44 protein-coding genes and 1 pseudogene (1 of these 45 running past the window's edge) are annotated in these 57,671 nt (G+C 52.8%); 20 read left to right on the forward strand and 25 right to left on the reverse strand.

Features of this window, described 5'->3' with window-relative positions; translation table 11 throughout:
* Positions 1-94: 94 nt before the first annotated feature.
* From B156_RS30320 to B156_RS31775, 3 genes are all read right to left on the reverse strand, one after another.
* Positions 95-646, reverse strand: a complete 552-nt coding sequence (locus tag B156_RS30320) for a transposase (RefSeq protein ID WP_157627053.1) — start codon at positions 644-646, stop codon at positions 95-97.
* On the reverse strand, positions 598-816 hold the full coding sequence (locus B156_RS30325; RefSeq protein ID WP_018620585.1) for an IS5 family transposase: 219 nt from the start codon (positions 814-816) through the stop codon (positions 598-600). Before B156_RS30325 ends, B156_RS30320 begins: the two co-directional genes overlap by 49 nt.
* 90 nt (positions 817-906) lie before the next feature.
* Positions 907-1,059 (reverse strand): hypothetical protein, encoded by a 153-nt coding sequence (locus B156_RS31775; protein WP_169518257.1) that lies wholly within the window; start codon positions 1,057-1,059, stop codon positions 907-909.
* 73 nt (positions 1,060-1,132) lie between these two features.
* Here B156_RS31775 and B156_RS0115105 point away from each other — a divergent pair, with 73 nt between their 5' ends.
* Complete coding sequence (locus tag B156_RS0115105; protein ID WP_018620586.1) at positions 1,133-1,384, forward strand: hypothetical protein; 252 nt, start codon at positions 1,133-1,135, stop codon at positions 1,382-1,384.
* A complete protein-coding gene (locus B156_RS0115110; RefSeq protein WP_018620587.1) occupies positions 1,385-1,789 on the forward strand; it encodes a PIN domain-containing protein in 405 nt (134 codons plus the stop codon).
* Here B156_RS0115110 and B156_RS29245 read toward each other — a convergent pair.
* Both B156_RS29245 and B156_RS0115120 read right to left on the reverse strand, forming a co-directional pair.
* Positions 1,790-2,954 (reverse strand): annotated as a pseudogene (locus tag B156_RS29245) (cysteine desulfurase family protein). It abuts the gene before it with no gap.
* Positions 2,951-3,151, reverse strand: a complete 201-nt coding sequence (locus B156_RS0115120; RefSeq protein WP_018620588.1) for a hypothetical protein — start codon at positions 3,149-3,151, stop codon at positions 2,951-2,953. The pseudogene B156_RS29245 and the gene B156_RS0115120 overlap by 4 nt, the downstream one beginning before the upstream one ends.
* 72 nt (positions 3,152-3,223) lie before the next feature.
* Here B156_RS0115120 and B156_RS0115125 point away from each other — a divergent pair, with 72 nt between their 5' ends.
* From B156_RS0115125 to B156_RS0115150, 6 genes are all read left to right on the forward strand, one after another.
* The gene (locus B156_RS0115125; RefSeq protein WP_018620589.1) at positions 3,224-3,922 is read left to right on the forward strand and encodes a tRNA1(Val) (adenine(37)-N6)-methyltransferase; all 699 of its coding nucleotides are present in this window, start codon (positions 3,224-3,226) and stop codon (positions 3,920-3,922) included.
* A 52-nt stretch (positions 3,923-3,974) separates the two neighbouring features.
* Complete coding sequence (locus tag B156_RS0115130) at positions 3,975-4,970, forward strand: glycosyltransferase family 2 protein (protein WP_018620590.1); 996 nt, start codon at positions 3,975-3,977, stop codon at positions 4,968-4,970.
* A 74-nt stretch (positions 4,971-5,044) separates the two neighbouring features.
* Positions 5,045-5,647 carry an inorganic pyrophosphatase gene (locus B156_RS0115135; protein ID WP_018620591.1) on the forward strand — a complete coding sequence of 201 codons (603 nt, stop codon included), beginning with the start codon at positions 5,045-5,047 and terminating at the stop codon, positions 5,645-5,647.
* A gap of 181 nt (positions 5,648-5,828) precedes the next feature.
* Entirely contained in the window at positions 5,829-7,592 is a 1,764-nt protein-coding gene (gene sppA, locus B156_RS0115140; protein WP_018620592.1) for a signal peptide peptidase SppA, read from the forward strand.
* Between the two features lie 89 nt (positions 7,593-7,681).
* A complete protein-coding gene (locus B156_RS0115145) occupies positions 7,682-8,884 on the forward strand; it encodes a helix-turn-helix transcriptional regulator (RefSeq protein ID WP_018620593.1) in 1,203 nt (400 codons plus the stop codon).
* A 78-nt stretch (positions 8,885-8,962) separates the two neighbouring features.
* The gene (locus tag B156_RS0115150) at positions 8,963-10,936 is read left to right on the forward strand and encodes a pyrroloquinoline quinone-dependent dehydrogenase (protein ID WP_018620594.1); all 1,974 of its coding nucleotides are present in this window, start codon (positions 8,963-8,965) and stop codon (positions 10,934-10,936) included.
* A 47-nt stretch (positions 10,937-10,983) separates the two neighbouring features.
* On the opposite strand, the gene B156_RS0115155 is transcribed toward B156_RS0115150, so the two are convergent.
* Entirely contained in the window at positions 10,984-11,610 is a 627-nt protein-coding gene (locus B156_RS0115155; protein WP_018620595.1) for a hypothetical protein, read from the reverse strand.
* Positions 11,611-11,612: 2 nt separating this feature from the next.
* Positions 11,613-11,894, reverse strand: coding sequence for a hypothetical protein (locus tag B156_RS29250; protein WP_018620596.1), 282 nt, complete (start codon positions 11,892-11,894; stop codon positions 11,613-11,615).
* A 189-nt stretch (positions 11,895-12,083) separates the two neighbouring features.
* On the opposite strand from B156_RS29250, the gene B156_RS29255 reads away from it, so the two are divergent.
* Genes B156_RS29255 through B156_RS0115170 form a run of 3 tightly spaced genes read left to right on the forward strand, consistent with a single transcriptional unit; the run spans position 12,084 to position 15,721 of the window.
* Positions 12,084-13,745 (forward strand): type I restriction-modification system subunit M, encoded by a 1,662-nt coding sequence (locus tag B156_RS29255; RefSeq protein WP_018620597.1) that lies wholly within the window; start codon positions 12,084-12,086, stop codon positions 13,743-13,745.
* A 24-nt stretch (positions 13,746-13,769) separates the two neighbouring features.
* Positions 13,770-14,276 (forward strand): hypothetical protein, encoded by a 507-nt coding sequence (locus B156_RS31950; RefSeq protein ID WP_018620598.1) that lies wholly within the window; start codon positions 13,770-13,772, stop codon positions 14,274-14,276.
* The gene (locus B156_RS0115170; protein ID WP_018620599.1) at positions 14,273-15,721 is read left to right on the forward strand and encodes a restriction endonuclease subunit S; all 1,449 of its coding nucleotides are present in this window, start codon (positions 14,273-14,275) and stop codon (positions 15,719-15,721) included. Before B156_RS31950 ends, B156_RS0115170 begins: the two co-directional genes overlap by 4 nt.
* A 28-nt stretch (positions 15,722-15,749) precedes the next feature.
* Here the strand turns inward: B156_RS0115170 and B156_RS0115175 are convergent, their stop codons facing one another.
* Genes B156_RS0115175 through pelA form a run of 3 tightly spaced genes read right to left on the reverse strand, consistent with a single transcriptional unit; the run spans position 15,750 to position 18,556 of the window.
* Positions 15,750-16,517, reverse strand: a complete 768-nt coding sequence (locus B156_RS0115175) for a rhamnogalacturonan acetylesterase (protein ID WP_018620600.1) — start codon at positions 16,515-16,517, stop codon at positions 15,750-15,752.
* 35 nt (positions 16,518-16,552) lie between these two features.
* Positions 16,553-17,578, reverse strand: coding sequence for a pectinesterase family protein (locus B156_RS0115180; protein WP_018620601.1), 1,026 nt, complete (start codon positions 17,576-17,578; stop codon positions 16,553-16,555).
* A 6-nt stretch (positions 17,579-17,584) separates the two neighbouring features.
* Complete coding sequence (gene pelA / locus B156_RS0115185; RefSeq protein ID WP_245563749.1) at positions 17,585-18,556, reverse strand: pectate lyase; 972 nt, start codon at positions 18,554-18,556, stop codon at positions 17,585-17,587.
* Here pelA and B156_RS32205 point away from each other — a divergent pair.
* Entirely contained in the window at positions 18,537-18,752 is a 216-nt protein-coding gene (locus B156_RS32205) for a hypothetical protein (RefSeq protein WP_245563750.1), read from the forward strand. The two genes, pelA and B156_RS32205, sit on opposite strands and share 20 nt — an antisense overlap.
* Here B156_RS32205 and B156_RS0115190 read toward each other — a convergent pair.
* Positions 18,740-20,509 carry a RagB/SusD family nutrient uptake outer membrane protein gene (locus tag B156_RS0115190; protein ID WP_018620604.1) on the reverse strand — a complete coding sequence of 590 codons (1,770 nt, stop codon included), beginning with the start codon at positions 20,507-20,509 and terminating at the stop codon, positions 18,740-18,742. The genes B156_RS32205 and B156_RS0115190 overlap by 13 nt on opposite strands.
* 23 nt (positions 20,510-20,532) lie before the next feature.
* Positions 20,533-23,733: a SusC/RagA family TonB-linked outer membrane protein gene (locus B156_RS0115195; RefSeq protein WP_018620605.1), complete on the reverse strand. Its 3,201-nt coding sequence runs from the start codon at positions 23,731-23,733 to the stop codon at positions 20,533-20,535.
* 450 nt (positions 23,734-24,183) lie between these two features.
* On the opposite strand from B156_RS0115195, the gene B156_RS0115200 reads away from it, so the two are divergent.
* Positions 24,184-25,200, forward strand: a complete 1,017-nt coding sequence (locus B156_RS0115200) for a LacI family DNA-binding transcriptional regulator (protein ID WP_026260847.1) — start codon at positions 24,184-24,186, stop codon at positions 25,198-25,200.
* A 15-nt stretch (positions 25,201-25,215) separates the two neighbouring features.
* Here B156_RS0115200 and B156_RS0115205 read toward each other — a convergent pair whose 3' ends face one another.
* Together B156_RS0115205 and B156_RS0115210 are read right to left on the reverse strand one after the other, a co-directional pair.
* A complete protein-coding gene (locus B156_RS0115205) occupies positions 25,216-26,862 on the reverse strand; it encodes a glycoside hydrolase family 28 protein (protein ID WP_018620607.1) in 1,647 nt (548 codons plus the stop codon).
* 209 nt (positions 26,863-27,071) lie between these two features.
* On the reverse strand, positions 27,072-27,599 hold the full coding sequence (locus B156_RS0115210; protein ID WP_018620608.1) for a GAF domain-containing protein: 528 nt from the start codon (positions 27,597-27,599) through the stop codon (positions 27,072-27,074).
* A 158-nt stretch (positions 27,600-27,757) separates the two neighbouring features.
* Between B156_RS0115210 and bioB the strand changes: the two genes are divergently transcribed.
* Positions 27,758-28,753, forward strand: coding sequence for a biotin synthase BioB (gene bioB, locus B156_RS0115215; RefSeq protein ID WP_018620609.1), 996 nt, complete (start codon positions 27,758-27,760; stop codon positions 28,751-28,753).
* Positions 28,754-28,883: 130 nt separating this feature from the next.
* Here the strand turns inward: bioB and B156_RS0115220 are convergent, their stop codons facing one another.
* The 3 genes from B156_RS0115220 to B156_RS0115230 all read right to left on the reverse strand — a co-directional run bounded on the left by B156_RS0115220 (position 28,884) and on the right by B156_RS0115230 (position 32,260).
* Positions 28,884-29,786 (reverse strand): Nif3-like dinuclear metal center hexameric protein, encoded by a 903-nt coding sequence (locus B156_RS0115220; RefSeq protein ID WP_018620610.1) that lies wholly within the window; start codon positions 29,784-29,786, stop codon positions 28,884-28,886.
* A gap of 173 nt (positions 29,787-29,959) precedes the next feature.
* A complete protein-coding gene (locus tag B156_RS0115225; RefSeq protein ID WP_018620611.1) occupies positions 29,960-30,757 on the reverse strand; it encodes a hypothetical protein in 798 nt (265 codons plus the stop codon).
* A gap of 75 nt (positions 30,758-30,832) precedes the next feature.
* Positions 30,833-32,260: an OmpA family protein gene (locus B156_RS0115230; protein ID WP_018620612.1), complete on the reverse strand. Its 1,428-nt coding sequence runs from the start codon at positions 32,258-32,260 to the stop codon at positions 30,833-30,835.
* Positions 32,261-32,395: 135 nt separating this feature from the next.
* Here B156_RS0115230 and B156_RS0115235 point away from each other — a divergent pair, with 135 nt between their 5' ends.
* Positions 32,396-33,172 (forward strand): UDP-2,3-diacylglucosamine diphosphatase, encoded by a 777-nt coding sequence (locus B156_RS0115235; protein WP_018620613.1) that lies wholly within the window; start codon positions 32,396-32,398, stop codon positions 33,170-33,172.
* Between the two features lie 86 nt (positions 33,173-33,258).
* Here B156_RS0115235 and B156_RS0115240 read toward each other — a convergent pair whose 3' ends face one another.
* The 4 genes from B156_RS0115240 to B156_RS0115255 all read right to left on the reverse strand — a co-directional run bounded on the left by B156_RS0115240 (position 33,259) and on the right by B156_RS0115255 (position 50,519).
* The gene (locus B156_RS0115240; protein ID WP_018620614.1) at positions 33,259-34,176 is read right to left on the reverse strand and encodes a T9SS type A sorting domain-containing protein; all 918 of its coding nucleotides are present in this window, start codon (positions 34,174-34,176) and stop codon (positions 33,259-33,261) included.
* Positions 34,177-34,213: 37 nt separating this feature from the next.
* On the reverse strand, positions 34,214-36,949 hold the full coding sequence (locus B156_RS0115245; protein WP_018620615.1) for an Ig-like domain-containing protein: 2,736 nt from the start codon (positions 36,947-36,949) through the stop codon (positions 34,214-34,216).
* A gap of 71 nt (positions 36,950-37,020) precedes the next feature.
* On the reverse strand, positions 37,021-41,469 hold the full coding sequence (locus B156_RS29260) for an Ig-like domain-containing protein (protein ID WP_018620616.1): 4,449 nt from the start codon (positions 41,467-41,469) through the stop codon (positions 37,021-37,023).
* Between the two features lie 92 nt (positions 41,470-41,561).
* Positions 41,562-50,519 (reverse strand): Ig-like domain-containing protein, encoded by an 8,958-nt coding sequence (locus tag B156_RS0115255; protein ID WP_018620617.1) that lies wholly within the window; start codon positions 50,517-50,519, stop codon positions 41,562-41,564.
* Positions 50,520-51,221: 702 nt separating this feature from the next.
* On the opposite strand from B156_RS0115255, the gene B156_RS0115260 reads away from it, so the two are divergent.
* Positions 51,222-51,914: a LytR/AlgR family response regulator transcription factor gene (locus B156_RS0115260; protein WP_018620618.1), complete on the forward strand. Its 693-nt coding sequence runs from the start codon at positions 51,222-51,224 to the stop codon at positions 51,912-51,914.
* A 6-nt stretch (positions 51,915-51,920) separates the two neighbouring features.
* On the opposite strand, the gene B156_RS0115265 is transcribed toward B156_RS0115260, so the two are convergent.
* From B156_RS0115265 to B156_RS0115280, 4 genes are all read right to left on the reverse strand, one after another.
* A complete protein-coding gene (locus B156_RS0115265) occupies positions 51,921-52,649 on the reverse strand; it encodes a carboxypeptidase-like regulatory domain-containing protein (protein ID WP_018620619.1) in 729 nt (242 codons plus the stop codon).
* Positions 52,650-52,795: 146 nt separating this feature from the next.
* A complete protein-coding gene (locus B156_RS0115270; protein WP_018620620.1) occupies positions 52,796-53,629 on the reverse strand; it encodes a phosphatidate cytidylyltransferase in 834 nt (277 codons plus the stop codon).
* Positions 53,610-53,828, reverse strand: a complete 219-nt coding sequence (locus tag B156_RS0115275; RefSeq protein ID WP_018620621.1) for a putative signal transducing protein — start codon at positions 53,826-53,828, stop codon at positions 53,610-53,612. Before B156_RS0115275 ends, B156_RS0115270 begins: the two co-directional genes overlap by 20 nt.
* A 62-nt stretch (positions 53,829-53,890) precedes the next feature.
* Entirely contained in the window at positions 53,891-54,808 is a 918-nt protein-coding gene (locus B156_RS0115280) for a CPBP family intramembrane glutamic endopeptidase (RefSeq protein ID WP_018620622.1), read from the reverse strand.
* A 193-nt stretch (positions 54,809-55,001) separates the two neighbouring features.
* On the opposite strand from B156_RS0115280, the gene dusB reads away from it, so the two are divergent.
* The 4 genes in view from dusB to B156_RS0115300 are tightly spaced (at most 54 nt apart) and all read left to right on the forward strand, a layout consistent with a single transcriptional unit that may run on beyond the window.
* Positions 55,002-55,994, forward strand: coding sequence for a tRNA dihydrouridine synthase DusB (dusB, locus tag B156_RS0115285; protein ID WP_018620624.1), 993 nt, complete (start codon positions 55,002-55,004; stop codon positions 55,992-55,994).
* 17 nt (positions 55,995-56,011) lie between these two features.
* Positions 56,012-56,920 carry a DMT family transporter gene (locus B156_RS0115290; RefSeq protein WP_018620625.1) on the forward strand — a complete coding sequence of 303 codons (909 nt, stop codon included), beginning with the start codon at positions 56,012-56,014 and terminating at the stop codon, positions 56,918-56,920.
* A gap of 54 nt (positions 56,921-56,974) precedes the next feature.
* Positions 56,975-57,472 (forward strand): acyl-CoA carboxylase biotin carboxyl carrier protein subunit, encoded by a 498-nt coding sequence (locus B156_RS0115295; RefSeq protein WP_026260848.1) that lies wholly within the window; start codon positions 56,975-56,977, stop codon positions 57,470-57,472.
* 18 nt (positions 57,473-57,490) lie between these two features.
* A protein-coding gene (locus B156_RS0115300) for a sugar phosphate isomerase/epimerase family protein (RefSeq protein WP_018620628.1) crosses the window boundary here: on the forward strand, positions 57,491-57,671 show its beginning. The gene runs 791 nt beyond the window's last position; 181 of the gene's 972 nt are visible here — the first part of the coding sequence; its start codon is at positions 57,491-57,493; its stop codon lies beyond the right edge, outside the window.

Below are 57,671 nucleotides of genomic sequence, written 5' to 3' on the forward strand. Positions count from 1 at the left end.
TTTAGAGCCTGTTTAAAAATGCTTGAGCATCCGGTTAATGTTGGATAAATAGACGAAGGACTCGTGAGAAGTTACGCCACACTCATAGTCTTTACTAAGCCGCCGAGACCAATTCATCCAGGCAAAAGTTCGTTCCACCTTCCAGCGCATGGGCACCACCGCACCGGCGGCCCGGCTGGAAGCCGCCCAACTCACTCACTTTCACCACTTCCAAGATGTAGCCCAGTGACGTTTTAACCCAACGGGCCAACTCCTTACCGTAGGCACTATCAGCCAGTATTTTACTCATCCGATCATACCCCTGTCGGGCAAGCGCAGTCAGTACCAGACGAGCTGCTGGACTGTCATGTTGATTGGCGGCATGAACCACTACTACCAGAACCAGTCCCAGCGTATCGACGACGATGTGCCGTTTTCGTCCGTTCACCTTTTTATTTCCGTCGAATCCTTTCGGCACTACACCCCATTCACTACACTTAACACTCTGGGAATCAATCACACCAAGACTAGGTGATTTTTCCCGATTCGCATCCTTTCGCCTGCGTTCTACTAGCGATTTGTTGAGTCGTTCCCAGCCGGGCCGCCGGAGCGGTGCCATCATTGCGCCATCGCTTCGGCGCTCCGATTCCAGAAGTAATAGTAGCACAAGGGCCAGGGTGGCAGATCATTGGGCATCAGTCGCCACTGACAGCCGGTTTTGGTCAAATACAGTAGCGCGTTAAGGATGGCACGCAGTGAATATTTGCGTTTACGCTTGTCAGCCAGGATTTCTTCAATAACTTGCCAGGCAGAATCAGTCAGGTCTGTGGGGTACATCTTTGCCGGGCCGCCGTTGCGGTCGGATTAACCCACAAGATAGGCTGATTCTACTTTTTTAAGCTTACATGCCCGTTTTTAAACAGGCTCTTAAAATTGACCAATCAACGGTACTTGTTGTGTTGAGGGTGCGGGTGATTCAGCAGGAACGTGCCAAAATCCACTACCTGCGCTATCCGAGAAGGTGAGCCGTAACCGATATTCGCCAGCGTATTCGGCTTTGGTGATGGCGAGCGTTCGCATAGGTCGGTTAGTTGAGATAGCACAAAATAGGCTATAAAATTGTTACCTTGTCCTTGAATAACACTAGGCCAGTATGGAAGCGACATTTGTAGCGAGACCCAGCGAACTGAAAGAACAGCTTCTGGAAAAAATAGAGTACCTGTTTGATGGCGATGACCGTCCCGTAACCATCGTACTGAAACGGGACGATAAACCGCGCTACGACCCCCAGGAGGTGTTGAAGCGGATGGACGAAACCCGGAAAAAATACCCGCCAATGGAAATTTCGGCAGATATTGACATTAATAAGTTGATTGACGAAATTTATTGGGAGGGGAATCACTAAATGATCTACTTCGACACGGATGTGCTGGTGAATTACTGCGTTAAACAGCAAATCGTCAAGCATGAGCAAGCTATTCAACTTGTCGAACAGGCCATCAACGATGGTCTGTTTTTCATATCTGCCTTATCACTTAATGAACTAGCGTTCGTGCTAGTCAAGCTAAGGCTAAGCCGGGAAGAGATTACAAAACACCTGAATGACTTTTATCCACTGGGGGCAGCCGCTATTACATTGGAGCATGTACAGCGAGCCGCGCAGCTTGGTTACCAGGTCAGTTTTCATCATATGAGTGACTGCCTGCACACCGCCGTAGCCGAATCGTTTTGCACAGAACTATACACGTACAACCGGTCGGATTTTCAACTGATTACCCACCATACTACGCTGAAAATTACAATTCTATAATCAACCCACCAATGCTCGCAACTCCTCCACAGCACCCTTGATGGCGTCTGCCGTGGCATCTATATCTGCTTCGGTGTTGAAGCGGCCGAGGCTGAAACGTAGGCAGGAGAAGGCTTCGGTTTCGGTCAGGCCCATCGCCAGTAATACGTGCGAGGGGTCGATGCTGGCGGCTGTGCAGGCTGAGCCGTTTGATACGGCAATGCCTTCCAGCCCCATAATCAGCGCGTCGCTGTCGCAGTTTTCGAAATAGATATTGGTAGTGTTGTAAAGGCGATTATCTACATCACCGTTTACGCGCGTACCCGGAATAGTCAGTAACGCGGTTTCGAGTTTTTCCCGTAGAGATGCAACCGAACCGTCAGACCGACCTTGCGTTTCCTTTGCGTCAGCAATAGCCAGCCGACACAGTTCGGCGGCTTTGCCCATGCCCACAATGCCGGGCACGTTGAGAGTGCCACTGCGTAAACCGCGCTCATGGCCGCCACCGTGCAGCAGGGCTTCCAGTTTTACTTTTCCGGGTCGCCGTTGCCGCACGAACAGACCGCCAACGCCCTTGGGGCCGTAGAACTTATGGGCCGAAAAAGCTAACAAATCGACGCCAAGGGCATCGACATCAATCGGCAATTTTCCCACGGCCTGTGTGGCATCGGTCATGAACAGCGCACCCGCTTCGTGGGCCAGTTTGGCTATTTCCTGAACCGGTTGAATGACGCCCGTTTCATTGTTCACCAGCATGACCGATACCAGGATGGTATCGAATCGAATAGCCTCTTTTACGGCGTCCAAATTTAACAAACCGTCGGGCTGAACAGGTAAATACGTAACCTCGCAACCGTGTTTCTCCAGATAGTTGCACACATCCAGCACGGCTTTATGCTCGGTTTGTACCGTAATAATGTGGTTACCCCGATGCTGGTAATTTTCGACAACGCCTTATCGCCAGGTTGATCGATTCAGTGGCACCGGACGTGAACACCAGTTCGTGGGTTTCGCAACCCAGTAAATCGGCTACCTGCTGGCGGGCGGTTTTCACCGCTTCGTGCGCCGATACACCAAATGGGTGCGTACTGGCCGCGTTGGCGTAGGTATCCGTCAAAAACGGCATCATGGCTTCCAGCACCCGTGGGTTCAGCCGGGTAGTGGCGATATTGTCGAGGTAAATCATCCGGTAAAGATAGGGTCAAACCCGTTTTCTTCACACAGGGCGACCCGTTTGAAACGTAGTCTCATGGGTTTGGTAAGGGTATAAATCACTACCCGGCCGGTTAGGGCCCCTGGCTTTTTGGTCAGTTCACCAAGTCGGAATACCAGTAGCAGTTGGGTCAGTTCCGTGGGTTGCCAACGGGCTATCAGTCCCGGCATGGTAGTAAAAGCGATACGATACCCGAATACCCGCGGGCACAACGTATTTTTGTGCCCAAACCGGCTTGAAACGTGTTCGCTTTCAAACAATTTACCATCCACCAGGACCGAACGGCCATGAAGGTCTGCACGGATGCCTGCGTACTGGGGGCCTGCGCCGATGTGGGTACGGGCGGGCGGGTGCTGGATATTGGTACGGGTACGGGCCTGCTGGCTCTGATGGCGGCTCAGCGCAATCCGACGGCTCTGGTCGATGCCGTTGAGGTGGATGACGCTGCCTTTGGTCAGGCGGTTGAAAATGTATCGGCCAGTGAGTTTGCGGAGCGGGTACGGGTGATTCATTCGCGGATACAGGATTTTCAAACGCCCGTGTTGTATGACCGTATCATTGCCAATCCGCCATTTTACACCAAACACCTGCGCTCGCCTGATGCGGCCACCAACCGGGCGTTGCATACCGACGAATTGTCCCTCGATGACCTGATACAGGCGGTGGCGCGCCTGCTGAAACCGGATGGACAGTGGTGGGTCCTGTTGCCCTCTTATGAAACCCGGGTGCTTACCAACCTGGCGCAGGAAACGGGCTTATTCCCATTCAGGCAGCTTGCTCTACAGCATACTGCCCAAAAGCCGGTTTTTCGGATTATAACCGGGTTCTCGTTTCATCAGCACCCGCTACTAACGGATGAGCTGGCCGTTTATGAAACGGATAACAAAACGTATACGCTGGCATTTCGGACCCTGCTGCGTGATTTTTACCTGATTTTCTGAAAACTCTGCGACCTTTGCGACAATCTTTTCGCTCTTTGCGTTTGAGAGTATTATGTCTGACTTACTTCAACTGACCATACTGATTCCGCTTTATAACGAAGACGAGTCGCTGCCCGAACTGCACGACTGGCTGGTTCGGGTAATGACGGAGAATCAATACACCTACGAAATCCTGTTTGTCGACGACGGGAGTACGGATACTTCCTGGGACGTCATTGAGCAGCTGGCTCGCCGGAACCCGCACGTACGGGGTATTCGGTTTAACCGGAACTACGGCAAAACAGCCGCTTTACAGGCCGGTTTTCAGGCGGTGTGCGGTCAGGTAGTGATTACGATGGATGCCGATTTGCAGGACAGCCCCGACGAAATACCGGAACTTTACCGGATGGTTACCGAGGATAAATACGATCTCGTATCGGGCTGGAAACAAAAGCGCTACGATCCCATCACCAAAACGGTGCCGACTAAACTGTTCAATGCGGTGTCGCGCTGGGTGTCAGGCGTGCCGCTGCATGATTTCAACTGCGGGCTGAAAGCCTACCGGCAAAAAGTGGTGAAAACCATTGCCCCGGCCCTGTACGGCGATATGCACCGGAACCTGCCCATTGTGGCCAACTGGAACGGTTTTGGCCGCATCGGCGAGAAAGTCGTACAGCACCGCGCCCGCAAGTATGGCACCACCAAATTCGGGCTGGAGCGATTCGTAAACGGCTTTCTGGACGTACTGGTCATTGGTTTCGTCCAAAAGTTTAGTAAGAGGCCCATGCACTTTTTCGGTACTTTTGGCACGTTGTCGTTCTTTGTCGGCTCGGTACTGGCCATCTGGCTCATTGTGGAGAAGCTGATAAACATTGCGCAGGGCGTCAAATTCCGTAATGTGACCGACAACCCACTGTTTTTTTTCGGTCTGGTCGCCATCATTCTGGGCGTTCAATTATTTTTGGCGGGCTTTCTAGGCGAAATGCTCGTCCGGCAATCGCTGGGTAAATCCAGTGATACGCTCATTGCCGAACGGGTTGGTTTCCTGGAGAACCAACTACCGGTGTAACCGGCCCGGAGCTACTAATCAGCAGAAAAAATCGAATACAACTAATTTTCATAGTACCATCTAATAATCATTCAATGAAGAGCAATTTTAAAGCGCATCCCTGGCACGGCATTTCAATTGGCGATATGGCTCCCAAACAGGTAACGGTTTTTATTGAAATCGTGCCAACCGATACGGTGAAATACGAAATCGACAAGACAACGGGCTACCTCAAAATTGACCGGCCCCAGCAGTATTCCAACGTGTTACCCGCGCTCTATGGTTTTATTCCCCAAACCTTCTGTGGCGACCAGATTGCCCGGCTGGCCACCGAAAAATCGGGACGCGTAGTGGAGATGGGTGACGGTGACCCGCTCGATATCTGCGTCCTGACCGAACGGGAAATTACCCACGGTGACCTGATCTTGCAGGCTATTCCCATCGGCGGCTTTCGCATGATTGACAAGGGCGAAGCCGACGATAAAATTATTGCCGTGCTGAAAGGAGATGCCATGTATGGGCAGTACACCGAACTGGCCCAGCTGCCCGAAGCAGTTGTGAAGCGCCTTCGGCATTACTTCCTGACGTACAAGAATCTGCCTGAAGAACCCGCCGTGATGGAACTGGCCAACGTGTACGGGCAGGCCGAAGCGTTCGAGGTCATTCAGGCATCCGTCAGCGACTATAAGCTGATGTAGATTAAGGGGCGAACGGGTGACAGGCCGATGTGGAATGCCGAATGGCTTCATTATTTCATCCTCTTACTCTTTCCATTCGTCCGCCGTTTTCATACACTCAACACTTTTATAACCCGGCAATTTATGACCGGGTTATATTTGTAATAGCCTGTCATCAAAGGCACTAATTACTGGTTTATTCATGCGACAGTTTCTTAAGTATGTGCTGGCCACCATTGTTGGCCTGTTGTTGTTTTCATTTGTGAGTTTTTTATTGCTGGTAGGCATTGGAGCCGCTTTTTCCTCGTCGGACAGTAAAAGTAACGTTAGTGCTAATTCCGTGCTGAAAATCGACCTGGACGAACCCGTGGAGGAGCGGAGCAGCGAAAATCCGTTCAGTGATATTGGTCCGTTCAGCCAGCAGGGCGACGCTTTAGGCTTAGTGGAGATAAAGCGGAGTTTGAAAGCCGCCAAAGACGACGATAATATCAAGGGTATCTACCTGAAAGTTGAAAGCCCGGTAGCGGGTTGGGCCTCACTCGAGGAAATTCGTAACGCCCTCATCGACTTCAAACAATCCAAAAAGTTCGTATACGCCTACGCCGAGGGTATGACCGAAAAAGGCTATTACCTGGCCTCAATAGCCGATAAAATTTACCTCAATCCGGCGGGTGATCTGGAATGGAACGGCCTCAACGCTGAACTCTCGTTCTTCAAGGGAACGCTCGATAAGCTGGAAATCAAGCCTGAAATCTTTAAGGTCGGTGACTTCAAAAGTGCGGTAGAGCCGTTTATTCGGGATGATATGAGCGAGCCAAACCGCCTGCAGGTAACCTCGTTCCTAAACTCGATAAACAACCATATGCTGGTGGGTATCGCTCAGAGTCGCAACCTGCGGGTCGATTCGCTGAACCGCTACGCCGATAATCTAACCATTCAGAGGCCGGAAGATGCCCTGCGGACGAAAATGATTACCAATGTGGGGTATGAGGATGAAGTCCAAAGCCTGATTCGGAAGGAGCTGAAACTGGACGAGAAGAAGAAAATCAATTACGTGTCCCTCAGCAAATACGATAAATCGGAGAAGGATGATACGGAGGGTAGCGGGTCTAACCGCATTGCGGTTATCATCGCATCCGGCGATATTCACAGCGGAAAAAGTGAGGATAACAGCATCGGTTCCGAAACCATTGCCGCCGAGATTCGGAAGGCGCGGCTGGACGACAAAGTGAAAGCCATTGTGCTGCGCGTCAACTCCGGCGGGGGCAGCGCCCTGGCCTCCGACGTGATGTATCGGGAAGTTGAACTGGCCAAAAAAACCAAGCCGGTCATTGGGTCTATGTCCGATTATGCCGCGTCGGGCGGGTATTACATGCTCATGGGCTGTAATAAAATTGTGGCTCAGCCCAATACCATCACGGGGTCCATCGGGGTATTCGGCATGATGTTCAATACCCAGGATTTCTTTAAAGACAAACTCGGCGTTACCTACGACCGCGTGAAAACGAACACCAACGCCGATTTTCCGACGGCCACGCATGAAATGACGCCGTTCCAGAAGCAGACGATACAACGCGGTGTAGAGCGGGTTTACGCGCAGTTTACGGGTAAGGCGGCTGCTGGCCGTAAACTGCCGATAGACAGTCTGCGGGCCATTGCCGGAGGCCGGGTCTGGACGGGTAGCCAGGGGAAAGCCATTGGCCTGGTCGACCAGCTGGGCGGGTTGGATGAGGCCATCAAACTGGCTGCTCAGTCGGCCAAGCTGAAAGACGGGGATTACAAACTGAAATATCAACCGTTCAAGAAGCCTTTCTTCGAGCAGCTAATGAGTTCAATTTCCGGGGATGACGAAACCCGGATGCAGGCGCAACTGGGTGACCTGGCTCCCTATGTGAAGTACCTGAAAAAGCTAAAAACAATGGAAGGCATCCAGATGCGAATGCCCTTTGAACTGGATATCCGATAAGCTTTTGTTTGGTTTACGGCGTGCAGACCTATGCGTTTTATAAAACGTATAGGTCTTTTTTTTACCTTGCATTACCCAATCTTGTATTGATGCAAACCCCACCCGTTCACCTTGACCTGTTCGCCTTTTTTATCCTGCTGGGCGTAGCACAGTCCGTTTTCCTCGGCTTCTTTTTCCTGACCGGTAAGCGGGGGCTCAGTGTGCCCAATCGCTGCCTGGGCTGGATGATGCTGGCCCTGTCGGCAGTAATTGGGGAGATATTCCTGTGTTATAGCAATTACATGTTTCGGCTACTGCCGCTTGTTGACTTTTCGGAGCCGTTAAATTTCGTGATGGCCCCGCTTTTTTTTCTGTTCGTTTTCGCCCGAATCAGGGGGCAGCTACCCCCTGCCTGGGGCTGGCATTTTCTTCCAGCTGGTTTATGGGCCGTAAACGCCATTTCCTGGCTGTATCAGCCTGTTGCGCTGAAATACAACAATTACCTCAGCGCCTGGCATCCCGAACTGCCCTACGTAACCGAACCACCCTCTTATGTGCCAGAGGATTTTTTTCAGCTCCGTGGCTACATCAATGAACTGACGCTGGTGAGTTGTCTGGTTTACAATCTGCTGGCTTTGCTACTTATTTTTCGTGCCTACAGGAAGTTGGGCAACCCGTTCTGGCGAGGTTCGCCAAAGCGACTGGCTCAGTTGCGGAACCAGACGCTGCTATTTCTGGTGTTACCGCTGCTGATTGGGCTGATAAAGCCCCGGTTTTATGAAGACCTGGGCGATTACCTGCTGGCCTGTTACCTGACCGTTATCATCTATTTCACCAGCATACGGGTCATGGCCGATTCGACCTACTTCACGGATGAACCGGAAACGCAGCTACCTATCCCGGAAACGGATGCTGAGCCCCGGAAGAAGTACGAAAAATCATCCCTGTCCGAAGAAGTAGAAGAGGCTATTTTGCAAAAACTCACCCGACTGATGGAGCGTGAGAAACCCTATCTGCAAAGCGATATATCGTTGACGAAACTAGCCGGGCTGCTAAACACGTCACCACACCACCTCTCGCAGCTGTTGAACGACCGGCTTAATCAGAGTTTTTTTGATTTGCTGGCTACCTATCGCGTTCGGGAAGCGCAGCGACTACTCAATGACCCCACAACGGTACACCTCAAGATTGATGAAATTGCCGAACGGGTAGGGTACAATTCAACGTCCGCGTTTCATACCGCTTTTAAACGGCTAACGGGCCAAACGCCCGCGCAGTTTCGGGAGGCCGCAACTGCGTCCCGGTCGGCATGAACTTCATGAGGGCCGGGAAATAGGGCATTCGGGGCTGTTGACAGGCACTTTTGTATCAGAAAATAACACGTTCTGTTTATGAAATCTTTCGCTACAATCCGGCTCACTACCCGCCGACGAAAAAATCAACTAACCGCCCTGGTTCTGCTGCTGGTTCTGCAACTGAGTGCAACCGCGCAGCCTGCCCGTTCGGTGGAGTGGCCTGCCTACGGAAATGATACGGGCGGCATGCGCTTCTCACCGTTGACTCAGATTACCCCGGCCAATGTAAAGCAACTCGCCGTTGCCTGGACCTTCCGAACCGGCGAACTGGAGCAGTACAAGCATACGAATGCCGCCGAAAAAGCGGCCTTTGAAGCAACACCCATCATGGTGGATGGAACCTTGTTTTTCAGTACACCTACCTCCCGCGTCTTTGCCGTTGATGCCGCCACCGGACAAAAAAAATGGGACTATAACCCCGAGGTGTACCTATGGCAGGAGTTGTCCGAAATAACCTCACGGGGCGTTTCTGTCTGGCCCATTCCCGGTGATAAATCGGCTTCTTCGGACCAGCCCAAACGAATCTTCGTGGCTACCCTCGATGGGCGGCTCATTGCGCTGGATGCGCAGACGGGTAAGCCGGTTGCCACGTTTGGAAAAGCTGGCAGTGTCGATTTGCGGGCGGGTGTGGGCAACATCAGCGTTACCTCACCCCCGGCGGTGATTGGCAATACGGTGGTGGTTGGCTCGTCGATGGGCGACAATCAGCGGTTCAATTACGAACGGGGCGTGGTGCGGGCGTATGATGCCCTGACGGGTGCCCTGCGCTGGAGTTGGGACCCCATTCCCCGCAAAAAAGAGGATGCCGGTTTCGATACCTGGAAAGGGCCAAACGTGAGCCAGACGGGTGCGGCCAATGCGTGGTCACTGATTTCGGCTGATGCCGAACGCGATTTAGTGTTCATCCCCACCACTAGCCCCAGCCCCGATTTTTATGGAGGAGAGCGGCTGGGCCAGAATCGGTTTGCCAGTTCTATCGTCGCCATTCGGGCCTCAACGGGAAAGGTGGTCTGGGATTTTCAGACGGTTCACCACGACATCTGGGATTATGACAATGCCTCGCAACCGGTATTGCTCCCCTTTGTCCAGAATGGAAAAACCGTGCCTGCCGTAGCGGTGGGTACCAAAATGGGTCACGTATTCATCCTGAACCGGGAAACGGGTGTTCCGTTGCTGCCGGTAGAAGAGCGATCCGTACCCAAATCCACCGTACCCGGAGAAGAAGCTTTCCCAACACAGCCTTTCCCAACGACTTTCCCCGCGCTGGGGTTGCAAAAAATGGAAACCTGGGGGCCAACCCCTGCCGATAAAGCAGCCGCCGACCAGCGCGTCAACGGGTTTCGGTACGAGGGCATTTTTACACCCCCGTCGCTGGAAGGCAGCCTCATGACACCGGGTAACGTGGGGGGTATCCACTGGGGCGGCATGAGTTACGACCCTCAGTCGGGACTACTGATTACCAACGTTAACCGGCTGGCGGCCCTCATTCGGCTCCTGCCCCGCGAACAGCTATCTGCCTCTATAAAAAACGACCAGGAACTGCTCCGGGCCGAAACCGGCATGCAGTCGGGAACGCCGTATGTGCTGAAGCGCCTTTATCTGTTTGCCAAAACCGACATGGGCCTGTTGATGCAAACACCCCCGCCCTGGGGAACACTGGTGGCTCTGAACCTGAAAAAAGGTACGCTGGAATGGGAGGTGCCACTGGGCTATATGATGGACCCGGCCAAATACCCGGACGCTAAAAAATGGGGTTCGCTCAATTTCGGCGGAGCCATCACTACGGCGGGTGGACTGGTATTCGTAGCGGCCAGCCTGGATGGTCATTTGCGGGCATTCAGCACGAAAGATGGCAGTACGCAATGGGAAATGCCGCTACCCGCCAGTGGGCAGGCTACGCCCATGACCTATCAGGTAAACGGGCAGCAATACGTCGTGATAGCCGCCGGTGGTCACGGTAAGTTGGGTACCAAACTGGGCGATTACGTGGTGGCGTATAAGTTGCCCTGATTGTTGGAGGAAAATCCGGCTTAATGGGGTAAGTTCTGTGTTACCCATTAAGCCGGATTTTCCTCCAGCCAGACTTTAATACAATTAACGTAGTCAATGAAGGTGAGCTGCTCGACGGTCCATCTTAACTGGCGGCAAATCTCTGGTAATCGTTCTTTGAATAAGCGAAACTGTTCGGTTAAATAGTCTCCTCCAGCGAGATGAGTTCGAGAACTGGTCGCCAGAAAATCACGGACATGCTGGATTATCTTTTCTTCCTTTAGGTTGTGTGCTTTGATGTCCTGACCGTTGATGTCAGAGATAAATTTTTGATAACGGAAGGGTTCCGAATCCATGACAATAAATTTCTTATTCCGGTTATAGTGCTTCGGCGGAGCAAAATGATGAGCACCAATAAATATTCCTAACTCTAAGGGCATATTGAAGCGGGCAAGCTGAGTATTAGCGTCTAAATCAGCCTTCGAAATATCATGGATTCCATAATGGCAATCATCAATGATGCGGATTATTTTCTGAATCCTGACGTCAGCGGTGTTATCTTCTTCCTGAGCACACCGGGGCGTAAAACCGCAGGCTTGAACCGTAAAAACAGTTGCTTGAAAAAGGGGTTTGTAATTGTCGTCGAAAGGGCAATTAATAAAGACATTACGCTGGTAAAGAGCAGGCTCAACCATAATTATTTGAGACTGCGGATAGCTTGCCGGATCTTTTTTAAGTCTGAAGGTTTTGATTTCGGATGCGTTAAAATTAACACCTTTGCCGCTAGCTTCTGATCCTCAGATAACTCTCCTTCTGGTAGCTTACGCTTAGTACCTACCGTTTGCTTCGTTTTCCGGACATCCCCCAATGTTTTGTCTTTGCGTATCTTACGGCCGTCAGATCCATACAATTTAATGCCCAGTTCTTTCTCAACGGTGCCTACTTTTTTATCTGACCGGGTCTTACGAGGTTTGCTCATTATGGAATGCGTTTGTGAGTAAAACTATCGAAAGAGTATGAAAATTCAAAATTAAGTCAATGGTCAGCTATAAGCGTTAGATGGGTCGGATTTTGCCGCTCGAAATCCGTATCGTTGGCTAATTGAACCGTATCTTTGCCTTGTCAGGACTTTCCAATAACTGCCCTGATAATACACTTACCCGCCTGAATGATGAGTTTGATTGACACTGGCCTGGAAAAAGGCTACATACGCTTCGATTCTGAGCGCAAGTTTATTACCTACGTTTTCCAAAATAAAAAACGCAACTACACAAACCCGGAAGAACAGGTTCAAGCCGAAACATTTCTCAAACTTATATTGGTTTATGGCTATCCAGTTCTGCGTATACGTCAGTTCGTTACTATAACGATGGGGTCGTCTACCAAAGAAGCCGACTTAGTTGTTTATGACGATGACGAGTGCCAGGAACCCAAACTAATTGTAGAGTGTAAAAAGCCAGATGTTTCCGAACTTGAGTTTCAACAGGCTGTTGAACAGGCGTTTAGCTACGCCTTTGCCACGCCAAAAAACGTAAAGTTCATTTGGGTGACGTCAGGTATCAAAGACCGTTATTTTACGGTCAATAAAGAAAAAGACGAACGGAAAGACGAGTCTGATATTCCGCAGTTTGGCGTTGAAAAACTGGCGCAGTACAAATACGTCAAAGGAGGAACCGCCCAGAATACTGCGCAGGACAATGCAGCCGCGTATGGAAAACAAAAGTTTTTTGAACTTCAAACCGTCACCGAGTCTGAACTTACCCGTCGGTTTCGTCAAGCTCATCAGGCACTTTGGGCTGGGGGTGAACTAAATCCTTCTGAAGCGTTTGATGAGTTGGACAAACTTATATTCTGCAAAATCTGGGACGAACGGCACAAAAAGAGAAAAAATGGAGAGCCGTATGATTTTCAGATCATCAGCGAAGAGGCAGAAGGGAAAATAACTGCCGACGAGAAAACTACTGCCGAACTATTTAAACGCATTAATGCTCTGTACGCCGAAGGACAGAAGGAAGACCCCGAAGTATTCAAAGAAGACATTCGACTTAGCCCTCAGAAAGTAAAAACGGTAGTTGGCTACCTCGAAGGCATAAACCTCAGTAAAACCGACCTCGACAGTAAAGGCCGGGCGTTTGAGGAATTTATGGGCAGCTATTTCCGGGGTGACTTCGGGCAATTTTTCACACCCCGTAACATTGTCAAGTTCATTGTAGAAGTGATGCCAATCACCAATACCTCACGGGTACTCGATACATCCTGCGGGAGCGGTGGATTCTTACTCTACGCGCTTGAAAGGGTAAGAACTGAAGCGGGAGAATACTTTCCAAACTGGCAAACTGACCCCGACGATAGTCGTCAACATTACAAATTCTGGCACGATTTCGCAGAAAAAAATCTGTATGGTATCGAGATCAATGAGCAAATTGCCCGTACCGCTAAAATGAATATGATTATTCATGATGACGGACATACGAATGTGATTGCCGCTGATGGTCTCTTGAAAAGTACGGAATTAATAAAACGGAGTGGTAACGCCGGGTTTGAATACGGCAAATTTGATTTTATCATTACCAATCCGCCTTTTGGCTCAACTGTACGACAAGCCGAACGGGCCTACCTGAATCAGTATAATTTTGGGGTGAAAGAAGCCAATTGGCTCGACCTCAAAAGCTCGGCAGTTGAAGACCGGGCCAATCAAAGTACCGAAGTCCTGTTCATTGAACAATGCCACAATTTCCTGCGCGAAGGCGGCTACATGGCCGTTGTGATTCCTGATGGAATCCTGACTAACAATAGTTTGCAGTACGTGCGCGACCAGATTGAAAACTAGTACCGGATTGTAGCCGTTGTTTCTATGCCGCAGGATGCATTTTCGCATACAGGCGCCAACGTCAAAAGTTCGGTGCTGTTTTTACGCAAATGGAGCAATGCTACCAGCGAAAAAATTGCCGACCAGAAACAAGCCCTGAAAGATCGTATCAAAACCGAGAAAGCCTACGAACGGCAGATTGAAATATTGGAAGCCAAAAAGAAAGACAAGCTGCGAAAACACGACGGCTTTACTAACAATACCGGTTCCTACGAACGCAAGATTATTGAAGCCACCGACCTGTTTAAAGCTTGGAAAGCCGATGTCAACGCCGACTATACGCAACGCATCAACGAATTGAAAGAGCAGTTGGAAGACCTGTACCAAAACGAAAAACAAAAGGTACTGGCTGATTACCCCATTTTTATGGCGATTGCCGACAAAATTGGCTACGATGCAACGGGCAAAGAAATAGCTCAAAATGAATTAACTGTTATTAGTCATGAGTTGAAACGCTTCATTCAACATATCGAAAAAACGGAAAAAGCATGAGCGCGTTTGAGATAGACAGCGAGTTGAAAAGTATATTTCTGGTGAAGAGGAGCCAAGTTGAAGGGCGACTTGACCCGAATTTTTACAACTCTAATCTTAAGAAGTTCATTAATGCAAGACACTCTATTCGAAAAATAAGTGAAGTAGTGTTATCATTTAAGACTGGATTTGGAGTTGGTCGACAGGATCAAGAAAAAGGGACAAGTGGAATTATACAGGTTCGACCAACTAACATTGATGCAAATGGTTTTATGAGATTTGATAGGAATGTACTTATTCCGTTGGAATTAATTAATAATCAAAATTTACTTTTAGAAACAGATGATGTACTATTCAACAATACTAATAGCCAAGATTTAGTCGGTAAAACGGCTCTTCACAAATTTGTAGGACAATATTCTTTTTCCAATCATATAACAGTAATTAAAGTAGACAAACGTCAAATCAAGCCTGAGTATCTCTGGATATTACTTAATATTTATCAAAGAAATCTAATTTTTTATGCAATTTGTACTAATTGGAACAACCAGTCAGGTGTAAGCCTAGACGTTATTAAATCATTAAAAATTCCAGTTCCTGAAATGGGAATTCAGCAAAAAATTGCTGAATTATTTGAGAAATCGCTAAAACAAAAAGTTCAAAAAGAAACTCAAGCAGTTGAGCAAATTGCTCGTATTGATGATTACCTGCTTTCGGAATTAGGTATTCGTATACCAGAAAGGGACGACGCGCTGGAAAATAGAATCTTCACTGTTAACTTCTCCGAAAGTAGCGGCAAACGCTTCGATCCGCTGTTTTTCTACCACAACTTTCTGGACCAATTACCAATGGGCCGCTATCCGGTTGAGCCGTTGAGCAAGCACGTAGCCTATTTTCAATCAGGATTTGCCGCCGGGAAAGGCGATCAGGTAACGGACCTCACCGAACAATTGGATGAGGCCGTCATTCAACTTCGCCCTACCAACCTAAATGACGACCGGGAACTTGTTTTCGACCGTAATGTCTATATACATGCCAATGCCCTAGCAAAACGTCATAGTGACATTCTCCAACCAGGGGAGGTGTTATTCAACAATACTAACAGTCAGGAATTAGTGGGAAAGTCAGTGCTGTTCGATCTTGAAGGCGATTATTTCTGCTCTAACCACATGACTCGAATCGGCACCGCAAATAGTTTGCACCCCGATTTTCTGGCGCACTTGCTCAATCTTTATCAGCGACAAAGCGTGTTTTTCCGTATCTGTACTAATTGGAATAACCAGTCGGGTGTGAACACCGGTGTTTTGAGCGGTGTGCCGATTCCCATTCCACCCATCGAACAACAGAAAAAGATTGCTCAAACCATTACCGACTTACGGAGTAGCGCGAAAAAACTCCGACAGGAAGCTAAAGATGAATTAGAACAAGCACGTAAGGAAGTAGAACGGATGATCTTGGAAGAGTAAGATTTTTATTGCAAACCTCGCTCAATACTCACTTAGACTGCGGTTTCACAACCCGGTCGGCGAGGGGAAGTTGCTGGGACTTGATAGCGGCCAATACCAGCTGGGCCATTTTTCGGGCGCCGAGTTCATTGAAATGGGTATTATCGTCTTTGCCTTCCGGGTAGTTAGGATGTTCGCCGGGAGCCAGTTGCAGAAAGAGCAGTTTGGAGTTTTCGACTCCGAACTGCTGCAACAATGCCTGACTTTCTTTGTCGAGGTCAATCAGGGGTGTTTTGTACTCGCTGGCTACCGCCCGCACCAGGCCCGAATAAACCTCGTGCGATTCTTTAATCTTGCCAGCGTCATCGAACTGTCGACGGGCAACGGGCGTGATCAGGATGGGGATGGCTTTTTTATCCCGGCTTTCCGTGATGAATCGAACGAGATTAGTGCTGAATTCTTCTTCAGTCGTGTAGGTTTTCTTTGTTTTTACTTCATCGTTATGGCCAAACTGGATGAACACGTAATCGCCTTCGTGTAGGGTAGTCAGTACCGACTGCCATCGATTTTCTTCGATGAACGACCGGGTACTGCGCCCATTCATCGCCCGGTTGTCAACCGTTACGCTTTCATCGAAAAAATTGGCGAAGGGCATGCCCCAGCCCGTTTCGGGATAAACTTTCACCTGTTTGATGGATATAGTCGAGTCGCCGATGAGGTACACCGTTATCGGGTCGGCGGGGCGGGTGAAGGCCAGCAAAACCAGCAGGCTGAGGCAACTGAAAACAGGACGAAAACGACTTCTTTTGGTTGACATGGTTAGTAGAGGATTTACACAGTACTAATTATGGGTCAGAAACGTATTTTGGTAAGTTTCCCGTCGGGTTTCCACTGGTCGTTACCCGCCAGGATGTTGGACGGTTTATATTGACTGGCTTCTTGGGCGGTCAGTTGCTTCGACCAAACTACCCGACTGGCTGGAACTGCTCCCGGCCCTTTCGACTGGTATTCCGCGTAAAACGCGGTTTTTTCAGCGTCGGGCTTGTCCCAGTTGTGCCAGCCTTCGGGCCGGATATGGTTGCCCAACTGGCAGTTGATAAACACGGTTTTGGCAAAGTTACGCCACGGGCGGCCCAGATAAACACTGGCCGGGGGGGCGTCGCTCGTCAGTGTACAGTTCAGAAATACATAGCCATATGGTTTGCCTTCGGGCGTAGCGGCTGCGGTTACGTAGGGGCCGTTGGTCTTGCTGAAAATGGTACAACGGTCAAATACCGCCGTGGCCGAGCCAAAAATGAAATCGACCGTACCTTCTATGTAGCAGTCTTTGTAGTACTGCCGGGCGTCGGTTCGGTGCTCCTGGTTGTCGGGCATGCCGGTGTACAGCGTGTCCTGATTGCCCAGAAACCGGCAGTTGACGAACACGGCCCGGTCGCCGGTAACGAAGGCGGCTACGGCCTGCCCTACCGGAACGCCGGACCGGCGCCCGGCGGTGTTTTCAAACGTCAGGTTCTCGGCGCGGAAGTCGTTCCCAAAGATGTAAAACGACCCGGAGGTAGAGGTACGAAGTTTAGAACCATCGGGCAGCACTTTCCCCGAATAATCATCGTAGGTCAGTACGGTAGCTGCTTTGTCTTCGCCAATAAGCGTGACGAAGTGCTGGGTAGAATCGAGTTTGAGTTTCTCCTTGTAGATGCCTTTTTTGATGCGGATAACGACCCGGCTGGAATTGTTGGCCGGAACCGTATTCAGGGCAGCCTGCACGGTGGTAAAATCGCCACTGCCGTCCTGCGCGACCGTGATTTGTTGCCGTTGCGCAACCGCCACCGTACTCAGTCCGGCAAAAAAGATACCCAGGATAACGTGTTTGAGTAGCATCGTCAGTTAGTCAGTTCCCCATTTTTTCTCCCACTTCGGGTAATCCTTCGACAGAAGCCTGGCTGGCCAGGTACCATACCAGCCATAACCGGCCCGGCGTTCGTTCTCAATGTCAGCCAGGGCGTATTTTTTAACCCCATCCCGGCCACAAAAGAACGGCTTGTTGGTCTCTAAATCATAAAAACGTGCCCAGATTGTGGAGGCCGGGTCTTGTACCACAACCACATCCTTTCCTTTTGGCTGGTTGGGGTCGATAATAGTTTTGGTGGCAATGCCGGTTAGTTTGACCGATTCCAGCCAGGTCGTAGCGGCCCGAATGGCTCTTTTGACCTCCGCCGATGGATGCTCAATAACCAGGAGAAACGTTACAATGCCAACGGTTTCACTACCACTTAACGAGGGCAGTTCAAACGCTCTTGCGCCCGCTGGCTTAAGGGTGATGTGGTCATGCTGGGCGCACCAGGCCGTGAGGATGCCGTGTTGCACAAACTGCGTATGCAGGATGCAGTCAATCCCCCGATTAACTGCCTGCCGGGCTTCCGGAATGAGCTTTTTATCCACCCCGTTAAAGTCGTTCGTTCCGTCGACAACGTGTTTCATGACCCACAGGACGTTAATCATGGCGTTGTCGTTGTAGGTAATGTGTTTCCGGTACTTGCTCGAATCAGGGTAAAACTGCCCCCATCCCCCGTTGGGTTGCTGCGCCGTGAGTAGGTAACGAATGCCCCGTTCGGCCGCCTGCCGGTAGGCTTCGTGCTGCGTCGTCCTGAAAGCCGTGACCAGATAATTGATTTCCCGCGTTGTAGCGGCATCGTCTATGGTTGTATCGAGCCATCCTTTTTCATCCAGCAGCCGCTTTTGCTGCGCGGGGGTGAGTGGCTTTTTGTAGTCAATTGCGTCGCCACCGGGTTGCGGCCATCCACCGTTGCTGCGCTGGTAAAGTAACATCCGCTCGGCCATGGAATCGGTAGCTGCCATGGCCGAGGGCATAGAGGTCCCTAACGCGCTGAAACCGGTCAACAGACCGGTTATCAGCAGGATAGAAACGATAGGTATGCAGCAGGGGTGTCTCATCAAACGGCGTATTGTCACTATGAGTAACGGTCAATGGTATCGATACATTGGCTGGCTCGCTGCCTGGTCCTTCCTGGCGGGATACCATCAATACCCGTAATCCTGCGTCAGGTTGGGATTGGCATCCAGTGCCGATTGGTTGATGGGCAAAAGTTCGTTCTTATTCGGCGTGAAATACTGCGCTACCGACGTAATATACGTCGTAGATATGTTTTGCCGCCAGTCTACCCGGGTCCAGCCGGTGGGAGCCGTCGTCGTTGTGTTGGGCTTGTAGAGCGAGTTGAGGAACTGGAGTTCTTCGCCGTTGTTTTTCCAGAACAGGTACTGCGGTACGTAAGCGTATTTGCCCTTCGCCAGCCGCATATCGTCCAGATTCTGGCGGGTTTCCGTAATCTTGGTAGCCAGCAGATTCCACCGGATGAGGTCATATTTGCGGATACCCTCGCCCCCAAACTCCAGTAAACGCTCATTGACAATGGCATTGAAAAAGCCGTCTTTGGTCGTTGGGGTGGTGCCCATCAGGGCCGTTTTTCCCGCGTAACCCCGCTTCCTGACTTCTTCAAACGCTGCCGTGGCAGCCGCCGTTGGACCACCTTTCAGTTCATTCTCCGCTTCGGCAAACATCAGCAACACGTCCGAAAAGCGAATCAGCGGCCAGTTGAAGCCCAGCGTCTGCGAGGTGCCGGGTAGGAGAGGGGTGCGCCAGTCGCGCCGGAATTTACCGTCCGTGATGGTCGTCAGTCGCTGCGGGTTTTTGTTGTTATTGGCCAGCACCGAATAGATGGTAATCGTTACATCGCGCCGAACGTCGGTCGAGTCGAAGGCGTAGAAATAGGTGGGTAGCGGGTTGATTCCACCGCCCCCCTGCCCGTAGCGCGACGCAGCATCCAGGCGGGGACCATTGTAATACCCCAACTTACTATCCGACTGGGCACTGCCCCCCGCCGACCCGACCTCAAACATGATTTCATAAGCCGGGTCGGGTGTGAGGCCGTCAACGTAGGTTTTGAACAGGTCCACGTAACTGCCAACCAGTGTATGCTGGTCCCGGCGCTGAATCAGTTCGGCGGTTTCGTCGCGGGCAATCTGGTAATAGGTAGCGTAGTCGGCCCGGCGTTCCATCTGTTTGGTATCCCGCCGGAGCGAGTAGCCGCCCCGGTACAGGGCCATGCGGGCGCGCAGGGCTTTGGCCGCTCCCTTGGTGATACGCTCGTTCCGGGCACCGGCATCGGTACGCCAGGGCAACAGGTCGGCGGCCGTTTTGAGGTCGTTCAGGAGTTGCTCGTACACCTTGTCCCGGTCGACTTTCGTCACGAACAAATCCGTTTGCTGGTACGACGGAGTCATGGGAGCAGGTACATCGCCCCAGTTCCGAATCAGTTCCAGGTAGTACTGCGCCCGCAGGGTGAGGGCCTCGCCGTGCAACCGGCGCAGTTCTTTCTGTTCGGCAACCGTCCCATTGGTATAAAGGTCCATCTTGGGAATCTGGTCAATGCACAGGTTGGCCCGCTCAACGCCCTGGTACAAATCATTCCAGGGCCGGACAATTTCGGTATTACCGGCTAGTGCATTGTACCGCCCAATGCCCCGGCGACCATTGTCGAGCGAGCCGCTCACCATCATCTCATCGGAATCGTAGGGGAAGTACAGGCTTACCCGAATGCCGTAGGTGTTGTCGCCCGACAGTAAATCATAAGCACCCAACACGGCCAGCGTCGCGTTGCTGACGTTGCTGAACACGGCCTGACCGTCAAATTCGGAAATGGGTTCCAGGTCGAGGTATTTCTGGCAGGCGGTCAGGCACGAACCGGCCAGTAATACACCCAGCGTCAATTTATAAAAGCGATTGATAGTCATGGCTGATGGTAAAAAAAGCTGTTTTAAAAGGTTAGGTTAGCGCCAAACACGAAGGTCCGGGCGCGGGGGTAGGCCGCAAAATCAACACCGGGCGTCAGCGGATTGAACCGGCGGGCGTTCACTTCGGGGTCGAAGCCCGAATAGCCGGTCAGCGTGGCCAGGTTGTTAACCGTGGCGTAGAATCGGGCACTCTGCATTTTCACCTTCTTAACCAGGTCGCGGGGGAGCGTATAGCCCAGGGTCACGTTGTTGATGCGCAGAAACGAGCCATCCTCCACGGCCCAGGAGTGCAGGTAGGGACGGTTATTCGTGATGGGCTGCCAGATTTGCGCGTTGGCATTCAAAGCCGCCAGTGCCGTTGGGTCTTTCACGATAACGCCCTGGTCATTCACGGTGCGCCAGCGGCTGTTCATGACGTCCAGTACATTGATATTCTGGTAGTACCCGGCGGTAAACTCAATTTTATTGGCGTTGTACACATCGTTGCCATACACCCAGTTTACGAAAACGCTCGCGTCGAAATTTTTATAGGTAAACTGGTTACTAAAACCACCAATGTGTTTTGGATTGGCATTGCCGATAATCGTACGGTCGTTTTCCAGCCGCACCTGCCCGTCGCCGTCCAGGTCTTTCAGTTTGATGGTGCCCGGCTGGGGTGCCCCAAAAATGGTGACATCGGTCGGTACACCTTCTTTCAGCGTGTAAACCTGCGTGGTGGCGTTGTAGTTAAAATCGTCCACTTTGTAAAAACCATCCGTCATGAAGCCGTACATCAACCCTACCGGCTGGCCTACTTTCAGGATATAATCGTCGGCACCATCGCTGCCCTGCCAGCCCGAACTGGTCGTTTGCTGCTGCACCGGACCGAGGTCATCAATCCGGTTCCGGTTGAACGAGATGTTGGCGCTGGCTGTCCAGGAGAAATCGTTTGTGCGGACGGGCGTGCCATTGAGCTGAAACTCAAGCCCCCGGTTTGAGGTGGCTCCCACGTTTTTAATCTGGGTGGTATATCCCGACGTAGACGGAATGGGCAGGTTAACCAGCAGGTTTTTGGTGGTGTTCTGGTAATAATCCGCTGTAAACTGAACCCGGCCACCCAGCAGGCCCAAATCCAGCCCGATGTTGCGCGAATACGTGGTTTCCCAGGTCAGGTTCTTCTGAGCCAGCGATACCGGAGCAAAAGCGGGTAGTACCGATTCGCCCAGCGCGTACTGACCATTGGTATTGTACAACTGCGCGTACAAATAGTCGCCAACGCGGTTGTTGCCCGCAGCCCCGTAGCTAACCCGAAGTTTGGCATCGTCCAGGAATTTCAGGGATTTCATAAAGTTCTCCTGCGAAAAACGCCAGGCCAGCGACCCCGACGGGAAGTAGGCCCACCGGTTCTCCGGGGCGAATTTGGTAGACCCATCCCCGCGGAACGTTACCGTAGCCAGGTACTTTTTGTCGTAGGTATAGTTCAGTCGTCCGAAGAAAGACAACAGGCGGTTCTGGTACTCACTGCTGGTAGGCTGGGGCTGAATAGCACCGGTTGGCGGTGAGCCGAGGTTCATATTGGCCAGGGCTTTTTCGGGCGAAATGTCCGACGGGAAATAGCGGGTTTCCAGCCCGATAGCCCTGCCTTTGGTTTCGTAAGTTTCCTGCCCTACCAACGCGTCGATGTCGTGTTTACCACCCGCAAAACCGTTTTTCCGGTAGGTCAGTACGTTCGAATTATTGATGGTAATGGCGGTGTTGTTGCGGATGGTACCCACCGGCAAACCGGCGTAATTGCGGGCGGTACCGGTGATCTTGCTGTAAAACTGGTCGGTCCGGTCAATGTTGTTGTTGTAGCCTGCCGTTACGCGCAGGCTGAGTCCGGGGAGGAATTCATAGCTGGCATAGCCGCTGATGTTGGTGCCGTTGGTGAACCGCTTCTGGTATTCGGCATCGGTCAGCACGACCGGATTCGTCAGGCGGGTAGCAATGTAGTAATCCTCGTCGAAACTAATATCCGATGCCGCTCGGCTGGGGAGATCAAGCGGCTGGTACTGAATACTTTGTCGAAGCCGGTTTGTGCCCGATGAGCCGCTGGTGGTGGTACCAGCTCCGTCGATACGCTGGTCGATGTACCGCACCACCACGCCTACTTTGAATTTGGTGTTGACCGAATGGTCGAGTTTGAAATTGACCAGATTCCGGTTGAAGGCCGACCCTAACTGAATACCCTGTTCATCATTACGGGTCAGGCTCAGGTTGTAACTCGTTTGCTGGTTACCCCCGTTGATGGAAATATTATGATTCTGATAGGCAGCCTTCCGGCCAAACACCTGATCCTGCCAGTCGATGAAGGGAACGTTTTTGTAGGCTTGCAGGGTGTCGAACGTAGAGCCAAACTGCCGCGCAAAGCTGGTGCTATCCTGCGAGTTACCCCGCGACCGCTCGTACTGGTACAGCACGTAGTCGTACGGTTTCAGGACGCTCAGTTGCTTGAGATTTTCGCGGAAGCCGAACGAGCCGTTGTAGGTTACGGTGGTGCGGCTGTTGGTACGGCCCGATTTGGTGGTGATAATGACCACCCCGTTGGCACCCCGCGCCCCGTAAATGGCCGTGGCCGACGCATCCTTTAGCACGTCGATACTGGCGATGTCCTGCGGGCTGATGACGTTCAGCGCATTGTCCAGTTGAATACCATCGACCACGTAAATGGGGGAGTTATCCTGCGTGATGGAATTTCCGCCCCGCACCCGCACCCGAATGTCGGCCCCCGGTCCGCCCTCCGACGTAGTGACCTGAACCCCCGCCAGTCGCCCGGTAATGGCCTCGGCGGCATTGGTAATGGGTACATCCCGAATCTGCTTGCTGCTAACCGACGATACTGAGCCGGTAAGGTCGCGCCGGTTAACGGCCTGGTAACCAATGACGACGACTTCGTTCAGTGTTTTTTCATCGGTAGTCAGCGATACATCGAGCGTGGACCGGGTGCCTATGCTTACCTCTTCCGACGCGTACCCGATGAAACTGAAGGTTAGTTTGACGTCATTCCGGTCGGGAATGCGAAGCGCGTAGTTGCCCGTGGCATCGGTGGTGGTACCTACAGTGGTGCCTTTGAGTACCACCGAAACGCCGGGTAATGTTTCGCCGGTAGCCTTGTCCTTCACCTGACCGCTTAGCTGCCGGGTCTGTTGCGCATAGGCTGCCGGTATTATGAACAGCAGCAAAACAAAACGTATTAATTGATTCATGACTGACGGGATAAGTAAGGGTTGAGTTAGTAAGGGCAACGGGGCAATCGGTCCTTTTGGGGTAACCATTGAGCGCGGCAGCGTCACAGAATTTGTGTTGTCGTTAATTGAACTAATCAGCGTTATCGCTATTTTTTATTCGATTAAAACATGATTAAAGATTGGTATGAAAAGTAGAATTATCAAATAAAATATTGACTTTTTTTACGCAATCGTTGCCGGGAACGTTGCCAGACATACTATTTGGGAGTGCGTATAGGAGTAAATTAAGGTGGTCAATTGAGAGGGAGAAGCACCCCCGCCTTGTATCTATCAGCTATTGTTGCCCGTTGCAATCGTTCCCGGGAGCGATTGCAACGGGAGGAATAAGAGTAGTTAACCTATCTTTGCGCTTTTATTTACAGGGCCTTATCAGCTGCGTAGTTTTTTGCATTTTACCAGGAAATAGCTTTGGATACCATCACCATAAAAGACATAGCTCGTGCCTTAAATCTGTCGACGTCAACAGTTTCGCGTGCCTTGCGGGATAGCCACGAAATCAAGCCCGAAACGAAGCGGCTGGTTACGGAATACGCCGAGCGGCTCGATTACCGGCCCAATCCCATTGCGCTGAGCCTGAAAGAAAACCGTAGCCGGGTCATCGGCGTCATTGTACCCCAGATTGCCAATAATTTTTTCTCGCAGGCTATCAACGGAATCGAAGCGGTTGCTTATAGCCGGGGGTACCACGTGATTATTTTTCAGAGTCACGAATCCTACGAGCGCGAACAGCTAACTATCAATCAGGCCGTAGCCCGAAAAGCCGATGGACTGCTTATTTCTCTGTCCAGCAACACGTCCGACGTAGCGTACCTGAAATCGTTGCAGGACAAAAAACTGCCCATCGTTCTGTTTGACCGCGTTTCCAAGGACCTCGATGGTCCTTGCGTGACAGCGGACAATTTCGGGGGAGCTTTTGCCGCTACCGAGCAGCTGATTCAGGCCGGACGCCGTCGTATTGCTCACCTGACCCTGCCGTCGTATATCTCTATCACCCAGGAACGCCTGTCGGGCTACCGGTCTGCTCTCGAAAAACATGGCATTGCCTACGACGAGTCGCTGGTGCGCTACGCCGGTTTTGGTCAGGATGCCGTGGAGCCTATTATCGATGATTTGCTGGAACAGTCGCCCGATGCCTTCTTTGTTGCCAGCGACCGGCTGGCGATTGGGTGCCTGTCTGCCCTGCGAAAACTGGGTATCGCGATTCCGCAAAGCATTGCGCTCATTGGTTTTACCAACATCACAGTTGCCGATTTACTGGCCCCCTCCATGAGTACGGTGGTGCAGCCTGCCAGCGAGATGGGCCAGATTGCCGCCGAGCAGTTGATCAACCTGATCGAGGGCAAACAGCATCTGGTGAAGGCAGAAACGATTATACTGCCCACCCGGATGATAGTACGGGAGTCGTCGGCCCACCAGCCCGGTTAACGCTTACTCCTTTTTTTACTTCATCGTCAGGGCATTGGCTGGTACCTCGGCCGACGTTTCGCTGGCTTTTTTGCTGTGGGAGGTATCCGTATTCAACAGATGGATGGCTTTGGAGCGGCTCCCCGAAACACGCATCAGCAGGGCGGTATTAGTTGAATACCGGAGGTTGTCGATGGTTACGTTCCGGCTGTTCTGTATCTGCACTACGGGCGGCTGACCGGCAGTCCCGGTGGGCGTGAGCAGGGTCACGTTTTTCAGCCGGATACCATCTGCTTCGATACACACCATGCCTTTGTTGCTTTGTAACACGGCATTTTCAATCAAAATATCTTTTATGGCCATTTCGGGCAGACCCCGAATCAGGATACCCGTTTCGGCTCCTTTGCAGGTTACGTTTCTGATTTGAAACGACCGGAACTGGGGCGTACCTTCGGAAAGAGGCTGGGCCGGAATTTCGGGCAGGTCGTTGTTCTCGCCGTGTTGCGGCACCGGGTCTTTGGCCGCGTAATACATGTCGAACAGGATGGCCTCACCCGCAATGCTGGTCATGTCGATGCCGTCCACGAACACGTTTTCGACGATACCACCCCGGCCACGGGCAGTTTTGAATCGCAGGCCCACGTCGGTACCCATGAACGTGCAGTTCGACACATACAGATTTTTAACACCCCCAGACATCTCACTGCCGATAACAAACCCGCCGTGCGCGTGGTATACCCGGCAACCCCGCACCACGATGTTCTCGGTGGGTACTCCCCGCTTGCGGCCCTGCTCATCCCGACCGGATTTGATACAGATACCATCATCGCCCACGTCGAAGAGGCAGTTTTCAATCAGGCCGTTCCGGCACGATTCCAGGTCGAGGCCGTCGCCGTTCTGGGCGTACCAGGGGTTTTTGGCGGTTACGTTTCGCAGGGTGATATCTTCGCACAAAAGTGGGTGCAGGCACCAGGCGGGGGAGTTCTGAAACGTAACGCCTTCCAGCAGGATGCGCTTGCAGCGCGTCAGGCTCAGCATATTAGGGCGCAGAAAATCCTTAATGTCGCTATAATAACTCATCGGCTGTCCGGCCCTGATGGTCATTTCGGCCCCTTTGAGCGACTGAGCCGATGGGTACCAGATATCCTGTTTCTGGTTGATCACCCCCCCCGACGCTACTAATTTCTTCCAGTGGTCGGCGGTCAGTTTACTTTTCTTCACCATCCGCCACGCATCCCCGGCTCCGTCCAGAATACCCTCGCCCGTGATGGCCACGTTCTCCAGGTCAGTGCCGGAAACGGGCGCCTGATTCCGAATGGCTTCTTCACCTTCCCAGGTCGTCTGGACCAGTGGGTACACGTCGCGCTGGTCAGTAAACTGAACCAGCGCATCGCGGTTAAGCCGCAGGTTAACGTTGCTTTTTAGGACGATTGGCCCCGTCAGCCAAAGCCCGCGCGGCACCAGCACTACGCCCCCGCCCGAGCGGCTGCACTGGTCAATGGCTTTATTGATAGCGTTGGTATTAAGGGTTAGTCCATCCGCTACGGCCCCAAACGTCGTAATAGTAAGGGTATCGGTTTTGAACACGGGCGACTTCACCGTTGGTAGACTAGACGGGCTTTGAGCGAAAGTCTGAAAAAGATTTATCAGGCAAAAAAGCGTTATACCAGCGGGTATTTTCATTTGATCAGTAGCTATTTATGGAGGATGCTCCAGAGCATCATCTTATAAATAGACGACATAGTCAGTACTTTTTCAAGAATAGTTTACCCTTTTTTTACGCAATCGTTGCCGGTAACGATTGCGTAAACACAGTTATTGCCTGCACGAACCAGTGTAGTGGCTGAATTGATTCAGGCGGGCAGAACTGTACTAACGTCAGGCCGACTTGGTTATAACGTTACAAAATTCGCAATAGCTGGCTGTAGCTTAGGCAGGATGGCTTCAATCTGCGTTTTTTCATCGTCGGTCCACTGGCGCGGCTGTTCAAAAACGCAGGGCTGTAAAATGCCCCATAGTTTCCCGCCACCATGAATGGGGGCATGAATCAGGGCGCGATGGCCGAACGTTTTATTCTCGAAGGCTTCGTTCAGCACACCGGGACCGGCGGTTTTTACATCATCTACGTAGATAACTTTGGTACTGTCCAGGGCCGACCGGAACAACGGGTCTTCCTGTGGCAGGTCGGTTGTATCCGGCTGCCAGTCGGGTTGAACTACGTCGGGAATAGACCCGTCTTTACGCCAGCAAAAGGCAATGCGGCCACGTTCCTGGTCCGGCTGGCGGACATAGATGAAGCAGCGGTCGGCGTTCAGTGTTTCTCCCACCACGCTCATGGCTTCGTAGAGTGTTTTGTCGTCAGTAAATCCTTTTTTTAACAGCGCGTCGATGGCTGCGGGGAGTTTTTGTTGAGTATCCATACATAGTTAACACCCTGAAGCGTACTCTGTTTAGACTTCCTGTCCGGCTGTATTTTCATCTTCTTATGTTGTTACATACACGGAAGATGTTTTAGAAGAACTCCCAGAAGCCATATCTTTGCAGCCAAAGCAAGTAGTAACATCTTTAACGCGTCAATATGCTCCGTACCGATTGGACCCGCGCTGAAATCGCCGACATTTATAACTCGCCCGTGCTGGACCTGATGTACCGGGCCGCTACCGTTCACCGCCAACATCATGACCCGCAGGAGGTACAGGTTTGTACGCTGCTATCCGTCAAGACGGGGGGCTGCCCCGAAGACTGTGCCTACTGCCCACAGGCTGCCCGGTATCATACCGACGTGAAGGTGCAGAAACTGATGGAAGTGGACGACGTGCTGACGGCTGCCCAACGGGCCAAAGACACGGGGAGTACCCGCTTCTGCATGGGGGCTGCCTGGCGTGAAGTGCGCGATAACCGCGATTTCGACAAAGTCCTCGACATGGTACAGGGCGTAAACGAAATGGGGCTGGAAGTGTGCTGTACCCTGGGTATGCTCACCGAACAGCAGGCACAGAAACTGAAAGATGCCGGGCTGTACGCTTACAACCATAACCTCGATACGAGCGAAGAATTTTACGGCGACATCATCAGCACCCGTACGTACGACGACCGGCTGGATACGCTGGGCCACGCCCGCAAAGCCGGTATTTCCGTTTGTTCGGGTGGAATCATTGGCATGGGCGAATCCGATACCGACCGGATTGGGATGCTGCACACGCTGGCTACACTGCCCCAGCACCCGGAGTCGGTACCGGTCAATGCGCTGGTACCGGTAGAGGGTACCCCGCTCGAAGACCAGCCCCGCGTGTCGGTTTGGGAGATGATCCGGATGATTGCCACCGCCCGGATTAGTATGCCCAAAGCGATGGTACGGCTCTCTGCCGGGCGCGTTCGGATGACTACCGAAGAGCAGGCACTTTGCTTTCTGGCCGGAGCCAACTCTATCTTCGCCGGTGATAAACTACTGACCACACCGAACCCCAGCGAAGATACCGACGCGCAATTGTTCCAGATGCTCAATATCCGCCCCCGTAAAGCGTTCAAAGATGCAGCCCAGGCGACCGTTATGTTCGACCAAATTCCGCTTTAGGAGTCTTGATTATAGTAGTAGCCAACTGCCTGGCGGGTCATACCATAAATGTATGACCCGCCAGGCAGTTGGTTGTAAAAACTATGCGTGTTCAGTATGGATGCTGCCGATAACCGAGACACCACTGATTTTACAAATAAGTAAATTCATTGCCGGAGGAGATATAGGTGATATTGACACCGGGTAACTGAGGTTTCAGCCAGGACACGACCCATTCCATGCCGGCCGCTTCGCTCATGATGTGGCCCAGAATCACTAAGGATAACTTTTTGCCCTGTCGGCGGGCATCCCGCACGTACTCCGGCGTTTCCCACTCACTGGCTTCTCCGCAGAAAATTACGTCAGGCTGGGTCTTTTCGATGGCAGTAATCTGGCTGCGTCCGCCCGCGGCACCCGGCATCAGCAAAATGCGCTGGCAGGACTGCGCCGGGTCGCCAACTACCCGCACCAGTTTAATGCCCAGTCTGTCTTTGGCGTGGGCAATAAGCTGGCCCAGGGGCGTAGCGCGTAGGGTAAGCACGTGCGGATTATCAGAGTCGGCGTACTTCGCCCAGTCTAAGGTTGTCAGCAAGCCGGTCAGTACGCCATCGGGCCGGTGCGCGTGCAGGTAATCATGAAAACGCCAGACTGCAATACCGTGCTTCGTCAGCAAAGCCTGCTTGTTCCGGAATACATCATCGTTTTGCAGCCAGTCGGTATCGTCGGCATGATTATAAAAGGTTGGCTCATGGGCAATAATAAAGTTGGCTCCCGCAGCAATGGCTTTTTCAACAACCTCAGCTGTAGCAAACATGGTGGACACAATACCCGTTACAGTTTGGGATAAACTGCCTGCTTTTAGCGTATCTACCGTTTTGGGGAATGGAGCACTCGGAATCGACTTCAGGATCAGGTCAATGACCTGGCCAACCGTAACGGAAGGTGGTTGGCTTCTGGTTTCCCCACTTAGTTCAAAGGGCGGCATTAGTAATGAAGCCCCGGCGGCTTTGGTCATGACGCCCACAAAGGCGCGTCGTCCGGTAAGTTCCTGCATGTTCGTACGTAAGCTGCTTTTAACTGGCCAAGATAAGCAGCCGGTGCGAAATTGTTGATGCATAGGCTATAAACCGTGCTGCCGGGGTGCCCTATTAGCGTACTCTTCAATTTGAGCACAAAAAAAAGGGAGCTAAGCGCAAACTTAACTCCCTTTTTGCCGGCCCGGCTTTATTACAAGACGAGTGTATATTCTTCTTTCGCTATTTTATCAATGAGTACTTCTGCTAAACTCATAGCGTGCTCTTTCCGTACTTCCAGTTTTGCTTTGGTGTCAACCGTTACATTGATAATGTGGTTGTTGTACAGTACATGCAGGGTTCCTTTACTGGTGTCCCAAACAGCTTTGTCGCCTAATTCCCGGACAGCCTCCACCGTAGCCAAACCAATGGCGGGCATCGTTAGGGGCGGAGCAGCAGCCGATATACCACTGTGCTTGGGCTGGTTGTCATCCGTTGTCGAATTTACCGTTTCTGCCAGATTGCTTTCTGTCGTCTCATCGGTGCTGATGATGGCATTAGGGTTGGTCCCTCCGGTACTGGTAGTGGTTTGTATTGGGTTTTCTTTTGGAGCAGCCGGATCTATTTCTTCTGATTCAGCTGACTGGTGCTTACCCTGGTACATTTTGTCGAACATATATTCGGCAATGTACACCGATGTATAGGGTTTATCGCCACCAAATGAAACCGCCACTTTGTTGCCCGCCCAGACAAAATCACAGCCATTTTTCTCAAGCCTTTCTTCCAGCCTGGTGGTTACATCCAGGTTGAACATCTGGCGGACGTACTCTTCACCCAGAATGTTGCAGGGCTGGTCGTAATTAAAATCCGGAGTAAGCATTTTTAACCCCGACACGCGTCTGGCCATGATGGGGCTTGCCTCCGTCTGACTGGCGGGATCCTGAGGGGTGCTTGGGTTATTACAGGCTAAACACAGTACGGGGAAAGCCAGTATCAGTGATTTGATTTTCATGATATAATTAAAGAAAAGCCAAAATTAGCGTTTTCTTACATACCAGATTAACTATCCGTATGTTTTTGTCGCCCGCTACAATTTAATAAATTCCACCCGTCGGTTATTCGCCTTGCCTTCGGCTGACGTATTGGGTACGGCTGGTTGTGATTCACCCTTACCATCGGTTTCCATGCGACCGGCATTAATGCCGAACGAGTTTGTTAGTTCTGTTTTCACCGCAGCCGCCCGCTTTTTCGATAGGGCCATGTTCGATGCCTCGTCGCCGTCGGAATCGGTATGGCCAATGATGCGAACCTTCACATCTGCATTTTCGGACAGGACGCTGGCTATATCTTTCAGGGTGCCGAACGATTCAGGTTTGATTTTGTCGGAGTTGATATCGAACAGGATTCCGTTGGTTACAAATTTTCCTTCGGTTATGAGTTTATTTCGGGTATCCGGTGCCCCAACGGCCAGCCGGATGTTACTAACGTAATAACGGTCTTCGGATTTGTGCGTATCGCCCATGGACAGCACCACGCCGTTATACGTTACGCCGGGCTGAAAAGCGCGGGGAATATCCCATACTTTGGTTTCGTTTACATACACCCGCAGCCGCTGTTTCTGCCGCCACATGGACACATGCGCCACATTGCGTTTCGGGGCAAAAAAAGCGGGTAGATCGGTTTCATTTTTCATGACTTCGTCGCCCTTCGCATAAGTAATAAATTCGGTCAGGCCAGCTTCATTACCACCGGCATTTTGCGGATGTAAACCCACGCGTACTCCTTCGGTTGGAGTAGGGAAACGCCCCCATTTAGCGAAATCTTTAGCCGGATTTACCATAGTAACCAGATTAACCCATAAATAGGACGAATAAAAACTGAATGTTTCATTGGCTGCCAGATCGAACTGGAGCGTGAAATTATCCGGCAGACTCTTGATGAATTCAGGCAGGTATTCGCCCTTTTTGTTGAACATGAGCCAATGTCCGGCCTGAGCGTCGATGGTTACTATTTCGCCAGAACCCGTCGAATTCCACTTGTCCGGAAAATCGCCGATGGCATCCTGCATGAAATCCTCAACGGCAATCACTTTCTCACCGGGCACAAAATCGAATTTACTGTAAGACTTCAGGGTGGCCGGGACTTTGGTCTTACTTACATCATTGTCAGCGGGTTCGTTACTGGCCGACTGGTTGCCATTACCGGTCCGGGCGGGTGAACTACCCGTTGAGGAATTGTCGGTATTCCCGTTGGTATCTGCATTATTATTGGTAGACTGGCTGTCCTTCTGATTTGGCTGTGCTTTGTTTTTCTTTTTGAATATGCCCATAACACCTTCCTCCACTTTGTCCAGCCCTTTATTGATACCCTGATCAATTTTACTATTGGTCCGGTACTCAACGTTCCGTTCTACCACCCGACCCGGATCATTCACGCGTACCTGAGCGTGTGCCAAAAGAGTTGTCAGGCATAGTAGCAGGGTAGAGCTACGGGTCTTATTTATGCGGTTTTTCATAAGCGTTAACTAGGTTGCTGCTGATAGTGTGGAAAAGTAGGGAAGAATTCAACCGGTCTGAATACATCTTGAGCGAACGGTAGGGTATAGGCGTATACGCTGGGTTTTGTACCTTTACCACCGAATTTTTCAAGCATGTCCACCATCGAAACCATTCTGCTTGCCCCCGGTCAAAAGGCTTATTTTGCGTCCGATTTTCATTTGGGTACCCCCACGCCCGATCAAAGCCGCGAACGCGAGCGGGCCGTAGTGGCCTGGCTCGATGCTGTCCGGTCCGATGCCGGGGTGATTTTTCTGGTAGGTGATGTCTTTGATTTCTGGTTCGAGTACAAAAAAGCCGTGCCCAAAGGCTTTATCCGGTTGCAGGGAAAACTGGCTGAACTAACCGATGCCGGTACGCGGATAATTCTCTTTACGGGCAACCACGACATGTGGATGAATGACTACTTCACGCAGGAAATGGGCATTCCGGTTTACCGCGAGCCGCGCCGGTACGAGATAGGGAGCAAGCACTTCCTGATTGGGCACGGCGACGGACTCGGACCCGGCGATTTTGTTTACAAACGCCTGAAAACGGTTTTTGAGAGCAAACTGGCCCATAGCCTGTTTCGGCTCGTTCATCCCGATATGGGCATCGGGCTGGCGCATGCCTGGTCCCGGCGGAGCCGAATCAGCAACAATAAAAAAGGAGAGGAGCACTTCCTGGGCGAAGACCGTGAGTGGCTCATGCAGTACTGTCGCGAGGTAGAAGCGCAAATGCACCACGATTACTACGTTTTCGGTCACCGGCACCTGCCCCTCGATTTAGCCGTATCATCTACCAGCCGGTACATAAACCTGGGTGAGTGGGTGAGTGCCAAAACGTACGGCGTTTTCGATGGTGAACTGTTGCGACTGGAAACGTGGTCGTGAAGGACGTACGGGTAGCCAACAGGCATAAAAAAGACCGTTACCTGCCAGGCAGGTAACGGTCTTTTTTATGCACGTACTGAGAAACGCTACTGCTTGATTATTTTTTTGTTGACGGGCTTGCCCTGCATGAGCATCCGCACAAAATAGACACCGCCCGGCAAGTCACCCACTTTGAGTTGAACCGTATTCAGACCCGCTTTGGCAGGCTGCACACTGTTGCGCCGGGCCAAACTGTTGGCATCCAGTACATCGAGCGATACGGCCGCCTGATCGTCGGGGCTGAAATACGTCACCTGCACCACATCAGTGGTGGGGTTGGGGTATACGATTACTGAGAACTGAGCCAGATCATCGTCTGCATTGACGGCAATGCCCATCTGTTCCTGTTTATCCTTCAATACGTTCTTCAGGCTGATTACCCCACTCATCTGCTCCAGTGGTTTGGCCGTCATGCTGGACCGCTGACCGGAGCGCGTGTAAAAACTACTGCGCACGTTAAGGGCCATTTTCTGATCGGCAAACTGAGCAAATGAATCCTCTGGCGACAGGATGTTTACCTGGGTAGGGTCGCCCCCGGTGCCCCGGAAAGTGAATAATGCTACCGGATTGCCCGCCGTGAAAGAACCGTAATTCGTTTCCTGAGGGGCTTTCCCGATCACATAGTAAGCCCAGTTGGCATCGGCGCCGGTTTGTGCAAAAGCATCCGGTGTGGCTAGCTTATAGGCTGCTTTGTCCCAGATACCCCGGATGTCCTGTACGTTGGTCAGCACGAAATCTTTGGGTACTTTCAACGAGAACTGCGCCGTGGCCCCAAAATCTTCCGATTCAGGATTGTTGGCATTGGGAGTGGAGTAATTGGGCACAACCCAGGCCGTGAATACGCCCGTTGCCGGTTCGCGGGTTATCATATACCGCACTTCGTTCGACGAAAGTATGGGCATATCCTGGGCCTGAACGACTACAAAGCTCAACCAAAGTAGTAAACTGATGCTGAATTTTTTCATGGAATTTTGCGATTAGAGACGAGAATTTGCTTTGTGGTTAGATACGGGATTTTGTTTTTTTAATGACGAATGGCACACAGGCGTCGGGAGGGCAACAGGCGCCCTGCTGTACAACGATGGGGCAACAGCCGGCAATGGGGCAACTGCCGTTCGAAGACGAAACCGTGTAAGTTCCCGGTAGGTCAATGGTTACGGTGTTGCCGGTAAATACGGGGGCCGAACCACCATTGCGATACCACTGTACATTCAGGTACTCCCGGGGTACACTCACCGTTAGCGACTCGCCCGAACAGAGTACGTACGGTACACTGGTACAGGCCGAGGCCAGGTTATTGGTTTCATTGGGATCCTGACTGCCGGTAGCGGTCACACTGGCTACGTTCACGAGGACTCCTTCGGAAAGAAGGCGGACGGATAGCACAAACGTAACCGTTTCATTGGCGGTCAAATCGCCTACGGTCCACAAGCCGGTTGCGGAGTTAAATGACCCTTTCGATGGAGTAGATGTTCCCTGAAGTTGTACGGTACTGTTCCGTAGCAGGGTGTCGGTTACGATTACACCGACTGCACTGCCCGGCCCCATGTTCTGCACGGTAATCGTGAAACTCACTACATCGCCTACTACTGATCCGGACTGGCTCACTTTTTTAGTAATCAGCAGGTCGGCCGATTGATTCGGCACCGCCTGTACCGTCAGGCTGATAGATGCCGAAGCACAGACCAATGGCTGGGCGATGTCGCAGATGGTGTAGGTGAATGAAACGGGTCCGGTGAAGCCCGCAGCGGGAATAAAGTTGATGGTGCCGTTGGCATTCACCGTGGCCGTACCCGTAGCGGGTGGGGTAGTCAGGGTTACCGTTACGTTGGTGGTGCTGGCGGGCTGGCCGTTGTTAAAGTCATTAACCAGCACAGGAATGGTGGTAGTCACCCCAGCGGTGAGGGTCAGGGCGTCGGGATTAGCCGTGAGCACGGCTGGCACCGGATTGACTGTTAGATTAACGGCAGCCGAGGCACAAACTGACGTCTGGATAAGGTCGCAGATGGTGTAGGTAAAGGACACAGGCCCGGTGAAGCCCGCAGCGGGAATAAAGCCGATAGTGCCATTGGCATTCACCGTGGCCGTGCCCGTAGCGGGTGGGGTGGTCAGGGTGACGGTCACGTTGGTCGAGTTGGCGGGCTGTCCGTTGTTAAAGTCATTAACCAGCACGGGAATGGTCGTGGTCACCCCGGCCGTGAGGGTCAGAGCATCGGGGTTAGCCGTGAGCACGGCCGGCACCGGGTTGACCGTCAGACTAACCGCAGCCGAAGTACAAACTGACGTCTGGGCGATGTCGCAGATGGTGTAGGTGAATGAAACGGGCCCGGTGAAGCCCGCAGCGGGAATGAAGCTGATGGTGCCGTTGGCGTTCACCGTGGCCGTACCCGTAGCGGGTGGGGTGGTCAGGGTTACCGTCACGTTGGTGATGCTGGCGGGCTGTCCGTTGTTAAAGTCATTGACCAGCACGGGGATGGTCGCGGCTACTCCAGCGGTGAGGGTCAGGGCGTCGGGGTTAGCCGTGAGCACGGCCGGCACCGGGTTGACCGTCAGACTAACCGCAGCCGAAGTACAAACTGACGTCTGGGCGATGTCGCAGATGGTGTAGGTGAATGAAACGGGCCCGGTGAAGCCCGCAGCGGGAATGAAGCTGATGGTGCCGTTGGCGTTCACCGTGGCCGTACCCGTAGCGGGTAGGGTGGTCAGAGTGACCGTTACATTGGTCGAACTGGCGGGTTGTCCGTTTCGGGTATCATTGGCCAGTACGGGAATGGTGGTAGTCACCCCAGCGGTGAGGGTCAGGGCGTCGGGGTTAGCCGTGAGCACGGCCGGCACCGGATTGACTGTTAGACTAACGGCAGCCGAAGCACAGACCGATGGCTGGGCGATGTCGCAGATGGTGTAGGTGAATGAAACGGGCCCGGTGAAGCCTGCAGCGGGAATAAAGCCGATGGTGCCGTTGGCATTCACTGTAGCCGTACCCGTAGCGGGTGGGGTGGTCAGGGTTATCGTTACATTGGTGGTGCTGGCGGGTTGTCCGTTGGTAAAGTCGTTAGCCAGTACAGAAACGGTCGTGGATACGCCCGCCGTCAGGGTCAGGGCGTCGGGGTTAGCTACCAGGCTGGCACACTGAGCCGGATTTCCCGTTACGGTTTTGAATTGCTCAGCGGGTGTTTGGTTACCCCCTGCCGGTGTACCGGAGAGGGAATAAAAGCTGTTCGCTACGTTGAGGGAATAGCGTTGATCAGCCTCTGCAATGAAGGGATTTCCTGGCTCCAGTACAGCCAGAGGTCCCACACAGCCGTTTCCCCGGAAGGTGAACAGACGAACAGGCGTACCTGATAAAAAGCTTCCGTAGGTGGCTTCACCAGGCGATTTTCCGATGACGTAATAGTTCACAGCAGGGTCAAGTCCCGATCCCGACCAGTCCTGTCCAAGGTTTCCGGGTCCCAGCCGAAGTGGCGTTTTTTCCCACACGCCAACAGCATCCGTGATAGCCGATATGGTAAAGGTGGCGGGTACTTTGATGGTAAACTGGGCCGTACCACCTTTCTCAACCTGCCCTGTATTATTCGCGTTGGGTACGTTGTAGCGGGGTACTACCCAGGCTGTATAGAGCGTACTACTTGCCTCATACGTAAGTAGAAAATCCACTGCATTTGTCGACTGCTGGGCAAAACCGGCCCATCCCGTCAGCAACAGACACCCCCATATCGTCACTCGTAAAAATCGTTTCATTGCTTTACGTTGTTTTGTCTGAAATCCATTTGATAAAGTGGGCCGGGCAAGCAATGCCCGGCCCACCAGCGCTAAGGCAGTTGTTCGCGAATAATAAAGAAGGGTGCTTTCAGGCTATTCCCGGGATGGTTATTGATGATGTTCTGATAAATGAACTCCACGTCATTCCCTGTACCCTGGAAAATGGTGTCTCCGTTCATGTTCACATCGCCCGTATAATAGCCCCTCAGTTTGAAGAATGGGCTCGCCAGGGCATTGAAGCCAGGGTTGATAACCTGATTATAAATGGTATTTATATCATTGTTCGTACCCTGGAAAATCACGGAGTTGTGGGGGGTACTGCTGGCATTATCGATGTTGGAATTACCCGCCCACATGGCCACACCCTGCTGCACAATTACCTGTGCCTGATTGGTAACCGCCTGCGTATAGCTATTGGTACCAGTGTAGGTATAGGTGGGCGTGCCGGTGTTGCGGAAATCTACGGTAGTAGTCGTTGATGACAGTGGTAAAGTGGCTCGGCTCATCACACCCAGGTGGTTGCGGTGCCGCACGGCCACGAAATAGTTTCCGGGTAATGCCAGACTGAATACCACGGCAGACGTACCATCGACATCTACAATGTCACCATCGCGCTGAAGCAGGGCAGCCCGGCTATCCACGATGGTTGTACCATTGGCGCTCCGTAGCTCCACGAATACCCAGTCGACAATGGCGTTCGAGCCGGTCACGGCTGTTACGCTGGGGTTCATCGCAGCCGTGGCCGTGATGGGGTTCAGGGAAGCATACGGATGAGACAGTGGTAAAAATCCTTTCGACCGCAGGTCGTCGCGCATCAGCACATTCGGCAATGTGACGCCAAACAGCGCACCCTGCAAATACACCTGGGGCAATAAGGAGATCAATGGAGCCGGGGCCACAGATGGGGTAGTCAGGGACGTTGTATTGTTGGCCGGGGTACCATCACCCACCGGAATAGCCGTGACCGCCGTGAACGTGAGGGGCAGGTTGGCCGTCGGGGCATTCGGAACAATCGATACCGCCAGGGTTTCGCTCGTAGCCGTAGCCAGCGATACCGACTTGACACAGGTAACGAGCTGACCACTTACCGAACAGGTGAAACCATTAGACGTGGTGAAGCCTGCCGCAACGGATACGTTGGCGGGCAACGTGAGCGTAACCGATACCGGACCCGCGTAATTACCCGTGCCGATGTTGTTGACGGAGATAGGTAATGTGCTACCCAGGGTTGCCGTCAGGCTCGGCGTTGGCTGACTGATGACAACGCTCAGATCGACAGCACCATTCGGTGGGAATACGGTGATGTAGACTGTGGCAGTCGTACAGGCCGGACCGGCACCGTTGTCGCATACCCGGTACACATACGAGTCGGTACCGGTGAAACTGTTGACGGGTGTGTAGGTGAAACTACCGGTCGATGTCAGCGTCAGTGAACCATTGCTGGGGCCAACAATAGGCGTAGTCGTAACCGTCTGGGTGTTTCCTTCGAGGTCCTGATCGTTGGTCAGTACATTGCCACTTACCGGAACGTTGATGAATGTACTGTAAGCGTCATCATACGCAAGGGTTTGATTGACGGCTGGATTAGCCCGTACCGTTATGGTTACCGTTGCCTGATCGCACAGGATCGGACTACCATTATCGCACACCTGATACACGAAGGAATCGACACCCGTGAAACTGCTGACCGGGGTGTACGTAATTGTACCATCCAGATTCAGGGTCAGGTTTCCATTTGTGGGAGAGCTGACAACGATTGGCTGACCCAGCGGCTGACCATCGGGGTCGCTGTCGTTCGCTTTAACCGCAATAATAACCGGTGTATTGGGTGTGGTAGCGGTCAGGTCGTTCTGAGCGATAGGCGCATCATTGGCGTTTGGCGCGTTGTCGCGGATTCTGATAGTGGCCAGAGCCGTAGTACACTGGGCGGCCGTGTTACAAATCTGATACACAAACGAATCGATACCCACAAAGTTAGCGGCCGGAGTGTAGGTATAGCTACCACTAGCCTGGATCACTACCGTACCATTCGTTGGTCCGGTAATGGGTGTAGTCACTACCGTTAGTGCCAGTCCGGCAGGCTCCGAATCATTGGTGCGCAGACTCCCGGATACCGGAATGTTTTTTGCCGTCTGGTTCAGGTCGTTCACCGCAACCGGGCGACTTGGTGCTACCGTAATGGAGACGGGTGTCGTTGAACAGACGCCGGGTTGGTTGATGCTACAAATAGTGTAATTGAATGAGTTGACACCAGAGAAGCCTATCGCAGGGGTGTAGGTCACGGTACCATTCGCATTTAGCACGGCCGTACCGTTGGCAGGCTGACTGGCCAGGGAAACGATAACGTTAGTGGTGCTGGCAGGCAGACCATTGCGGGTATCGTTAGCCAGAATGGTGGTTGTAACGGGAGTGCCCGATGCGGTTGTATTCTGGTCGGGATTGGCGATGATCACCGAAATAACGGTCAGGCCGACCGGTGCTGTCGAGCAGACAGTCGGCTGGCTGATGTCGCAGATGGTATAAATGAACGAAACGGGGCCTGAATAACCCGGAGCGGGGGTGTAGCCGATGGTACCGTTGGCATTCACCGTAGCCGTACCCGTAGCGGGTGGGGTAGTCACGGTTACCGTTACGTTGGTAGCGCTGGCGGGCTGGCCATTGCGCAGGTCGTTGGTCAATACCGGAACCGTTGTGGCAATGCCCGCCGTTAGGGTCTGGCTGTCGGGGTTAGCCTGTACGGTACTAATCACCGTAATGGAGGTGGTTGTGGTTGAGCAGATGCCGGGTTGGGCGATGTCGCAGATGGTGTAACTGAAGGAATTAACCCCGGAGAAGCCTATCGCAGGGGTGTAGGTCACGGTACCATTCGCATTTAGCACGGCCGTACCGTTGGCAGGCTGACTGGCCAGGGAAACGGTGACGTTGGTGAGGCTGGCCGGTTGCCCATTGCGGGTGTCGTTGGCCAGCACGGTGGTTGTAACGGGGCTTCCCGCTTCGGTCGTGTTCTGGTCGGGGCTGGCTACCACCACTGCGTTTACGGTCAGACTGACCGGTGTTGTCGAGCAGACAGTCGGCTGGCTGATGTCGCAGATGGTATAGGTAAAGGAAACAGGCCCTGAAAATCCGGGAGCGGGGGTGTAGCCGATGGTACCGTTGGCATTTACCGTAGCCGTGCCCGTGGTGGGTGGGGTGGTCACAGTTACCGTTACGTTGGTAGCGCTGGCGGGCTGGCCATTGCGCAGGTCGTTGGTCAATACCGGAACCGTTGTGGCAATGCCCGCCGTCAGGGTCTGGCTGTCGGGGTTAGCCTGTACGGTACTAATCACCGTAATGGAGGTGGTTGTGGTTGAGCAGATGCCGGGTTGGGCAATGTCGCATATGGTGTAACTAAACGAGTTGACACCCGAGAAGCCTACTGCCGGAGTGTAGGTTATGGTACCGTTGACATTCAGCACGGCAGCCCCATTGGCCGGCTGACTAACCAGGGAAACGGTGACGTTAGTGGTGCTGGCAGGCAGGCCATTGCGGGTATCGTTGGCCAGCACGGTGGTTGTAACGGGGCTTCCCGATGCAGTCGTGTTCTGGTCGGGAACGGCTATCACTACCGCATTCACGGTCAGGTTTACCGGTGCTGAAGAGCAAATGGTTGTTTGACTGGGTGCGCAGATGGTGTAGGTAAAGGAAACAGGCCCTGAAAATCCGGGAGCAGGGGTGAAACCAATGGTGCCGTTGGCATTCACCGTAGCCGTACCCGTAGCGGGTGGGGTGGTCACGGTTACCGTTACGTTGGTCGAGCTGGCGGGCTGGCCGTTGTACGTATCGTTGGCCAGTACACTTATACTGGCAGGGATATTGGCGGTAAGGATTTGCGTATCGCCCGTAGCCAGCAGGGTGGCGCATTGAGCGGCTGATCCTGTCACGGCGTTAAACTGTTCGAGGGGTGTCTGGTTGCCGCCCGGAGGGGTACCCGAACGGGAATAAAAGTTGTTGTCCACGTTCAGATTCTGATCTGTATCGGCAGCATCAATAAACGGATCCCCCGGTGGAAGTACACTGGCTTCACCGAAACAGCCATTGCCCGCAAATGAGAACAGAGGGACAGGGACACCGGTGTTGAAGGTGCCATAATCTGATTCGTTGGGGGATTTGCCAATCACGAAGTAACTGTAGTTTGGGTCCAGCGGAGTGGTATACGTCTGGTCGTTAGGGCCCAGTCGTATTGGTGCCTTTTCCCAGGTACCCGTAATGTCCTGGACGTTGGTGATCGAGAACGAAGCCGGTACTTTGACGGTAAACTGGGCGGTGCTTCCCTTCTCGGTTGAACTGGTGTTCAGTGCGTTCGGGGTACTGTAGTTCGGAACAACCCAGGCAATATACCGGCCTGTGGTTGCATCGTAGGTAAGTTGATAATTCACCGTGAGGGCCGCTTTCTGCCCAAAACTGTAATGACTTCCCAGGAGCAGGATAATCCAGCATACATGAGGTAATACGTGTTTCATAAGTAATTAGATAGAGGTGACTTAATAGGTTGTTAGAGGTGGTTAATTGGCCTGGGAGCTGTTATTTCAGCCCCCAGGTACTGGTAAGAAAATTAAGGCAGTTGTTCGCGGATGGTGAAGAAGGGGAGTTTCAGTACGTTACCAGGGTGGTTGTTAATCACATTCTGATAAATAAACTCGGTATCGTTGCCCGTACCCTGGAAAATTACTTCTCCGTTCATGTTCACATCGCCCGAATAATAGCCCCTCAGTTTGAAGATGGGGCTCGCCAGCGTGTTGATGTTAGGGTCGATAACCTGACCATAAATGGCGTTCACATCGTTGTTCGTACCCTGAAAAAATATCGAGTTATGGGGTGTACTGCTGGCATTATCGAGGTTGGCGTTACCCGCCCACATCGCCACGCCCTGTTGCACGATCACCTGCGACTGATTGATGGCCGCCTGTGTGTAACTGGTGATACCGGTGTACGTGAAAGTAGGGGTGTTGGGGTTACGGAAATCCACGGTAGTGGTGGTTGCTGACATCGGCAGCGCGTTCAGGCTCATTACCCCCAGGTGGTTGCGGTGCCGCACGGCTACGTAATAACTACCCGGATTAACCTGCCCGAACTGTACCGGCGAAACACCGTCCACATCCACAATGTCACCATCGCGCTGGAGTAGAGCCGCCCGGCTGTCGACCACAATCGACGGATTGAACGAATCACGCAGTTCAACGAACACCCAGTCTGCAATGGCATTGGGGCCGGTCACGGCCGTTACGCTGGGGTTCATCGCAGCCGTGGCCGTAATGGGTGTCAGGTACCCGTAAGGATGAGTCAGTGGTATATGTCCTTTCGACCGCAGGTCATCGCGCATCAGCACGTTCGGCGATGTGACACCGAACAGCGCACCCTGTAAGTACACCTGCGGTAACAGGGATATGAGCGGTGCCGGTGCCTGTACCAGCACCGTTGTTGTTGCCTGCGCACAGTTGCCGGCACTGTTACACGCCGAATACGTGAAGCTGGTTGGGCCACTGAAACCAGCAGCAGGCGTGTACGTATAGCTGCCTGCTGGCGACATCACGACGGTGCCGCTGCCGGGCTGGCCAGTTGAATAGGTCAATGCCAGACCTTGTGGATCACTGTCATTGAGCGAGACGTTCCCCGTTTTGGACGTGTTTCGTTTCGTGATTAATCCATCGTCTACGGCTGTGGGCGATTGGGTAATTCCTACCGGTGGGGTTGGCTGTACGTTGACGCTCACGGTTGCTGTAGTACACAGGGCTGGCGATGCTTTATCACATACCTGGTAAGGGAAACTGACCACACCGGTGAAGTTGGCTGGTGGGGTATACGTCACGCTCCCATTCGCGTTGACAACCACCGTACCCTGGGCAGGCTGACTCAGGATAACCGGGTTCGTCAACTGTCCGGCCAGACTCGTTGCCGAATCAGGGTCGCTGTCATTAGCCAGTATTACAATGGTTATAGGGGTATCCTGCGTCGTTTTTGTATTGTCGTTGTTGGCTATCGGCGCATTGTTACCCAGAATAGCATTCGGGGAAATGTTTACACCGACGCAGGCTGAGCTACTCAATCCGCCCACATTGGAAATACTGTAGCAGAAACTAGCCGTACCGGTAAAATTAGCGGGCGGGGTATAGGTGTAACTACCGTCGGGATTAATTACTACTGTTCCATCGGCGGGTGGTGTGAGCAACGAAGCCGTTAGCGGTAGTCCCTGTGGATCCCTGTCATTCGTAAGCACATTGCCGGAAACGGGGGTGTTGATGCGGGTGTCGGCAATGTCAGACGTTGCTACGGGTGGGTTGCCTGTTACCGTTATACTGGCGAAGCTGGTGGTACAGATGGTTGACCCCAGGGTACTGCATAACTGATAAACGAGGGTGTAACTGCCCGGTGCGGTGCCCTGCGCCACACTCACACTACCCGTTGTAGTGTTCAGCGTGATGCCCGCCGAGGTACTGACCAGACTCAGGGACGAGTTCGCCGTCGTCGGCAACGCGCCATTGACCAAATCGTTGGTACGTACGTCCGTTACGGCGATGCTGCCCGGTCCTATGATGGCTGTACCGGCATCGGGCAAAGCGGCTATGCTTGGCGTGACCGTGATGTCAATCAGCCCGGTGGTGCAGGTCGGGGTAGTAAGGTTATCGCACAACTGGTAGACCAGGGTATAGCTGCCGGGTGTGGTACCGATGGCTACGCTCACACTACCCGTGGTGGTGTTCAGGCTAATGCCCGGGTCCTGGCTATTGACCAGGTACAGGATGGAGTTGCCCGACGCAGGAGCCACGCCATTGACCAGATCATTGGTGCGAACATCGGCCACGGCATTACCACCGGTTCCTGCGCTGACAGTACCCGAGTCAGGACCGGCCGTGACACTGGCCGTCACCGTAATAGTGGCCAGCCCGGTGGTACAGGTAGTCGGTGTAAGTTTATCGCAGAGCTGGTAGGTCAGTGTGTAACTGCCGGGTACCGTGCCCTGGGCCACGCTCACACTGCCGGTAGTGGTGTTCAGCGTGATGCCCGCCGAGGTGCTAACCAGACTCAGCGTGGAGTTGACGGACGTAGACGTAACCCCGTTAACCAAATCGTTAGTACGAACATCGGCCACGGCGTTACCACCGGTTCCTGCGCTGGCAGTGCCTGAGTCAGGACCGGCCGTGACACTGGCCGTCACCGTAATAGTGGCCAGCCCGGTGGTACAGGTAGTTGGTGTAAGTTTATCGCAGAGCTGGTAGGCCAGTGTGTAACTGCCGGGTGCCGTGCCCTGGGCCACGCTCACACTGCCGGTAGTGGTGTTCAGCGTGATGCCTGGGTTCTGGCTGCTGACCAGACTCAGCGTGGAGTTGACAGAAGTGGCTGCTTCGCCATTGACTACATCGTTGGTTCTGACGTTGGCCACGGCGGTGCCACCCGTACCCGCGCTGGCCGTTCCGTTGTCGGCAGTTGCCACAAGACTCGCACTGATTGTTATCGAAGTGGTAGCCGTGTTGTTGGTAACATTACTCTCATTCACCGTCGCTACCGTAGCCGATACAACCTGGGTGGTACTGGCCAATGCCGTTAGGGGAGTGATTGGTACCAATACGGTCGTGCTGGCACCGTTGGTAAGGGTGGCCGACGAACTACAGCTCACCAGTGTGCCTGATGTGACGCAGCCAAAGCCGTTGTTCGTGAAGGTAGCCGATACCGTCATACTAGCCGGAAGGCTGAGCGTGAAGCTCACCAGTCCCGATGTGGGGGCCGTTCCAATATTGCTCAGGCTAACCGGCAGGCTGCTGGTTTGACCAACGACCAGATTTGGACTGGGCTGGCCAATCGCGATGATCAGGTCGGGGGCTACCACCGGGATGGTGACGGTTGTGGTAGCCGTGTTATTATTCGGATTACTCTCGTTACCCGTCGCTACGGTTGCTGACAGAACCAGGTTGGTACCCGTCGACGCGGCTAGTGGCGTGATGGGTACCAAGATCGTGGTGCTGGTACCATTCGTAACGATTGTTGGGTTGCTGCAGGACACCAGTGTACCCGAGGTAGCACAGGTAAAGCCGTTGCTGGTGAACGTAGCCGATGCCGTTACGTTGGCTGGGATACTCAGAGTCAGGCTCACCGGCCCTGCGGTGGGGGCGGTGCCAATGTTACTCACGATAACCGGCACCGCGCTTACCTGACCAACCACCAGATTCGGACTGGGCTGACCGATGGCCACAACCAGATCGGGCTGACCGGCAACCGGGGTTGTTACGGTGGTCACTGCCGTATTGTTGTTGGCATTGCTTTCTCCGGTGGTGGCTACTGTGCCTGATAGTACCGGACTGGTGCCCACGGCCGCATTTAGGGGCGTGATGGGAATAGCCAGTGTGGTACTCATTCCGTTGGCAATTGCAGCGGAAGAACTACAACTAACCAGCGTGCCCGAGGTGGCGCAGGTAAAGCCATTGCTGGTAAAAGTCGATGCAGCCGTAATAGTCGCCGGGATGCTCAGCGTAAAACTGACCGGCCCCAGCGTGTTGGCGGTGCCAATGTTGCTGATCGTGACCGGTACACTGCTTGTCTGGCCCGCTACTAATACTGGCGAAGGCTGGCTGATGGAAACGGTCAGATCGGGTGCAATAACCGCACTCGCTGTAACGGTAGCGGTGTTATTGTTCGGATTACTTTCGTTGGCCGTTATTACCGTAGCCGAGAAAACCGGATTGACCGCAATAGCCGTTGTCGTAACGGGTACAGACACCGTCACGTTTCCGCCATTACCAATCGTGGCCGACGAACTACAGTTCACCAGTGTGCCTGATGTGACGCAGCCAAAGCCGTTACTGGTAAAATTGGCCGGAGCCGTGGTACTGGCCGGAATACTCAGGGTAAAGCTCACCGGCCCTGCGGTAGGAGCAGTGCCAATGTTACTCACGAAAACCGACACCGTACTGGTCAAACCAAGCGTCAGCACCGGCGAGGGCTGGCTAATGGATATGGTCAGGTCCGGGGCTACAACGGCTGGCGTGACTATGGTGGAGGCTATATTGTTATTTGTATTTCCCTCGTTGGCTACGGCTACGGTAGCCGAGAGTAGTGGGCTGGTACCGGCCGCGGTTGGCAGAGGTGTAATGGGTACCTGAACCGTTGTGCTGGCACCATTGGTAAGGGTGGCCGACGAACTACAGCTTACTAACGTACCCGAGGTAACGCAACCGAAGCCATTGCTGGTAAACGTAGCGGGAACGGTAACGCTGGCGGGAACACTGAGCGTGAAACTCACCAGCCCTGCGGTGGAAGCGGTGCCAATGTTGCTAACCGTTATGGGAACAATACTGGCTTGCCCCACCGCAAGGGCCGGTGATGCCTGACCAATCAGAATCGTCAGATCAGGAGCTGCCACTGGTCCTATCGTAGTTGTGGTTGTGTTGTTGTTCAGGTTACTTTCATTCGCCGTCGCAACAGTTGCCGAGATAGTAGGGCTGGTACCGGTCGAAGCCGCCAGGGGTGTAATGGGTACCTGAACTGTAGTGCTGGCCCCATTGGTAATGGTAGCCGACGAATTACAGGATACGAGTGTGCCCGAAGTGGCGCAGGTAAAGCCGTTGCTGGTGAACGTAGCTGAAGCTGATACGCTGGCGGGGATGCTCAGGGTAAAACTCACGGGTCCTTGTGTCGGAACAGTACCAATATTGCTCACTATCACGGGCAGGCTACTGGTTTGACCAACCAGCAGGCCGGGAGTAGGCTGGCCAATGGCAATGGTCAGATCGGGTCCAAACACCGTTACCGCAGCGGTCGTGGTGGTACAAACGACCGGGGTAGCGATGGTGCAAATCTGGTAAACGAGCGTGTAGGAACCTGGTGACGTCCCGGCGGCTACACTCACACTGCCGGTGGTGGCGTTCAGCGTGATGCCGGGTACGGTGCTTACCGTCGTCAGGGTGGCATTGGCACCCCCACCGCTCAGGATGGGCGTTACCCCGTTCACAACATCATTCGTCGTGACGTTGGCAATGGCCGTGCCACCCGATGCCAGGGCTGTACCCGCATCGGGAGAGGCCGTTACACTGGGCGTGACGGTAACATTAACCAGACCCGTAGTACAGGTGGTTGAGCCCAGGGTGCTGCACAACTGATAAGTCAGCGTGTAACTGCCGGGGGTGGTGCCGATGGCCACACTCACACTACCCGTTGTGGTGTTCAGCGTGATGCCTGGGTTCTGGCTGCTAACCAGACTCAGACTTGAGTTGGCGGAGGTGGCGGGTTGACTATTGACCACATCGTTGGTTCTGACGTTGGCCACGGCGATGCCACCCGTACCCGAACTGACCGTTCCTGAATCCGTGTTGGCAGTCAGACTGGGTGTAACGGTGATGGTGGCCAGAGCCGTGCTACAGGTGGTGGGGGTTAACTTGTCGCAGAGTTGATAACTCAGTGTGTAACTGCCGGGGGTGGTGCCAGCCACTACGCTCACTGACCCGGTAACCGTATTCAGGGTTATACCCGCATTCTGACTGCTGATCAGGGTCAGCGTAGCGTTTGCCGTGGTGGGCAGGGCTCCGTTTACCAGGTCATTGGCCCGAACATCGGCTATGGCCGTTCCACCCGTGGCCGAACTGATCGTACCGGCATCGGGATTCGTTGTTACGCTGGGGGCAACGGTAATACTGGCGAAGCTGGTAGTACAGGTAGTTGACCCCAGGGTGCTGCACAGTTGATAAACGAGGGTGTAGCTGCCGGGTGCCGTACCCTGGGCCACACTCACACCACCGGTAGTGGTGTTGAGGGTGATGCCCACCGTCGTGCTGACCAGACTCAGGGACGAGTTCGCCGAGGTAGCGGGTTGTCCGTTGACCACATCATTGGTTCTGACGTCCGTCACGGCGGTACCACCCGTACCCGCGCTGGCCGTTCCTGAATCCGTGTTAGCGGCTATGCTTGGCGTAACGCTGATGGTGGCCAGTCCGGTGGTACAGGTCGGGGTGGTGAGCCTATCGCACAACTGGTAAACGAGGGTGTAGCTGCCGGGTGTGGTGCCCTGGGCCACACTCACGCTACCCGTGGTGGTGTTCAGGGTGATGCCCGGCGAGGTGCTGACCACGCTTAGGGTTGAGTTGGCCGAGGTGGAGGCTACACCATTGACTACATCATTGGTGCGCACGTCCGTTACGGCTACTCCGCCGGTGCCCGCGCTAACCGTACCCGCATCGGGGTTTGCGGTAACTAGGGCGGTGACGGTTACCGATGGGGGGCAGCTACCCGTTCCCTGTGGGGAGGATACCGATAGAGAGCGAGCACCCGTTGGACCTGAACCGTCGTAGGAAATGGGGATGGAGAGCGAGGTTTGCCCCGGCGACAGGTTGGTTGTGTAGGAAGCCGGTATCGAAGCAAAACCGGCTCCCGTTACCGAGGCTATAACGACTTGCCCGTCGCGGGTGGTGGTAATCGGAATGGTTAGGGTACCCGTTGAGGCCGTACCGAGTGTAAAGGTGCCATTCAAGGTAGCGGTGGCGCAGTTGCCGTAGGTGAAGGACCCTTCTTTTATGCGCCAGTTAACCTGTATTCCATTGTTTGGATAGGACGTTAGTGGCGGGTTTTTGTTGGCATTGACAGGGCCAAACGCTGCGTTATTGGCATCAGCACCATTATCAAGACCATCGCCATCCGTATCGGTGCCCGTCAGGGTAAGCCCTGCTTCGGCGGTATCCAGTTTTGTATCGTTGTCACTATCCAAATCCAGGTAATCCGGGTTGTCGGCTCCGTCGGTGTTGACGGGTGTTAGGCCGTTGGTGGCGGTATAGGCCAGCGGTAACCCTACTGCATTGACTGCCGTAATGGCACCCGGCGCTATGTAGCCCGCCGTCGTTTGGGCTTCAATGTTGTCGGGAATACCATCGCCATCCGAGTCCAGGTCGAGGGAGTTTGGGATGCCATCGCCATCCGAGTCAAGTAGATCTCCGCCTTCGGTCGTGTCCAGAATGCCGTCATTATCGTCGTCGATATCATTGGCGTTGGCAATGCCATCACCATCGGTGTCCAGTACAGCCACGCAGGTAACAGGATCGACGAACACAATACCCCCTTCTCCATCCAGCGGAAAGTTAGCCGTGTTCGCATTGCCAGTGGTTTTATTCATCGAGTAGGTTACCTGGAACGATGAAACGCCTACGTAGGCAAGGCCTACGGCATACCTTGGATCCGTTCCTGCGAATCCCGCCTGAGCTTGGGTTCCCTGAAAACGAATAGCATTGGCTGTATTGGTAACCGAAATGCTGGTGGGGGTGGTTGAGTTTGGGCCGCTGAGCTTATAGGAGTATAAATCGGCCTTATTGGCGGTGACCGTTTCCGTTATGCCGGTAGCCGCATCAAAATCAATGTCCCCAACGGTGAACGACCCCTGAATAACAAACGGGGTGTTGGTGCCCGTTCTTACGACGGACCATTTCACCGTGGCGGTCACTGATGTAGCGCCCGTGGCGGATGCAACGCCAAACCGGGCTAAATTCGTCGTAACCCCCCCCGTCGTGTTAACAAAATTATCGAATCTTGGATACACTGTCGTATTGACAGTCAGGTATTGACCAGTCGAGTAGGTGAGAACCTCACCGATTACGTCCACCACCTGACCATTAATCGTCGCCACGTTAGGGTAACGGGCTTTGAGGCCAACCGGATTCGTAGCCGATGTGGTTGTGGAGGTGGGCGCGGTGGCAAAGGAAAATTTCGTAAAGCCATTTTGGCCCGGTATCGGACAGGGAGCTGTTTGCACGCCTACTGTAGCACTAACGGGCGCACTACACCCATTGGCATCCGTTACGGTAGCGGAGTAAGTCCCCGTGGTTACGTTCGACAGATTTTGGGTCGTGTTGGCAATGGGTGCCCCATTTTTGGTCCATACATAGGTGTACGCCGGGCGGCCTCCATCAACGGTCAGGTTCACGGCTCCGTCGGTGGTGGTTAAGCCGCTGGCGTTGGTCACCGTAGCCGAAACGGCCAGATCAGGGTACTGTACAAACGGGTAGTAGATCTGGGTCGTACTGTTGGAGTTATTGTTGACCCGGACGGCTATTTCATCAAAAGATAGAGTCGTTACAAAGCCAAATACCCGCCTTCCAGCTCCTGCCAAAGCGGTATATTCAACCAGGTTTGTCGTTGATGTGGCGGTTTCCCGCAACGCACCCGCCAGATAGGTATAAACGGTAATAGAGGTCGCTAAGGTATTGGCTGCCAGGGTACTGGTTCCCAGTACGTATCCTGCCGTAGAGCCGGCACTGAACGTAGTGCTGGCTCCTACGGATATTTGTCCATAACCGCTATTACCCAGCGTACCGGCTGCTGCTGTTGCAATCGTTCCGAAGTTAGTCAGGTTGGCATCGGGCACGTTGGCAGTGTTTGTAGCCCCTGCTCCGTTACCGGCACCAACGCCAGTGGCCGCTACGCTAAGCGTGCGGGCCGGAACAACTGCCGCCGACGGAAAGTTGGTTGTAATGACATTTCGGTAACTACAAGGTAGCGTCTGTGCTGCTGAGTCAACCGCTAATCCGGTCAACAACAGCATCAATATACTATAGGACAGCCACGTGGATAGGAGTCGGATTGCCCTTCCGCCTGTACACCCACTTTCTGGCTGTTTTACGGTTGATTCCCTGCACAACAGCGAATAACCACTACCAACACAATTAGAGTAAACAGGTACATTCATAGATTGATGTTATAATTACGGATAAACCTTCCTGACTGGTAAGCACGACACGCACACGGTTGTCTTGAGCAACAATGGCCGGGTCAGCGCCATAAAACTGGTGTTGAGGACTAACCTGTAGCCTGATTTTACCCTGTTTTATGGTGTGTGTGTTACCGTTACCAGTAAGGCAACAACCTTGCGACAACGTTGACGTAAACGCAGAATAGGGGACGAACGGAGGATTATGGGGACGAAAGGGGGAGGTGCTGTGCTCCCGGGAAAAATTAACAGATGGGGGGAGCTTTTACAAGATTGATGCCAAAGTATAGTTATTGTAGGTGAAAAGATTATATATGGCCACAATAGACTACTATAAGTTAAAAGAGATTACAAAATGTTTATTTAATAGCTTAGTTTGAGGAGGGAACGGTAATGAATACTTTACCCTAGAAAGGAGGTACTTGCAGCCGGAATAGCTATAAAATTGGTTAGTATTGGGTAGCCAATTTTCATACGTTTACCAGCTCACTGATGGAGTAGCTTTAAGAGCAGACGTACACGGTTGGGAAAGAAAGTATGCGGATACTATTAATTGAGAATGATCCTGAGTGGGCGGCTGCCCTGGCGACAATGATCGAGTCTTTGGGCTATCAACTGATGGGCACTGCCCACTCGCTGAGTCTGGCTGAAGAAATGCTGAAAAAACAACCGCCTGATTTGATTATCGGCGATGTACTAATGAATAACAGTAGTGTTGTCGAGTTTCTGCAACGTATCCCTACCGTACATTGCCCGGTAATTTTTGCTACCACCTGTACCGATTTGGTTCAGTACGAACTGGCCGGTCAACGGAATGATACCCGTTACCTGATAAAACCATTTCATGCCCTGACCCTTCGCTCGGCCATTGATTCGGTACTACGTAAACCCGCCCCGCCCGAAGTCAGGAAAGGGGTGGCCGTTCGTGGTCCCAATAATCAGCGGGTGATGGTGGCGTTCAACACGATCCATTATATACGTGTCGAAAGAAACTACTGCTTCTTACTGGCCCAGAACAAGAAGTACGCACTGAAAATATCGCTGGCCAAACTTCTCCAGCAGCTGGATGGTCGTTTCGTGCAGATTCACAAAGGATTCTGTATCAATGGGGATTACATAACCCGCACCGACCTGTCGGGTAATCAGCTATTTATCAATGAAGAGGCTCTCCCGATTGGGTATAATTATCGAAAAAAAGTAGTCGATTTTCTGGCCGGGAAGCCGGATTGAGCGGGGCTAATTCCCGTCATCCAATATGTCTTTTCGGGATACGTTTTCGCGGGGTGCTTTGTTGTATTCGCTCCGCCACTCTTTATTCTTCAAATCACCCCGCTTCACCGAGCGAATGAAGTTGGCCCAGGCAAAGGGGTTGGTAAACGCAAACGTTGGGGTGGCACTGCGCCCAACAACGGACTCCCGCCCGAAGAATTGCTGATTGACGAAATTCTGGTGATTGGCCAACGCGCTCATAGGCATGGTTGCCGCCTGCCGCATGAGGGCTTCCGGACTGGTGTTTTTAGCCAGGTTTGCCCGCTCCTGCTCATCGGGAAGTTTCAGGTTGACGAACGCTTCCTTGAACAACTCCTCCGTAGCATACGGGTAAACCTTCACTTCGGCCAGTGTTTTAACATCTTCCTGCAACGCTACCACCGCCGAGTACGTAAGCTCAGTTAACCGGCGGGGAATAATGTGGTACTGTGTCCGGAAACCAACGTAACTGAAAATAACACTATCGCCCGGAAAAACCGGCAGGGCAAAATAGCCGTTGGGAGCGGCTAAAACCCCTTTTCCTGCTTTAGGAATGTAGATATAGGCGCCCGGCAGGGCCTCGTTGGTTTTGCCGCCCGTAATGAAGCCCGTAAACGTTACCTGACGGTCCTGCCCTTGTGCCTGTGCGGTTGAGAACAGCCCCGCCAGGGCAGACAAGACCAGAACAAAGACCAATAACGTTGACAACTTCCTCATAGAACCTATGCGCTAAACTACAAAGTAAACGAGTAAAAGGTAGCATATGGTTTCGGCTACCCAAATTTTAAGAAAGATTAGGAATTGGTTCGGTAGGTGTTAATCCATTTTTTTTGCAGAGACGAGGGCATTAGAACATAGGCCCACTAGGCAAATAACTTCAGGAAGGTGATGATGAACGGGGTGGCCAGCAGGAGCCCGTCAAAGCGGTCCAGAAAGCCACCGTGTCCCGGAATGCTGGTGCCCGAATCTTTGATGGCAATACTCCGCTTGAACAACGACTCGACCAAGTCGCCGTAGGTACCCGTCACCACAATGATACCCCCTACACAATACCACTGCCAGGGCTTTAATTCGGGTGCCCAGAAGGTCAATCCCAGGGCTATAATTCCGGCTGCGGCTGCCCCGCCCAGACTACCTTCCCAGGATTTTTTGGGCGATACCCGCTCAAACAGTTTTCGTCGGCCAAATTTGGTGCCGGCAAAATAAGCCCCGATATCGCTGGCCCAGAGGAGCAGCAGACAGCCCGTAATAATCATGGGATGGAAGGTGCCGCCCTGCAGAGCCATAATAATCAGCAGGGCAAAGGGCATGGCTACGTAGATGATTCCCAGAAACGTGAACCCAATGTTGGTAAACGGTTTCATATCCCGTTTTTTGTACAGCTTGATCAGGAAAATCATGGACGAAGCCGGACAAATCAGGAAATAACTACCCATGCTGATCTGGTCGGTCTCGACAAAATAAGCCAGCACACAAATCATCGTGCCGACCAGTGTGCCATAGGCCGTGAGCGGTTCGAAACCGTCCAGGCCAAGCAGCCGGTAAAACTCCCGTTGCGTAAGGGCACTGACTACGCAAAACAGTAAAGCCAGCGTCCAGTCGGCGTACCAAATCATAAACAGAATAAAGGGTACCCCCACAATAGCCGCAATAACCCGCTGCTGTAGATTGGTCAGTCTAGCTAAACGTTGCTTCATTTTCCAGGATAACTTTGGCTAAAATAGCATCTTTGACTAACACATGCACCTCGTTTTTTCCCCAGCCGATGGTAGGGTAACTACTGCTTTGGCTGGTAGTTACTACGGCGGGTATATCATGTTCGAGCAGCAGGGCTTTAGCCAGTTCGGCCCGGTGAGGCAGGGGGGTGGAATAAATAGATTCCCAATTTTCAGTCATAGTTTAAGGAGTAAGAAATGCGGGGTGAAGCGCCATCCGGTGGCATAAAATGACGGGTCAATTTAGTCATGTACACCGGATGGCTCCTCACTCCGCACGCCTGGTACTGTCTCATTACTTTTTTTGAAATAATACAATAAGCCCGCTGTAATGATGCCCGCAGTCAATGCCCCGGTTATGGGTACCGACTGCGTACTTTCAATATCCAGGGTAGTTACCTTTTGCTGATGCAGATAAACCATAAACACCGTAAAGCCATTGTTGACGAAGTGGGCCAGAATAGGAACCCATATATTTCCCGACCATACGTAGAGGTAACCGAACAGGGCACCGAGTAGCATTCGCGGAAAGAAACCAAGGAACTGAACGTGAATGGCACTAAAAAGCGCGGCAGACACCCAGATGCCAATATGTGCATTGCCGGTCCAGAAACCGATGTTGCGTTGCAGAATACCCCGAAACAGCGTTTCTTCTCCAATGGCTGGAATAAGGGCAATCACCACCATTGCTACCAGAAGTTGCCCAACGGTGTTGAACGTGGTCAGAAATCGGGTAATGCCTTCGAGCCCCTTTTCTTTGGCACGAATCCAATTTTCGATAGGCTCCAGGGTTTCGGGTAAGTGCAGGTTTTGGTTCCATTCGATAACAAGCCCATCAAACGGCATGAACGCAATGACAATGAAAGCAACCAGCCCTAATCCCGCAACGGCTGATACAGGCCGGGCACTGAACTGACTCCACCGGCGTCGTTCAATAAAGTACCAGTATCCCAGCGCGGGCAGAAAGAAGGTGCCCAGATGGTTCATCGCCTGTAGCAGCATTAACTCATACCAGCTGCCCGCTGTGGCCGATGGGTTTGTGGCCAGATCGCTCAGGTAGGTCTGGGCTTCGGTTAAACCCATTCCTTTGCTGACAGCCAGTATGACAAATAATAGAAGCGTGCTGATAACCCCGCCAATCAGGATAAAACCAATTAGCATAGTCAATCCACCTATTGTGGGTGGGCGGGATTCAGCACCCCCGGGTGTATATATGGGTTGCATATTATCGGTAAATATAGATACATACGCCTAATAATGGGCAATTGAGCGGCTTCACCCCGAATACCACTGGAACCAAAGTAGGGTGTAAAGCGTAATTTGTACATTTGTGTTTCGTAAAAACAGGAAAAGCGTGGTAACAATTGGGAATATACAACTGCCGGATTTTCCGCTGCTCCTGGCTCCCATGGAGGATGTCAGCGATCCGCCGTTCCGGGCCGTTTGCAAAGCGAGCGGGGCCGATTTGATGTATACAGAATTCATTTCGTCCGAAGGGCTTATCCGGGATGCGGCCAAGAGTGTGCAGAAACTGGACATCTTCGAGTACGAACGACCCATCGGTATTCAACTCTTCGGCTCCGATGTGGAAACGATGGGCGAGTGCGCCCGCATTGCCTCCCGCGCCCAACCCGACCTGATTGATATCAACTACGGCTGCCCGGTGAAGCAAGTGGCCTGTCGGGGTGCCGGGGCCGCTTTGTTGCAGGACATTCCCAAAATGGTGCGCATGACCGAAGCCGTAGTGAAGGCCACCCACCTGCCCGTAACGGTAAAAACCCGGCTGGGCTGGGATGAGAGTACTAAAAACGTGGGCGAGGTAGCCGAACGACTTCAGGATATTGGCATCAAAGCGCTGACCATTCACGGACGCACGCGCGTGCAGATGTACAAAGGAGAAGCCGACTGGACCCTAATCGGGCGTATTAAAGACAACCCCCGCGTTCAGATTCCCATTTTTGGCAATGGCGATATCGACTCGCCCGAAAAGGCACTGGAATACAAAAATCGGTACGGGGTCGATGGGGTTATGATTGGCCGGGCCAGTATCGGACATCCCTGGATTTTTAATGAAATCAAACACTTCGTGCAAACAGGGCAGCACCTGCCCCCGCCAACCGTGGCCGACCGGGTAGCGGTTTGTCGGCAGCACCTCGACTTTTCCATTCGCTGGAAGGGAGAAATTGTGGGCTTGTTCGAGATGCGCCGTCACTACGCCAACTATTTTAAAGGACTACCCGATTTCAAACCGTACCGGATGCAACTGGTAACGACTGATTCGTACGCCGGGGTTTCGGCGCTGCTGGATGAGGTAGCCGAAACGTACGATCTGGCCTTGATTGGTTGACACTGCCCAAAAAAAAGATGACTATAAGCGAACCCGTTATTACCCCTCAGAAGCGGCCCCTGCTGGCGTGGGTATTGCTGTCCTTATTGGCATTGGTGTGGGGTAGTTCGTTTATTCTTATCAAACGGAGTCTGGTTGCTTTTCCTCCCGAGCAGGTAGGGGCGGGGCGGCTGGTATTCGCCCTGTTGTTTTTTACACCTTTTCTGGCGCAGCAAAGTCGTCAGGATTCTATTCGACTGGTGGTCAGGCAGCGGTGGATGGCCCTGCTGGCGTCGGCTATAATAGGATTCGTTATTCCCGCCTTTTTATTTGCCGAAGCAGGAGCACATCTGAATAGTTCGCTGGCTGGAGCACTTAACTCATTGAGCCCCCTGTTTACGCTGATTCTGGGTGGCGTATTTTTTGGCCAGTCGCTTAAACTCAAGCAGGTGACGGGTATTCTGCTGGGACTAACTGGTTCATTACTGCTGGTGTTTTTTAGCAACACGGGTTCCTTTGAACTAAACGGGTATGCCCTGTTAATCGTTGTGGCAACTGTGTGTTACGGGTTGAATACCAACCTCATTGGCCGGTACCTGAGTCATTTGCCCGCTCTGGTGTCAACCGCCTGGTTGTTTGCCTTCGCCGGGCCTATCGCCCTGCTCACGCTCATGCCAACCGATTTCTTGGAGCGGGTAATGGCCGTCCGGACTAACTGGCCGCTGGCAGCACTGGCTACACTGGGGATATTGGGTTCGGGGATGATGTCCATCTTTTTCAATCGCGTCATGCAACTGTCATCGCCCCTGTTTGCGGCTTCGGTTACGTACCTCATTCCTATTATAGCCCTGATGTGGGGTGTTTTGGACGGAGAAACCATTTACCCCGTGCAGTTTGTCGGCATGGCCGTATGTTTGTTGGGAATCTGGCTGGTAAACCGAACTTAATGTCGGGATTAAATGGCACTTTTGCCTTCCGGCGTCTATAATACCTTAACCGTTATGTACCAGACAACCCTCAACCAGCAACCCGCCACGATTGACTTTACCACCAATGGTCCGCTACTCAATAGCGAACCCTTCCACTGGGACCTTGTCCGTATTACCGACCGCACGTTCCATATTATTCACCAGAACAAGTCGTACACCGCAGAAGTGCTGGAGATGAACCAGGCCGAAAAAACGGTGAGCCTGAAAATTAACGGCCATCTCCATCAGGTGCAGCTAAAAGACCGCTTCGACCTGTTGCTCGAAACGATGGGCATGAGCAACGCAGCCAGCAAAAAAATCAATGAACTGAAAGCACCCATGCCGGGGATGATTGTAGGTATCAGCGTACAGCCGGGCGACGTGGTCAAAAAAGGCGATAGCCTGTTGATTCTGGAAGCCATGAAGATGGAAAACGTACTGAAAGCCCCCAGCGATGCCGTCATAAAAACGATACGGCCCAGCAAAGGAGACCGCGTTGAGAAGGGGCAGCTATTGGTAGAATTTGACTAGACTGGTATTTATAAGGGTATGGATACCGTACCCTCCCGTCGCCGTTTTCTAACTCAGGCAGCCTTAGCCGCCGGTGCCCTGCCACTCTGGTCGCCCGTTTTCGCTACAGAACCCACCACGGGCGCGGCCGTCGATGTGCCCGATATTCATATTTTTTCGAAACACCTGCAATTCCTGAATTACACCGACATGGCCGACG

It is taken from the genome of Spirosoma luteum DSM 19990 (assembly GCF_000374065.1).
Taxonomy (GTDB): Bacteria; Bacteroidota; Bacteroidia; order Cytophagales; family Spirosomataceae; genus Spirosoma; species Spirosoma luteum.

Excerpts from the sequence above, each read along its gene's own strand:
- B156_RS0115205 (WP_018620607.1), bottom strand. The coding sequence starts at position 26,862 with ATGAAAATACCCGCTGGTATAACGCTTTTTTGCCTGATAAATCTTTTT.
- B156_RS0115145 (WP_018620593.1), top strand. The coding sequence starts at position 7,682 with ATGCAAACCCCACCCGTTCACCTTGACCTGTTCGCCTTTTTTATCCTG.
- B156_RS0115190 (WP_018620604.1), bottom strand. The coding sequence starts at position 20,509 with ATGACTATCAATCGCTTTTATAAATTGACGCTGGGTGTATTACTGGCC.
- B156_RS31775 (WP_169518257.1), bottom strand. The coding sequence starts at position 1,059 with ATGCGAACGCTCGCCATCACCAAAGCCGAATACGCTGGCGAATATCGG.
- B156_RS0115170 (WP_018620599.1), top strand. The coding sequence starts at position 14,273 with ATGAGCGCGTTTGAGATAGACAGCGAGTTGAAAAGTATATTTCTGGTG.
- B156_RS0115155 (WP_018620595.1), bottom strand. The coding sequence starts at position 11,610 with ATGGTTGAGCCTGCTCTTTACCAGCGTAATGTCTTTATTAATTGCCCT.
- sppA (WP_018620592.1), top strand. The coding sequence starts at position 5,829 with ATGCGACAGTTTCTTAAGTATGTGCTGGCCACCATTGTTGGCCTGTTG.
- B156_RS0115280 (WP_018620622.1), bottom strand. The coding sequence starts at position 54,808 with ATGCTAATTGGTTTTATCCTGATTGGCGGGGTTATCAGCACGCTTCTA.
- B156_RS0115120 (WP_018620588.1), bottom strand. The coding sequence starts at position 3,151 with ATGCCGGGACTGATAGCCCGTTGGCAACCCACGGAACTGACCCAACTG.
- B156_RS29255 (WP_018620597.1), top strand. The coding sequence starts at position 12,084 with ATGATGAGTTTGATTGACACTGGCCTGGAAAAAGGCTACATACGCTTC.
- B156_RS0115275 (WP_018620621.1), bottom strand. The coding sequence starts at position 53,828 with ATGACTGAAAATTGGGAATCTATTTATTCCACCCCCCTGCCTCACCGG.
- B156_RS0115210 (WP_018620608.1), bottom strand. The coding sequence starts at position 27,599 with ATGGATACTCAACAAAAACTCCCCGCAGCCATCGACGCGCTGTTAAAA.
- B156_RS0115255 (WP_018620617.1), bottom strand. The coding sequence starts at position 50,519 with ATGCTGTTGTTGACCGGATTAGCGGTTGACTCAGCAGCACAGACGCTA.
- B156_RS0115290 (WP_018620625.1), top strand. The coding sequence starts at position 56,012 with ATGACTATAAGCGAACCCGTTATTACCCCTCAGAAGCGGCCCCTGCTG.
- B156_RS29260 (WP_018620616.1), bottom strand. The coding sequence starts at position 41,469 with ATGAAACACGTATTACCTCATGTATGCTGGATTATCCTGCTCCTGGGA.
- B156_RS0115265 (WP_018620619.1), bottom strand. The coding sequence starts at position 52,649 with ATGAGGAAGTTGTCAACGTTATTGGTCTTTGTTCTGGTCTTGTCTGCC.
- pelA (WP_245563749.1), bottom strand. The coding sequence starts at position 18,556 with ATGGCAGCTACCGATTCCATGGCCGAGCGGATGTTACTTTACCAGCGC.
- B156_RS0115260 (WP_018620618.1), top strand. The coding sequence starts at position 51,222 with ATGCGGATACTATTAATTGAGAATGATCCTGAGTGGGCGGCTGCCCTG.
- B156_RS0115230 (WP_018620612.1), bottom strand. The coding sequence starts at position 32,260 with ATGAAAAACCGCATAAATAAGACCCGTAGCTCTACCCTGCTACTATGC.
- bioB (WP_018620609.1), top strand. The coding sequence starts at position 27,758 with ATGCTCCGTACCGATTGGACCCGCGCTGAAATCGCCGACATTTATAAC.
- B156_RS0115195 (WP_018620605.1), bottom strand. The coding sequence starts at position 23,733 with ATGAATCAATTAATACGTTTTGTTTTGCTGCTGTTCATAATACCGGCA.
- B156_RS0115135 (WP_018620591.1), top strand. The coding sequence starts at position 5,045 with ATGAAGAGCAATTTTAAAGCGCATCCCTGGCACGGCATTTCAATTGGC.
- B156_RS0115130 (WP_018620590.1), top strand. The coding sequence starts at position 3,975 with ATGTCTGACTTACTTCAACTGACCATACTGATTCCGCTTTATAACGAA.
- B156_RS30325 (WP_018620585.1), bottom strand. The coding sequence starts at position 816 with ATGTACCCCACAGACCTGACTGATTCTGCCTGGCAAGTTATTGAAGAA.
- B156_RS0115220 (WP_018620610.1), bottom strand. The coding sequence starts at position 29,786 with ATGCAGGAACTTACCGGACGACGCGCCTTTGTGGGCGTCATGACCAAA.
- B156_RS31950 (WP_018620598.1), top strand. The coding sequence starts at position 13,770 with ATGCCGCAGGATGCATTTTCGCATACAGGCGCCAACGTCAAAAGTTCG.
- B156_RS0115225 (WP_018620611.1), bottom strand. The coding sequence starts at position 30,757 with ATGAAAATCAAATCACTGATACTGGCTTTCCCCGTACTGTGTTTAGCC.
- B156_RS0115110 (WP_018620587.1), top strand. The coding sequence starts at position 1,385 with ATGATCTACTTCGACACGGATGTGCTGGTGAATTACTGCGTTAAACAG.
- B156_RS0115245 (WP_018620615.1), bottom strand. The coding sequence starts at position 36,949 with ATGAAACGATTTTTACGAGTGACGATATGGGGGTGTCTGTTGCTGACG.
- B156_RS0115270 (WP_018620620.1), bottom strand. The coding sequence starts at position 53,629 with ATGAAGCAACGTTTAGCTAGACTGACCAATCTACAGCAGCGGGTTATT.
- B156_RS0115105 (WP_018620586.1), top strand. The coding sequence starts at position 1,133 with ATGGAAGCGACATTTGTAGCGAGACCCAGCGAACTGAAAGAACAGCTT.
- B156_RS0115240 (WP_018620614.1), bottom strand. The coding sequence starts at position 34,176 with ATGAAAAAATTCAGCATCAGTTTACTACTTTGGTTGAGCTTTGTAGTC.
- B156_RS29250 (WP_018620596.1), bottom strand. The coding sequence starts at position 11,894 with ATGAGCAAACCTCGTAAGACCCGGTCAGATAAAAAAGTAGGCACCGTT.
- B156_RS0115295 (WP_026260848.1), top strand. The coding sequence starts at position 56,975 with ATGTACCAGACAACCCTCAACCAGCAACCCGCCACGATTGACTTTACC.
- B156_RS0115235 (WP_018620613.1), top strand. The coding sequence starts at position 32,396 with ATGTCCACCATCGAAACCATTCTGCTTGCCCCCGGTCAAAAGGCTTAT.
- B156_RS0115150 (WP_018620594.1), top strand. The coding sequence starts at position 8,963 with ATGAAATCTTTCGCTACAATCCGGCTCACTACCCGCCGACGAAAAAAT.
- B156_RS32205 (WP_245563750.1), top strand. The coding sequence starts at position 18,537 with ATGGAATCGGTAGCTGCCATGGCCGAGGGCATAGAGGTCCCTAACGCG.
- B156_RS0115175 (WP_018620600.1), bottom strand. The coding sequence starts at position 16,517 with ATGTCAACCAAAAGAAGTCGTTTTCGTCCTGTTTTCAGTTGCCTCAGC.
- B156_RS0115180 (WP_018620601.1), bottom strand. The coding sequence starts at position 17,578 with ATGCTACTCAAACACGTTATCCTGGGTATCTTTTTTGCCGGACTGAGT.